This is a genomic window from Streptomyces diastaticus subsp. diastaticus, assembly GCF_011170125.1.
GTDB classification, from domain to species: domain Bacteria; phylum Actinomycetota; class Actinomycetes; order Streptomycetales; family Streptomycetaceae; genus Streptomyces; species Streptomyces diastaticus.
This window is the reverse complement of record NZ_BLLN01000002.1, coordinates 812,314-869,984: the sequence shown is the minus strand read 5'-3', so window position 1 is coordinate 869,984 and position 57,671 is coordinate 812,314. Positions and strand designations below refer to the sequence as shown.

Here is a 57,671-nt window from a genome sequence, read left to right as displayed (position 1 = left end):
CCCCGGGCGGCCCTGTTCGCCGAACGCTTCACACCGGAGACGCGCTCCGCACCGGCGCCCCGCCCGGCCACCGGATCGCGGCCGCCGCCGGAGGCGGGCCCGCGCTCTTCGTCAGGGTGCTGCCGGCGGAGGCGTCCGGCACCTCCATGGCCGCCTCCGGCTACCGCGTCGCGCTCGCGCTCGCCGTCCCGCTCTCCCTCCGCGGCCCGGCGAGGAGGGCCCGCGCTCGCGGGGGAATGCGCCGGGGTGCTCCCGCCCGCCGGCGGGCGCGCCTCCGGCCGTACGCTGCCGCCATGGCCATCGACCTCACCGCTCCCCCCGCGAACTTCCTCGCCTTCTGGCGCGAGAAGCACGTCTGCACGCTCACCACTCCCCGCCCCGACGGCACCCCGCACGTCGTCCCGGTCGGCGTGACGTACGACCCCGGTGAGCGGCTGGCCCGGATCATCACCGGCGGCGCCACCACCAAGGTCCGCCACGTCCGGGCGGCCGGGGACGGGGGCGCCCGGGTCGCCGTCTGCCAGCCGGCCGGCCGGTACTGGACCACCCTGGAGGGCGTCGCCACGGTCAGCGAGGACCCGGTCCGCGTCGCGGACGCCGAACGCCGTTACGCGCTCCGCTACGGACGCGAGCCCCGCGAGAACCCGGCACGGGTGGTCATCGAGATCGCGGTGACCCGGGCCATGGGGAACCTGCCGCGGCCGGCGTGACCCCCTGTCCGCTCCGGCCCGCCCTGCCGCACGGCGGCGTCGCACCCGTGCAGTCCGCCGCACAACGACAGCGACGCCACCGTGTTCAGGTCCACGGTGGCGTCGCTGCCGGGGGGAGCGCCTGGGCGATCTGTGACGACGGGGGGATCGCGTCTCAGGCGCTGCGGGGGGTGGCTGTGAGAAGTTCGGTCTCGACCGGGTGGTGGTCGCGCTGGTCGAGGTTGACGAAGACCATGCCGTAGCGGATGGCGCAGCGCACGGGCTGAGGGGCGCCCCGCGGGCGGCGCAGCGCGCGGTAGGCGCGGACTCCGTCCTCTTCGTCCCGGACGACCAGGATCGGCTCGCCGAAGAGCGTCACCGTCAGCGGTTCGTCGCCCTCGGGCACGGCACTGACCAGGTCGATGAAGTGCCATCCGGAGCGGTAGGCCGCGGCCATCTCACGCCGGAAGGAACGGTCGTCGGGAGGCATGCTCATGCCCGGACACCCGTGGGCAGGTCCTCCCAGGTCGGCTCACCTGCGGGGGCGGTCTCCCAGGTCGGCTCACCCGTGGGGGCGAACTCCCAGGTGGGCTCGGACTGGACCGCCACCGGGTTGGTCTCCCAGGTCGGCTCGGCCAGCACCGTGGAAGCGGGCTCGCTCTCCCAGGTGGGCTCGCCACTGGCGATCGCACCGAAGGCAGCCGCGACCGCGAAAGCGCAAAGTACACGAACCATCTTGCTCATGGACGATCTCCACCTCTTCTAATCATTTCCTCCTCCCCCGTGCACATGACGATCGCTCACCGCGACCGCTCGCACCAGCGGAAACAGGCATCATGTTCCTGTAATGCATGACCCTGAGGGGGGTTCACATGGGGACAGACGACCAGATACCGGGACATCCGCACAGCCCACGTGAGCTGTGCGAAGCGGGTCGGCAGCTCTACGCCGACGCGCTGCGGACCGGGCGCATACCCCGGAGCGAGGCCGCGCAGGCGCCCTGCCTCATCGATCTGGCGCTGGTGCACGCCGACCCGGACGACCCGGAGTGGCTGCGGCCACTGCCCCCGACGGTAGCGCTCGGCCATCTGGTACACCCCATCGAGCAGGAGATCCAGGAGCGCCGACGCGTCGCCATCGGCCTCACCGAGACCTTCGCCCCTTTCCTGGCCATGGCGGCGCAGAACCCGGTCGCCGCCAGCGGGATGACCGTGCTGGAGGGGCTGGGGCTCATCAACACCACCCTCGACCGGGTGGTCGCGGAGTGCTCCGAGGAGCTGCTGACCGTGCAGCCGGGCAGCGGCCGCAAGCCGGAGACCATCGCGGAGGGGCTGCGCCGCGTCATGCCCCTGCTCGACCGCCGGGTGAAGATGCGCACCCTCTACCAGCACACCGCCCGGCACCACCCGGCGACCATCGCCTACGTGGACCGGATCGGCACCGACGTCGAGGTGCGCACGCTGGAGGAGAGCGTCGACCGGCTGATCGTGGTGGACCGCAAGGTGGCCTTCATCCCGGCCCGCTCCGACCGGCAGGTCGCCCTCCAGCTACGCCACCCCGGCCTGGTGGAGTACCTGGTGGGCGTCTTCGACCAGCTCTGGCGGCACGCCGTCCCCTGGGACGAGCAGCCCGACGCCTACCGTCCCGAGCTGGACGGCATCACGGGCACGCAGCGCTCCATCGCCAAACTCCTCGTCGAGGGGCACGTGGACGACGCCATCGCCCGGCGCCTGGGCATGAACGTCCGCACCTGCCGCAGCCACATCGCCCGGCTGGCCACCACCCTCGGCAGCGGCAGCCGCACCCAGCTCGGCTACCTCATCGCCCGCTCCGGCCTCCTGGACGCGAGCGACTGAACCACCCGCGCGGAACGCCGGAGGGGCCGGAGGCAGCAGCACCGCCTCCGGCCCCTTCCGCGAAAGAACGCGGCGTTCACTCGGCGGACGGCCGGCCCGGCCTCCACACCACCAGCGCGCTGGTGTGCCGCACGTCCTCGTACCGCACGAGGTCGCGGCGGTAGGAGGCGTGCACCTGGGCCTCGCGCTGCCGCATCTGGGCGGCGGCGCCGTCGACGGCCGCGGAGAGTTCGGCGACGCGCTGCTGGAGCGCGGTCACCTGGTTCTCCAGTTCGATGATGCGCTTGATACCGGCGAGGTTGATGCCCTCGCTCTGCGACAACTGCTGCACCTGGCGGAGCAGTTCGATGTCGCGGGCCGAGTACCGGCGCCCCCGCCCGGCCGTGCGGTCGGGCGACACCAGGCCGAGACGGTCGTACTGGCGCAACGTCTGCGGGTGGAGCCCGCTCAGCTGGGCCGCCACCGAAATGACGTACACCGGGGTGTCTTCCGTCAGTTCGTAGGGGTTGCGACGTCGTCCGTCCCGGTCCATGGCCTACGCTCCCTTCGCTGCCTTGAACAGCTCCGCCCGCGGGTCCTCGTCCGCGGTGGCCTTGCGGTACGTCTCCAAGGCCTCCCGGGCCTCGGAGGACAGGTGCTGGGGCACCGCCACGTCGACGGTGACCAGCAGATCGCCGCGGGTGCCGTCCTTGCGGACCGCGCCCTTGCCGCGGGCCCGCATCGTGCGGCCCGCCGGGGTGCCCGGCGGCAGTTTCAGCGTCACCGGGGGCCCGCCCAGGGTGGGTACCCGGATCTCGCCGCCGAGCGCGGCCTCCGTGATGGTGACCGGCACCGTGACGGTGAGGTTGTCGCCCTTGCGCCCGAAGACCGGGTGCTTGTCGACGTTCACCACCACGTACAGGTCGCCCGCAGGGCCTCCGCGCTCGCCCGGACTGCCCTTGCCGCGCAGCCGGATGCGCTGCCCGTCCGTGACTCCGGCCGGGATGCGGACCTGCATGGTGCGCGACGACTTGGCCCGCCCGGAACCCTTGCAGACCTCGCACGGGTCCTCGGCGATCAGTCCGCGGCCCTTGCAGTCCACGCACGGGTCGGTGAGCGAGAAGCCGCCCCCGCCGCCGCGCGAGACCTGGCCGGTGCCGACACAGGTCGGGCAGACGCGGGGCGTGCCGTTCTTGTCGCCGGTGCCCGAACAGGCCTTGCAGGGCGCCTGGCTGGACATCCGGAGCGGCACCGTCGCGCCGTCCACCGCCTCGGTGAAGCTGAGCGTCACCTCGGACTCGATGTCCTGGCCGCGCCGGGGCTGGGTGCGTGTACCGGCGCCCGCGCCCCCGCGGTTGAACAGCCCGCCGAAGACGTCCCCGAGGCCGCCGCCGAACCCGCCCTGGCCCTGGCCGCCGCCGGGGGCGCCGCCCCCGAAGAGGTCGCCCAGGTCGAAGTTGAAGTTCCCGCCGGAGCCGCCACCGCCGGGACCGGGGCGGAAGCCGCCGTTCCCGAAGAGGGAGCGCGCCTCGTCGTACTCCTTGCGCTTCTTGGGGTCGCCGAGGATGTCGTTGGCCTCGGAGATCTCCTTGAAGCGCTCCTCGGCCTTGGCGTTGCCCGTGTTGGCGTCCGGGTGGTTCTCCCGGGCGAGCTTGCGGTACGCCTTCTTGATCTCGGCGTCGGTGGCGTCCTTGGGGACGCCGAGGACCTTGTAGTAGTCCTTCTCGATGTAGTCCTTCGTACTCATCGGCGACGTCCCTCCTTCCACTGCGACGTCACCGCCGCGCGGTCACCGGTGAAGGTGACCGCGGCGGCGGTGAGTGGTTCAGCCCTCCTGCGGGCCACCGTTCTCCTCGTCCGGCTTCGCCCCGTCCGGCTCGGCCTCGGCCTGCTCGGCCTTGGCGTCCGCCTGGGGCTTGGCCTGCTGGGCTCCCGGCTGCGGCTCGGCCACCGCGACCCGGGCGGGCCGGATGGTGCGCTCGCCGATGCGATACCCCGCCTGGAGGATCGCGACGCACGTCGTCTCCGTGACGTCGGGCGCGTAGCTGTGCATCAGTGCCTCGTGGATGGTCGGGTCGAAGGGCTCGCCCTCCTTGCCGAACTGGACCAGGCCCAGCTTGGCGGTGACCGACTCCACCGACTCGGCGACCGACTTGAAGCCGCCGACCAGCTCGCCGTGGTCCCGGGCGCGGCCGATGTCGTCGAGGACCGGCAGCAGCTCGGACAACATGCCCGCGACCGCCACCTCCTTGACGGCCACCCGGTCGCGCTCGACCCGGCGCCGGTAGTTCTGGTACTCGGCCTGGAGCCGCTGGAGGTCGCCGGTGCGCTCGGCGAGAGCCGTGCGCGCCTGGTCCAGCTCGGCCGTCAGGCCGGCCGTGGCGTCGGTGCCCGCTCCCGCCGGGCCCGCCTCCGAGGAGGTGGGCCCGGCGGTCTCGGCCGCGTCGTCCGAGGAGGCACCGGGGGTGACGTCAGCGTCCTGCTGCTCGTCGAATCCGGGGGTCTCCTCGGTCACGCCGCACCGCCCTTGCGCTTGTCGTTGTCGTCGTCGACGATCTCGGCGTCGACCACGTCGTCGTCACCCTGCTGGGCCTGCTCGCCGCCCTGGGCACCGGCGTCGCCGCCGGCCGCCTGGGCGTCGGCGTACATGGCCTGGCCCAGCTTCTGCGAGACGGCCGCCACCTTCTCGGTGGCCGTGCGGATCTCGGCGGAGTCGTCGCCCTTGAGCTTCTCCTTCAGCTCGTTGACGGCCTCCTCCACCTCGGTCTTGACCTCAGCGGGGACCTTGTCCTCGTTGTCCTTGAGGAACTTCTCGGTCTGGTACGCGAGCTGCTCGCCCTGGTTGCGGGACTCGGCGGCCTCGCGGCGCTTGTGGTCCTCCTCCGCGTACTTCTCGGCCTCCTCGCGCATGCGGTTGACCTCGTCCTTCGGCAGCGAGGAGCCGCCGGTGACGGTCATCTTCTGCTCCTTGCCCGTGCCGAGGTCCTTCGCGGTCACGTGCATGATGCCGTTGGCGTCGATGTCGAAGGAGACCTCGACCTGCGGGACACCGCGCGGGGCCGGCGGCAGACCCGTCAGCTCGAACATCCCGAGCTTCTTGTTGTACGCCGCGATCTCGCGCTCGCCCTGGTAGACCTGGATCTGCACGGAGGGCTGGTTGTCCTCGGCGGTGGTGAAGATCTCGGACCGCTTGGTCGGGATCGTCGTGTTCCGCTCGATGAGCTTGGTCATGATGCCGCCCTTGGTCTCGATGCCGAGGGACAGCGGGGTGACGTCGAGGAGCAGGACGTCCTTGACCTCGCCCTTGAGGACACCGGCCTGGAGCGAGGCGCCGATGGCGACGACCTCGTCCGGGTTGACGCCCTTGTTCGCCTCCTTGCCGCCGGTCATCTCCTTGACCAGCTCGGCGACGGCCGGCATACGGGTGGAGCCACCGACGAGAACGACGTGGTCGATCTCGGAGAGCTGGATGCCCGCGTCCTTGATGACGTTGTTGAACGGCGTCTTGCAGCGCTCCAGCAGGTCCGAGGTGAGCTGCTGGAACTGGGCGCGGGTGAGCTTCTCGTCCAGGTGCAGCGGGCCCTCGGCGGAAGCCGTGATGTAGGGCAGGTTGATCGAGGTCTCGGTGGACGAGGACAGCTCGATCTTGGCCTTCTCGGCGGCCTCACGCAGGCGCTGGAGGGCCATCTTGTCCTTGGAGAGGTCCACGCCGTGGCCCGACTGGAACTGCTTGACCAGGTAGTCGACGACGCGCTGGTCCCAGTCGTCACCACCGAGGTGGTTGTCACCGTTGGTGGCCTTCACCTCGACGACGCCGTCACCGATCTCCAGGAGCGACACGTCGAAGGTGCCGCCACCGAGGTCGAAGACGAGGATCGTCTGGTCGTCCTTGTCGAGGCCGTACGCCAGGGCGGCGGCGGTGGGCTCGTTGACGATGCGCAGGACGTTGAGACCCGCGATCTCGCCGGCCTCCTTGGTGGCCTGACGCTCCGAGTCGTTGAAGTAGGCCGGGACGGTGATGACCGCGTCCGTGACCTTCTCGCCCAGGTAGGACTCCGCGTCCCGCTTGAGCTTCTGCAGCACGAAGGCGCTCATCTGCTGCGGGTTGAAGCTCTTGCCGTCGATGTCGATCTTCCAGTCGGTGCCCATGTGGCGCTTGACCGACCGGATGGTCCTGTCGACGTTGGTCACTGCCTGACGCTTCGCGACCTCGCCGACGAGCACCTCACCGTTCTTGGCGAAGGCGACGACGGACGGCGTGGTCCTGGCGCCCTCGGCGTTGGTGATCACAGAGGGCTCGCCGCCCTCCAGAACGCTGACGACGGAGTTAGTCGTGCCCAGGTCGATGCCGACCGCACGTGCCATGTCAATTCCTCCAGCTGACTACTTGAGTGGAACTGACTCAAGGATGCACGAGGGCGTGCCGCGCGTCAACGTGGTTGAGTCGACCGGGCTCAGCTTTTGTTCCTCCCAGCCGAGCAGAGGGCGTCGACGCGGTTCGTCTTCGCAGGTCGGAGGCTTGATGAGCAGGACCCGCCCAGGGAACCCCGGGCCGATCCCGGGCGCGCCCGACGGCTTCGGGTGCCCGCCACGGATGGCCTCAAGCGTCGGCGGGGCTGGTTTTCTCCGCCCCACGCGACCGCCGGCCGGCCGACCGCCACGGGCCACGCCCGAAACCCGCAGGACCCGACCCCCCTCCGACGGCGACCCGCAGACGACCCCGAGCACCCGGGCCGGGTCCGGCCCCCGGGTGGCGGTCTTCCATCCGGCCGGGGCGTCGGTCTGCCGTTTCACGGCGCGGAGGGCCGAGACTGGGGCGAGTCGTGCCGTATGAGTCAATTGTCCGTTACGTGTGACGTGTGAGTGAGGAGTTCCGGTGGAGCCGTCGCAGCCCTCCCCGAGCGAGGACGAGGCCGTCGCCGGTACCGGCCGGGTGGTCACCGCGCCCGTGCCGCTGGAGGAGGCCACCCGCACGCCCTACGTGCGGCGGCGGGCGCCCGTGGTGGCGGTGCTGATGACCTCGCGCGACCGGCGACGGCAGACCCTGCGGGCGCTGGACGCCCTCGCCGACCAGCGGTCCCTGCCGCCCGGTACCGCCCTGCGCGTGCACCTGGTCGACGCGGGGTCGCGGGACGGCACCGCCGACGCGGTCCGGGCCGCCCATCCCGAGGTCGAGGTGCACCGGGCCGGGGCGGGGGTCCGTTGGGGGGAGGGCATCCGGCTGGCGAGCCGGAACAGCAGGGCGGCCGGGGCGACCCCGTTCACCCACCAGCTCTGGCTGCGGGACGACGTGGTCCTCGCCGACGAGGCGCTCGCCCTGCTCCTCGCCACCTCCCGCTCGCTCGGCGACACCGCCGTGGTGGTCGGCGCCGTACGCGACGGCCGGGTGCCGGGCACCCGCCCCGGTACCACGCCACTCGCCTACTCCGGCCGTCGCCGCACCCGCGGCCCGCACCGGCTGCCGCTGGTCGAGCCGACCGGGCGCACCGAGCTCTGCGACACCTACGACGGGGCCGCCGTGCTGCTCCCCCGCGCGGCCCGCGACCGGGTCGGCGACCTCGACCGGGCCTTCCGCCACACGCTCGGCGACCTCGACCACGGCCTGCGCGCCCGGCGCGCCCGGGTGCCCGCCTTCGTCGCCCCGCGCGCCGTCGGCGAACGCCACACGGTGCCGCTGCCACCCGCCTCCGAGGAACCGGGCATCGGGGTACGCGAGGCCCTGCGCCGCCGCACCGCCGAACTCCCGCCCCGCGTCTGGTGGACCTACTGCCTGCGGCACGCCGGCGTCCGCGCCCCGCTCCTGGCGGCCGCGCCCTACCTGCGCACGGCCCTGCGCACGGCCCGCGGCTGAACTCCTGCGCGGGCGGGGCCCGCTGCCGGGCACGGGCGACGTCACCGGCTCGCACGCTCAGCCCGGTGACGTCCGCCTCGGCGCTCTCCCGCGCCACGCCCGCTCCCGGCGGCCCTCGCCGCCTGTGCGGCTGACGCCGCTGCCGCCGTCACGCGGCACGCGCACCGCCTTGAAGCGGTGGCAGTCGTTCCGGCCGGGTCGACCGGCCGGTCACGCGGGATAGTGCCAGGCAACGGGGGTGCGGGGCAAGGTGGTTGCCTCCGGCAAGGGTGCCCGGCGGCGGGAGGCGCGTGAGATCTGCCCCGGGGCGCCGGGCGGAACCGTCGCCCCGGCCGGCGGCCGGACCGGGACGCGGCGGCGGGTACCCGTCCGCACGGGTCACTGATCGGCCTCCCCCGCCGGCCGGGCCGGGACGGGGCCGGGCGTCGTCCTCAGACGCCGCCGGGCCGGGGACGGGGCCGGAAGTGGCCGGTCGGCGTCCGGGGCGGGACGGTGGCCGAGGGGGCCGGGGCGGGTCAGGCGGTGGCGCCGGGGAGGTCGAGGGCTGCGGCGAGGGTGCGCCAGGCGGGGATGGGGAGGTCTCGCACGGGGTCGGAGGTGACGACCTGGAGGGCGACGTGGTCGGCACCGGCCTTGTGGAAGCCGGTGACGCGGGACCGCACCCGCTCGGCGTCGCCGTGGGCGACCACCGCGTCGAGGAGGGCGTCGCTGCCGCCGTCCTCGAAGTCGGCGGGGCCGAAACCGGCCCGGCGCAGGTTGTTGGTGTAGTTGGGCAGCTCCAGGTAGAAGCGCAGGTAGGCGCGGGCGGTCTCGCGGGCGCGGGCGAGGTCGTCGTCGAGCACCACCTTCAGCTCGGGGGCGAGCAGCGGGCCGGTTCCGAGGGCCTCGCGGGCCTCGGCGACCTGGTCCTCGGTCACCAGGTACGGGTGGGCCCCGGCGGCCCGGTCCTTGGAGAGCTGGAGCATCTTCGGCCCGAGGGCGGCGAGGACGCGCCGCCGGGCGGGGACGGGGTGGGGCGCCTCGTCCAGCGCGGTCAGGTACTCCCGCATCGCGGTGTACGGCTTGGCGTACTCCTTGGGAGCGAGCTGCTGATGGCTGGCGCCGATGCCGAGGACGAAGCGGTCGTCGTGGGCGCGGTCGGCGTCGGACGCCTCCTCGGCGACGCGGTCGGCCGGGTGGTCCCAGATGGAGAGGATGCCGGTGGCGACGCGGAGATGATGGGTGGCGGCGAGGACCGCCCGCGCGTCGGCGACGCTCGCGCTGCCGCCCACCCAGATGGCGCCGTATCCGAGCGCCTCGATCTCCTCGACGGCGTCGGTGATGGCTCCGTCCCGCCCGGTCCCGTCGGTGATCCGGAGCGCGCCGCTCCAGATGCCGACGGTGCCGAGGCCCAGTTCGTGGGCGGCGGTGGTGGCGGGGACGGAGGTCGGATCGCTGGTCGGGTTGGTGCCGGGGGTGCTCGTCATGTCGTGCGCTCCTCTTCGATGCGTACCTGGCGCCGCCGGCTCGTCGCGGGGCTGCTGCTCCGGCCGGCCGACGCCTGGCCCGCGCCCCGCGACGGCGCGGGGGCTGACCGGTCTCCCTGCCCATCCTCGCGCCGAGCAGTCCCGAACGGCGGGACGCCGGGGGGTGGCGCGAGGTGTCGCCGGGCGGAGCCACCCTCCTCACCCGTCCGCCCGTCCGCACCCGCCGTCGTCCGTCCTCGTCCGTCCTGGCGCGGCCCGCCGCCCGGCTGCGACAATCCCCGCGCACAGCCGGGGCCGGGTTCCCCGAGAGAGGACGGTGGCACCCATGTGCCGGTACGGCTCCACGGTGGTGCGGACCCGGTGAGCGCCGCGGCCCTCGACACGCTGCTGACCCGGCTCGCCCGCGTCGGCCCCTACTTCACCGCCGACCCCGTGCCCCGCGCCGACCCGTCCGAGGGCGGTTTCCGCCCCCTCGCCGAGTTGTACGGCGACGGGATCGCCGGCCACGTCGAGGAGACCGGCCGGCGCATGGGGACCGGCCCCGGCCGGGTCGCCGCCTCCACCGCCCAGCTCGGCCTGGCCTCCCGGCTCTGGTCGCTGGCGCTGGGGTGCGCCGCCCTCGGCTCGGAGGTCCCCGACCTCGGCCCGGGCCGACTGTGGTGGCGCAGGCCGTCCGCGGGGCCCGTCGAGCTGCGGCTGCCCGCTCCCCGGCCGTTGCCCGGACCGCTCCCCGAGGCGCTTCACCGGGCCGTCGCCGTCGGCCATCTCGCGCCGCTCGCCGAGGCGGTCGGCAGCCGCTACGCCGTCTCCCCGCAGGTCCTGCGCGGCAACGCCGCCTCCGCCCTGGTCGGCGCCGTACGCGTACTCCTGGACCAGGCGCCCGAGGCGGCCGGGAGAGCCGTCCCGCTGGTCGAGCACCTGCTGGGCCGGCCTCCGCTGGCACACACCGGCACCTTCGTCCACGAGGAGGGGCTCGGCGTCGCCTTCGTCCGCCGCAGCTGCTGCCTGTTCTACCGGGTGCCCGCCGAGACGTGCGGTGACTGCGTGCTCCGGACGCGGGGCCGGCGCCGGCCCCGTACGTAGGGGGCCGGCGCCGGGGTGCTCGGCGGGCCGCCTCGGGGGCGTGTCCGGTGGGGCCTCCCGGACACGGGTGACCCCTGTCGCGGGCGTCGGGGCCGGGGCGTTGCCCTCGGCACGGGGGCCTCGGCGGCGGTGGCCGGGGCGGCCCAGGGTGTGCGCGTGAGCGGTGCGGTCTCCCTCCAGCCGGTTGCTCCGGCGGCCGACCGGTGCCGCCGTCCGCCGAGCCGTTCACGGCCGCGGTGAGGAGCCGCGGGGCTCATCTGCGGCCGAGGCCGTGGCAGGACGGGCGAGCGGGACACGACCCGGTCCGGTCGTGTCCCGCTCGGTCCCGGGGCCGCGGGGCGGCCGGGGCCGCTACAGCGGCGGGGCGTCGGGGCGCTCCGTGCACAGGGCCCAGATGACGAAGATGCCGAGGGCGATGTTGAGGAGCGCCCACAGGGGCAGGTAGGGCAGCCACATGAAGTTGAGGATGACCGCGACGGCGGCGAGGCCGACGCCTGTGGCCTTGGCCCAGGTCTGGCCGGTGAGGATGCACCAGCCGGTGATGGCGACCAGGACGCCGAGGAAGAGGTGGATCCAGCCCCAGGCGGTGACGCTCATCTTGAAGGCGTAGTCGCCGAGGCCCGCGTAGACGGTGTTGTCGGCGATGCCCGCGATGCCCTGGAGGAAGCCGAAGACTCCCTGGAGGAGCAGGAGGACGCCCGCGAGGACCGTCCCCCCGGTGGCCCACGACTGGCGGGCGGAGTGGCCCTCCGGGACGTCCGCGGCCCCGGTGTGCGCGCCACTGTGCGCCTCGCGGGGGTCGGGGGTCTCGTGCTGATCGCTCATGTCGGGTGCCCTCTCATCGACGGCGTGGCTCCGTCCAGCCTCGGCGCGCGGCCCCTCGGGCGCGCGGAGGACTGGGCCGAACGGGTGACGGAGGCCGGGCGGGGGGCGCCACCGGCCGGCGGAAGCGGCCCGGGCACCGGCCCCGGGCTCGCCGGCGGGGGCGAGGGTCGGGTGGACTCTCAGGGCACCGGGGTGCGGACCGGTACGGGCCCCGGCGGAAGGGCGGGGCCGCGACGGCTGCCGGTGCGGAGCGGGGCGCCCGCTTCGCGCGACGGCGCGCGGGGAGGCGGAGGCCGGCGCGGCCCGCGAGGGCGAGCGGGTGGTGCCTTCATGGACCCCGGCCGGTGACACACGGCGATGCGCGCGTGGTGCCGAAGGCGGACGCGGGCCGGTCGACACCGGAAGCCACCCGGCGGGGACACCGCCCGCCGGGCCGCGGCCGTGCGCGCGATTGACAAGGAGCCGCGTTCCCCGCCACCATCATTGTGCTATTCCATATACACAATGATGGTGGCGGGGAGGACCGACCGTGGTGGACGACGGAGGAGGCACCAGCGTGATCACGTACCAGATCGAGCGGCGCAGCGGTGTCGCGACGTACATGCAGATCGTTCTGCAGACCAGGCAGGCGCTGCGCCTGGGGGTGCTCGCCCCCGGGGACAAGCTGCCGACGGCCAAGGAGGTCGTCGAGACGGCGGCGATCAACCCGCACACCGTGCTCAAGGCGTACCGGGAGCTGGAGCGCGAAGGGCTGGTCGAACTCCAGCCGGGGCGCGGCACCTTCGTGCGACGCGGGCTCGGCACCGCCGGAACCGCCTCGCACGCGCCGCTGCGCGCGGAGCTGACGGCATGGCTGCACAAGGCCGAGGAGGCGGGACTGGACGCGGAGGACGCCGCCGCGCTCTTCGACGCCTGCCGCGCCGAGGTCTTCGCCGCGGCCGGCACCCCGCGCACCGGCCCCGCGCGGCACTGAGCACACCGGCGAGGGCGGTCGACGCCCCCGGGCCGCCCGGACCTCCCCACGGACGAGAGAGCAGCACGTGTACACAGAGCAGTTCGACCCGGCCGACGCCGGACTGGTCGCCCTGGAGGCGGCCGGGCTCGGCAAGCGCTACCGGCGCGGCTGGGCCCTGAAGGAGTGCGCCTTCCGTCTCCCCGCCGGACGGATCTGCGGGCTGGTCGGCCCCAACGGCGCGGGCAAGAGCACCCTGATGTCACTGGCCACCGGGGTCAGCGGCCCCTCCGCCGGCACCCTGCGCGTCTTCGGCGGTGACCCGCGCGGCGCCCGGGCCCGCCGGCAGGTCGGCCACCTCGCACAGTCCAAGCCCCTCTACCCGCGCCTGACCGTCACCGACACCCTGCGGATGGGCCGCGAACTCAACGGCGCCGAGTGGGACCAGTCGCGCGCCGAGGCCATCGTGCGCGCCGGGGACATCCCGTTCGGCGCCCGGGCGGGCAGCCTCTCCGGCGGCCAGCGCACCCGCCTCGCCCTCGCCCTCTGCTTCGGCAAGCGGCCCAGCATGTTGCTGCTCGACGAGCCGATGGCCGACCTCGACCCGCTGGTGCGGCACGAGATGACCAGCCTGCTGATGGCGGAGGCGGCCGAGTCGGGCACGACCGTCGTCATGTCCACCCACACCCTCGCCGAACTCGAAGGCGTCTGCGACTACCTGCTCGTCCTGGCCGAGGGCCGGGTCCGGCTGGCCGGCGAGGCCGACGAACTGGCGTGGGCGCACAGCATGGTCACCGGCGCGCTGCCGGGGGACGGGGCGCCCGGCCCGCTGGACGGCCACACCGTCGTCGAATCCACCACCAGCGGACGGCAGTTCACCGCCATGGTGCGCCGCGAGGCACCGCTGGCCCCCGGGCCCACCTGGACGGTCACCGAGCCCTCGATGGAGCAGTTGCTCCTCGCCTACCTCCGCTCGCCTAACGCGCCCGCGCTCCTCACCGCCTCGGCGACCCCGCACGCCTCGACGCACCTCACCAGCAAGGACCACGCCGCATGAGCACCGCCACCCTGGAGAGGGAGTCCGCCACCGCCCCGGCCTCCGGGCCCCGCCGCCTGCTGCACGGCATGACGTGGCTGGTGTGGCGCCAGCACCGGGGCGTCCTGTGGACCGGTCTCGCGCTGGTCACCGCCCTGGTGGTCGCCGCCGTGCTGCTGCGCCACAACGCCGTCGCCTTCCAGGCGGCGCACGGCATCGCCGACTGCCCGCTGATGGGCGGCTCCGAGCGGTGCACGGCGCGCCAGGAGCTCATCGACGAGTACCGCGGCCTGTACGCGGCCCCGTTCCGCCTGCTCCTCGCCGGCGTCCTCGCCCTGCCCTTCCTCGGCGGGCTCTTCGTGGGGGCGCCGCTGATCGCCCGCGAACTGGAGGCGGACACCCACCGGCTGGTGTGGGCGCAGGGCGTCACCCGGGAGAGCTGGCTGCTGCACAAGCTGGCGCTGCCGATGGGCGCGCTGACGGCCGGGACGGGCGCCGCCGCCTGGGTCGGCTCATGGGCGCTGGAGGGCGCCGGGCAGGCCACGCTCGGCCTGTACTGGTACTCGGCCACCGCCTTCGTCTCCACCGGCCCGGCCGTCGCGGGGTACGCCGCGCTCGGCGTGGCCCTCGGCGCGGCGGCCGGCGCGGTGACCCGGCGGACGCTGCCCGCGATGGCGCTGACGCTGGGCGCGATGGGCGCGCTGACGGCCCTGCTGACGGCGGTCCGCCCGTACCTGGTGCGGCCGGTCACCTCGTTCGGCCGGTCCGTCCCGCCGGTCCGCGAGGAGGACTGGATGCTGGTCCAGCCGCAGTCGGCCCTCGCCGACAAGACGCTCTTCGACTCCGCCCCCTGCTTTCAGGCCGACGACTTCGACGCCTGCCTGGCCGACCACGGGGCGCTCCACGAGTACTCCCAGCGCCACCCGCTCGGCCACATGCGCGACCTCCAGCTCGCCGAGGGCGCCGTCTGTCTGGGGCTGGCCGCCCTCGCGGTCACCTTCGTGTGGCTGTGGATGCGGCGCCGCTCCTTCTGACCAGCCGCCTCACCGGCGCCGGTCAGCGGCGTAACGACGTGCCGCCGGGCGCGGGGCACGGCCATCCCGAGCCGTACCCCGCGCCCGGCGGTTTCCACAGCAGCCAAGGGCCCCTCAGCCCTCGGCATCTGCCCGGGGCCCCTCAGCCCCGGACGTCACGGCGGCCCACGCGTGGGGGCCGTAGGTCCAGTGTCGCGCGACGGGCCCGGCAAGGTGGCGGATCGGGGGTTCCGCGGCGGAGAACTAGGGGTGTCATCGAATCCTGTGCGGTGTCCGCGGGGTCCGCGGTGGTCGGTGCGCGTTCTCGGCCGTGCCGGACGAAGGGGCTCGCAGCGGAGCCACTCGGGCCTTCGGCCGGCGCGGTGAGCGTGCGTACCGGGTGCGGTGGGCGCCCTGCGGGATGCGAGGACGCCGCCTCGGAAGGTTCGGGCCCGGGCGGCCCGCCCACGACGATGTCACGGGCCTCCCCGGCGCGTGCGGCCGGGCCGGCCGGGGCCGGAGCCCCCGGGGCGGTGTGCGCCTCCCGCCCCGAGGGCCGCCGGGCCGGGCGTCGGTGGCCTCCGGCAGCCCCGGCGCCCTCGTCCCCGCGCCCAGGCCGAGGGCGGAGGGAACCGAGCCGCCCGGAGGTCACGCCTTACGCCGGGTCCACCACAGCCAGGCGGCACCGCCGACGACGCACAGCACCTGGCACACGTCGGCGAGGACGCGGAGGGCCAGGCTGTCCTCCCCGCTCAACTCGCGGTTCCACAGCAGGTTGGCCGCGGCGGGGAGCACCAGTGTGACCAGCGCCCCGGCCACCTTCCGCCCCGGCCCCCAGAAGAGGCTGGTGCAGAGCAGCACGACACCGGTCAGCCGCAGCAGCAGGGCCACCGACAGCACCCCGGTCGGCGCCCCGGCCAACTGGAGCACGAGCGCCAGCGCGTACGAGCCGGCGATCAGCCCGACCGGCACGGCGGGGTGCACGCGCGACCTCCGCCCGGCGGCCCCGGGGGCCCGCCCGGCCACGGGTACCCCGGCCGCCACCGCACGCGGGTCGCCCAGCTCGGCGAGGACCTCGCTCATCGCGCCCGGGCGCCCGTCGAGCCCTCGGTCGATGCGCACCGCCACATCCGCCACCAGCGCCCGACGCCGGTCGTCGGCCAGTTCGGCCGCCGCCCGCTCCACCGCCGCCAGATAGGCGTCCCGCTCCTGGTACGCCGACTCCGCACTCCCGGTCCTCACCGATCGCCCCGCTCTCCACACCGCTCGGCGAGGCCGTCCCCCGCTGACCCTCACATGCTATGCACGCCGCTTATAGCTGGTCGCCCCCGCGCCCGGACCGGGACAGCGGTACGCCCCCGGCCGCCACGTGGGGCAGCCGGGGGCGTACGTGCCGGACAGCCGGGGAGCGAGCCTTACTTGAGCTTCTCCGAGAAGAGCGGGACGACCTTCTCCAGGGCGTAGCCGACGCTCAGCACCGAGTCGGTGGCGAAGGCCTGGCTGATGTCCTGGTCGTCGAAGACGATCGAGCGGCCGTCCTTCACCGAGGGCACCGCCTTGTAGAGCGGGTCGTCGCTGATCTCCTCGGCGGAGATGCCGATCGGCGCCATGACGGTCAGGTCGGCGTCGAGCAGGTCCAGCTTCTCCTTGGAGACGGAGACCGAGAAGGAGTCGCCGGCCAGCTTCTCGATCTCCGGGTTGTTGACGAAGCCGAGCCGCTTGACGAAGTCGACGCGGCCGGTGCCGCCGACGTACGCGCCGAAGCCCTCGGAGGTGCGCGAGCCGACGGTGATCGACTTGCCCTTGAACTCCGGGTGCTTCTCGGCGGCGGCCTGGAACTTCTTCCCGGTCTCCGCGATCAGCTCGGCGCCCTCGTCCTTCTTGCCCAGGGCGCCCGCGACCATCTCGGTCTGCTTCTCCCACGAGGTCATGTACATGTCCCCACCCTTCGGGACGCCGACCGTCGGGGCGATCTTGCTGAGGGTGTCGTAGCGGGTCTGGTCACCACTGGACTTGGTGTCGAGGATCAGGTCGGGTTCGAGCGCCGCGATCTTCTCGAACTCCGGCTCCATGGTGCCGATCAGCTCGGGCTTCTCGTCGTACATACCCTTGGCCCACGGACCGACGCCCTCCCCGCCGAAGGGCAGCCAGTCGCTGGCGCCCACCGGCTGCGCGCCGAGCGCCAGCGCGGTCTCCGCGTCACCCCAGCCGAGCGCGACGATCCGTTTCGGCGCCTCGTCGATGGTGATCTCACCGAACTTGGTGGCGACCTTCGCGGGGAAGGCACCGCCCGCCTTGCCCTCGGCGGGCTTGTCCGCGCTCTCGTCACTGCCGCCCGATCCGCAGGCGGTGAGGCCGATGAGCAGGGCCGCCACCGCGCCGGAGAGCAGGGCCGTGGTGCGGCGGGGGCGGCGGGCGCGCCGGGCTTGGGGGGAAGCGGAATCGTTCATGCAGGTTAGGTTAGCCTGACCTAAACCTCTCGCGCACCTGTGGGGCCGTCGGATCTGCCACATCCCGCGCCGCCGGGACGCGCGGGCGCGCCCCGGCGGCACCTCGCCCCGGCCGTCAGGCCGTCGGGGACTCACCGGCGGCGGGCTCCCCGGACTCCGGTGTCCCCGCGGACGGCTTCTCGCGGAGGGCGTCGACGACCGCGCGCTCCAGCACCGCCGACTTGTTGATCAGCGTCCCCTTCTCGCCCATCGAGGTGTCCTTGAAGAGGTAGCTCCGCTCGCCCAGGTACTCGAAGGTGGCCGGGTCGAAGATCCAGGCGGTGCGCCAGCCCGCCCGGGTGTCGTCGCGGGCGATGCCGACGCCGTGCCGCCCGGCCGCGTCCACCGCGTCGGAGTCCACGGACACACCGGGGATCTTCGCCGCCGCCTTGTAGAGCGCGGCCGCGGTCTTCGGCGGCATCACCGTCTCCCGCAGCAGTTCCCCGATCGCGTCGAAGGTGTCCTGGGCCCGGTCCCGTTCCTTCGCGGGGGTGCCGCTCGCGTCCTGGTCCCGGGTGATCTCGGCGGCGAGCCGCTTCAGCAGGGCGTCGGGGTCGGTGGGCAGCGAGGCCAGCCACGTGTACGTCGGCCGGTGGAGGCCGGCCGGCCGGCCGACCGCGGGCTCGCCGTCCGGCACCCCGACCTCGATCGGGACGTACGCGTCGTCCTCGCGGATCAGGCCGACGTCGATCACCGGCCCCTGCTCCTGCGCCATCCAGACCTCGCGCTCGTGGGGTCCGGTCAGCTCCACCGGGCCGCCGAACTCGCCCTCGTTCCTGGACTGAAGAGTCCTGACATAGACGAACTGGTCGTCGGTGACCTCCTGTTCGTCCTGCCGGGCGGCGACCGAGGCGACCCGGTCGAGCAGCACGGTCGCGCGCGGCGGGGCCGGGGCCCGGGACGCCGTACCCGCGGTGGCCGGCGTCGGAGCGCCGTCCCGCCCGGTCACGGCGAGCGTGGTCAGCAGCACCCCGCCCAGTGCCAGTCCGACGGCGGGCAGCAGCACGGCGGGGCGCAGGAGGCGGGGACGGGGGCGGGCGGGAACGCGGTCGCCGTCCTGGTCGATCAGGCGCATCAGGGTGTCCTTGTGGTGGAGATGGCGGCCAGGCGGCAGTTCCCGTTCGGCCGGGGCCGGCAACAGCCGGGCCAGCTCCTCGCGTTCGGCCCGGCCGGGGCCGGAGGTACGGTCGTTCATCGGGCTTCCTCCTGGATGGGCAGGGCCACGAACGCGGCCCTGCCCTCTACCTCTCCGCGACCGGGACGGGGTTCCCCGCCGGACCGGCCGTTCTCCCGGTGACGCGCGTGGGGCGGGGGTCCGTCCGGTGCCCCGCCGAGTTCCTCGTCGGTGAGCCGGCGCAGCCGGGTACGGGCCCGGGAGAGCCGCGACCGCACGGTGCCCACCGGGACGCCCAGGGCCTCGGCGGTCTCCGCGTAGTCCAGCCCGGACCAGACGCAGAGGGCGAGCACCTCGCGGTCCTGGCGGCGCAGTCCGCCCAGCGCCCGCCGGACCGCGGCGAGCCGCCGGGCGTCGTCGACCCGGCCGGCGGCGGCGTCCGCGATGTCCGCCACCAGCTCCGGGACCGGCCGGCGGGCCAGGAAGGCCAGGCGCCGCCCGATGCCGCGGCTGGCGTTGCGGGCCTTGTTGGTGGCGATCCCGAGCAGCCAGGGGCGCAGCGAGTCGCCCTCCGGTTCGACGGCGCGCCGGGTGCGCCAGGCCGCGAGGAAGGTCTCGGACAGCACCTCCTCGGCCGTCGACCAGTCGCCCGTCAGCCGGTAGGCGTGGTTGTAGACCGGACGCGCGTACTGCTCGTACAGCGCGCCGAACGCCTCCTGGTCGCCCGCCCGGATCCGTGCGCGCAGGCGCTCGCGGTCTCCCTGTTCATCGCTTGTCACACCCCGTACCTCTCCGGCCGGGCGGCTCGGTTCCCGTGACCCGCGCCACAGAGGGGGAGGGCGCCGCTCAGCCGGCCGGGACGTGGTGGCGGCCCAGCGGCACGACCAGCGGGGTGCCCGAGGCGGGGTCGGGGACGATCGAGCAGCGCATGCCGAAGACCTCGGTGACCAGTTCCTCGGTGACGATCTCGGCGGGCGGCCCCTGCGCCACCACCTCGCCCTGCTTCATCGCGATGAGGTGGTCGGCGTACCGGCAGGCCATGTTCAGCTCGTGCAGGACGGCCACGAGGGTCACCCCGCGCTCGCGGTTGAGGTCGGTCAGCAGGTCGAGGACGTCCATCTGGTGGGCGACGTCGAGGAAGGTGGTCGGCTCGTCGAGCAGCAGGATGTCGGTCCGCTGGGCCAGCGCCATGGCGATCCACACCCGCTGCCGCTGTCCTCCGGACAGCTCGTCCACCGGACGTTCGGCCAGCTCCAGCACGTCGGTGGAGAGCAGCGCCGCCCCCACGGCCGCGTCGTCCTCGGCGGTCCACCGCCGGAACCACCCCTGGTGCGGGTACCGCCCCCGTGCCACCAGGTCGGAGACGGTGATGCCCTCGGGTGCCACCGGGCTCTGCGGCAGGATGCCCAGCACGGACGCCACCTCACGGGTGGGCGTCTGCTGGACCGGCCGCCCGTCCAGCAGCACCGCCCCCGAGGTCGGCGCGTGCAGCCGCGCCATCGCCCGCAGCAGCGTCGACTTCCCGCAGGCGTTGGGGCCCACGATCACCGTGAACCGCCCCGGCGGTATCCGCACGCTCAGCCCCGGCACGATCTCGCGCCCGTCGTAGCCGATGCGGACGTCCCGCGCCTCCAGCGTGTGCCGCACACTCATCGGGCGCACTCCTCTCTGCCTGGTTCCCTGCCGTCCCGCCACCTGTTCCGGCCCTCGTGGGCCGCCCGCTCAGCCACCGCGGCCGACCCGGTTGGCGCGGGCCAGCAGCCACAGCAGGTAGGGGGCGCCGATCACGCTCGTCACCACCCCGACCGGCAACTGGGTGCCGGGCAGCGCGTGCTGGGCCGCGAGGTCGGCCAGCAGGACGAGCAGCGCCCCGGCGAGTGCCGCGTGCGGCAGGACCGCGCCCCGGCCGGGCAGCAGCATCCGGGCGACCGGCGCCGCGACGAAGGCCACGAAGGCCACCGGCCCGGCCGCCGCCGTCGACACCCCGGCCAGCGCGACGCCGCAGGCCAGCAGCGCCAGCCGGCTCTGTTCGGCGCGGGCGCCGAGCCCGGAGGCGGTGTCGTCGCCGAGCTGGAGGGCGCGGAGCGTCCGGGCGGCGACCAGGGTCAGCGGCACCAGCACGGCCAGCGCGGTCACCTGCGGCCACACCTGGTTCCAGGAACGGCCGTTGAGGCTGCCGGTGAGCCAGAGCAGGGCGTTCTGCGCGCCGGTGACCTCGGCGCGGGACATCAGGTACCAGACGAGGCTGTTCAGTCCGCAACCGACCCCCAGGCCGACCAGGACGAGCCGGGCACCGACCACGCCTTTGCGCCAGGCCAGGACGTAGATGAGGGTGCCCGCCACGAGGGCACCGGCCAGCGCGCTCGCCGAGAGGGCGAGTCCGGAGACGGCGAAGACCATGGAGGCCGTCACGGCCGCGGCCGAGGCGCCGGAGCTGATGCCGATGATGTCGGGGCTGGCCAGCGGGTTGCGCAGCACCGTCTGGAAGACCCCGCCCGCCATGCCGAACCCGGCGCCGACCAGGACCGCCAGCAGGGCGCGCGGCAGCCGCAGTTCGAGGATGACGAACCGGGAGCCCGGCTCGCCGCCGCCGAACAGCGTGGCGAGGACGTCGCCGACCGGAATCACCATCTCGCCGACGCTCAGCGACACCGCGAAGACCGCGAACGCGGCCAGCGCCAGCGCCAGCCCGACCAGCAGTGACCGGCGTCCGCCGCGCCGACGCACCCGGGCCACCGCCCGGGCGGCCTCGGCGAGCGCGGCCTCGCAGACCCGCGGCGGCGAGCCGGCCGGGCCCCGTGCCGGGGGCGTGGCCGTCTGGTGCGAGGTCGCGGTCGGGTCGCTCACAGCTCCACCAGCTTCCGCCGCCGTACCAGCCAGATGAACGGGACGGACCCCAGCGCCGCCGTGATCACGCCGACCTGGACCTCGCCGGGCTGGGCCACGACCCGGCCCACGATGTCGGCCCAGAGCAGCAGCACCGGCGCCAGCACCATGCTGTACGGGAGGACCCAGCGGTAGTCCGGCCCGGTCACCAGCCGGGCGATGTGCGGCACCGCCAGACCGACGAAGCCGATCGGTCCGGCGACCACCGCGGAGGCGCCGCAGAGCAGCACGACCGCGACCGCCGAGACGCCCCGGACCAGGCCGACCCGCTGGCCGAAGCCGCGGGCCAGGTCGTCGCCGAGGGCGAGGGTGTTGAGCTGGGAGCCGAGGGTGAGGGCGAGCAGGCCGCCGACGACGACGAAGGGCGCGGCCTCGGCAAGCACCTCCACCGACCGGGTGTTCAGCGCGCCGATCTGCCAGAACCGGAACTGGTCGTAGCTCTGCCGGTCGGTGAGCAGCATCGTGGTGGTCAGCGAGGTGAGCACCGCCGTGGTCGCCGCTCCGGCCAGCGCCAGCTTGACCGGGGTGGCCCCTTCGCGGCCGAGCGAGCCGACGCCGTAGACGACGAGGGCCGCGATCAGCGCGCCGAGGAAGCCGAACCACAGGTACTGCTGCGCCGCGCCGAGGCCCAGCACGCTGATGGCGAAGACGACGCTGAGGGAGGCACCGGCGTTGATGCCGAGGAGGCTGGGGTCGGCGATCGGGTTGCGGGTGACGCCCTGCATGACGGTCCCGGCGAGCCCCAGCGCGACGCCGGCGAGCAGCCCGGCGAGGGTGCGCGGCACGCGGACCTCGCCGACGATGAGCTGCGCCTTGTCGGCCGGGTCCGGGGCGAGGAACGTGCCCGTCACGTCGGCGAAGGCCACGTCCCCGGTGCCGACGGCCAGGCTCGCGACCAGTGTCAGCGCCAGGGCGACGAGGGCCAGGCCCAGCCCGACGGCCAGCGCCGGCCGGCTGCGCACCGAGCGCCGGGACGGCTCGGCCGGGCGGGCGCCGGGTGCGGCGGGGGAGCCGGGCTCGGTGAGGTCGAGGACGGCCGGGCGGCCCCGGGCCGCACCGGGCGCGGCGCCGGACGGCGGGGTGCGCGCCGCTTCGGCACCGGAGGCACGGGGCGGGGGCGTACCGAAGGCGTCGGCGGAGCGGCCCTCGCGGGCCGCGGGGCCGTTCACGATCCGGCCGCCGGGACGCCGGTCACGCGGTCATGCACTCTCCACTCACCCCTGCTCGCGGTCCCGGGACATCGCGCCGGAGCACCGGACACCCCACTCGCTCAGGCGCGCGGTCGCCAACCGGCCGGCCCTGCCCACACACCTGCCATCCACCCGAAGTAAGGTAAGCCTAACAGCATCTTTCCGGCCACACCGCGCCGCCGAACCCCCCTCACACACCGGGTCACGCCCCTCTGGAGACCGCCTTGACGAACCCCGCGCCCGAGGCTCCCGCCACCGGCCTCCACCACTCCCTCGCCCGGCTCACCAGGGTCCCGGACGCCCGCGGCCTCGGCCTGGTCGAGCAGGCCGAGGCCGCTGTCCCGGCCGTCGGTCCGAGGAGCCCGCTGCCCGCCGGGTGGACCGAGCTGACCGGCGTCGAGGAGCTGGCGTCCCTGCTCGGCACCCCGCACCCCGTCGTCATCGACAAGGTCCACGACCGGCTCGACGAGCAGGACCTCGACCTGCTCGGCCGCGCCTCCTTCTGCTCGCTGTCCACCGCCGACGCCGACGGCAACTGCGACGTCTCCCCGCGCGGCGGCGTCCCCGGCTTCACCCACGTCGTGGACCGCGGCACGATCGCCCTGCCCGACCGGCCCGGCAACCGGCGCGGCGACAGCTTCCGGAACATCCTCACCAACCCGCACGTCGGCCTGCTCTACCTCGTCCCCGGCGCCATGGACGTCCTGCGGATCAACGGCCGCGCCCGCGTCCTCACCGACGCCCCCTTCTTCGACGCGCTGGTGGAGAGGAACCAGCGGCCCGCGCTGGCCCTGGTGGTCGAGATCGACGAGATCTACCGCCACTGCCCCGCCTCGCTGCGCCGCTCCGGCATCTGGTCCCCCGCCACCTGGGAGAAGACCGGCGACGCCGACGCCACCGCCTGACGAGCGCCCGCCACGCCGCCGAGGGCGGATCACCCCCCCGGGCGCACCCGGCGCGCGGGACCGGCTCCGCGGTGCCAGGGTCCGAACGAGGGCCGCCTCCGCGCGGCAGCCGGCGGCGCATACCGGGCCAGGCGGCGGGCACACGCCGGACGCGCCCGCCGGTGAGCGGCCGGACCGCGCCCCGGCGGCGCCCCGGCCACCCGCACGCGGTGGGGAGACCGTCAGGAGACCGCCGGGAGGACACCATGGGCACGCGGGTGCGGGAGAAGTGGGAGCGGGTGGCCGAGTGGGGCGGCCGGCTACGGCATCCCGAGAGCGGCGCCCGCCGCTCCCTCCTCCTCATCCTCAAGAGCGCCCTGGCCGCCACCGTGTCGTGGTTCATCTCCTACGAGCTGATCGACGCGACCTCCCCGGCCTTCGCCCCCTTCTCCGCCGTCCTGATGGTCCAGGTCACCGTCTACCAGTCGGTGATCCAGTCCCTGCGGTACGTCGGCGCGGTGGCGGCGGGCGTCGCCGTGCAGGCCGTCCTGGGCCTCTCCGCCGGGCCCGACCTGATCAGCTTCGCGCTGGTGGCGCTGGCCGCCCTGGTCATCAGCCGCTGGCGGGTACTGGGGCACCAGGGCCCGCAGGTCGCCACCGCCGCCTTCTTCGCCTTCGCCACGTACACCAGTGCCACCAGCAACTCCGACCAGGTCAGGGAACTGGGCCAGATCGTGCTGCTGGTCCTCATCGGCTCCGCCGTCGGCGTCGCCGTCAACGTGCTGATCGCCCCGCCCCTGCGGTACCGCAGCGCCGAGTACGGCATCCGCGCCCTCGCCCAGGAGATCCACGACCTGCTCGACGCCATGACGCCCGAACTCGGCGAGGGCGCCCCCGGCGCCGACACCACCAAAGGCTGGCGGGACCGGGCGAGCCGCACCGGTTCCCTGATCACCCAGTCCCGCGAAGGACTGCGCACCGCCCGCGAGAGCCTGCGCCTCAACCCGCGGCCCTGGGCACGCCGACGCCGCCGCCACCTCACCTTCCAGGCGTACGAGCAGACCATGGAGGCACTGGTCCGGATGATCTCCCAGGTCGCGGCCATCACCCGCACCCTCGACCAGCGCCACCGGGAGGACGAGGACCCGGGCTCCGACACGGACACCTCCGAGGACACGGAGGACTCCGACGGCTCCGACGGCTCGGGGGCCCCTCGGGAGTCCGGTGGTTCCGGCGACTTCGGCGATCCGGAGGCGTCGCGGGGGCCGGTCGCGGAGGACCCGCGCGACCCGGAGTACGCCCCCTTCCTCCGCGGCTACTCCACCTTCCTCTCCTCCGTGGCCGACTTCACGGAGGTCCTCGCCACCCTCGACGAGGACCACCTCCGCGAGCAGGCCGACCGGCTCGGGGAGGCCGCCGGGCACCTGGAGGAGTGCCGCCGGGAGGTCGCCCGGACCACCGACGACCACGGTCTCTCCCTCACCGACCCGACCGAGCCGTACGGCGTCCTCGTCGTGGAGGCGACGCGTCTCTCCGAGGAGTGCCGCTACACCGCCGAGGTCCTCAGCCACAGCGCCGACGAACCGGCCGCCGAGGGCCGCTGACCGCCTACCGGGCCACGAACTGCGTGAGGATCGCCTGCACCTCGTAGGTCGACCCCTTCGGTGAACGTCTTCCGCACCGGCTGCGCCGCCCCCGGGACGACCGTGTGCGCGTTCCCGGACAACGCCGTGCCGTCGCGCCCTCGTGTCGGGGAGGCCGACGCGGCCGAGCTGGTGGGCGGAGGGGGCCGCAGGGGCTCCAAACGGGTTGCCCGGCACGGCAGTTGCGGTGGGTGCCGCGTGGCGGCCGGGTGCCGCTCGGGTGGTTCGGTGCGGATGCGCGAGGGGTTCGGAGCGCGGGGGACACGGGCGCGCGAGGTCGAACAGAGGAACGGGGATTCGCCCGGGAGGAGCAGAAATACGGTTGTTCGACCGTGGCGTGCGTCACACGGCCAAACCCTCCCGGACAGGACTCCGAATCGCTTGTTGACTGCCCGTGCGGCGATCTTCCCGAGAGCGCCGCCCACCCCCCCCTGCCCGCTTTGCGAAGGTGACCCAGCGTGCCCTCTGTCCCGTCCGACCGCCCGTTCGCCGCGTACCCGCTGACGGCCGCGCAGCGAGGTCTGTGGTTCGCCCAGCGCCTCGATGCGGACAGCCCCGCCTACAACGTCGCCGAGTACGTCGAGGTGCGCGGGGAGCTGGACGTACGGGCGCTGCGCCGGGCGGTACGGCACGTCGAGGAGGAGACCGAGGCGCTGCGGCTGACCTTCGGGGAGCGGGACGGCGTGCCGTGGCAGCGGGTCGCGGCGGAGGCACGGATCGAGGTGCCGGTGGTCGACCTCGCCGGCCACGCCGACCCGCGCGCGGAGGCGGTGCGGCGGATGGAGGCCGAACTGGCGTGCCCGGCGGACCCGGCGCGCGGCCCGCTGGTGCGGATGGCGCTCTACCGGCTGGCCGACGGCCACCACCTCTTCCACCAGCAGGTGCACCACCTGGCCCTGGACGGGTACGGGGCGGTGCTGGCGCTGGCCCGGATCGCCGAGGTCTACACCCTGCTGGTCACCGCGCCCGGTGAGCCGGTACCGGTACGGCCCGCGCCGCTCGGCCCCGTACTGGCGGACGAGGAGGCGTACCGGGCAGGTGGACAGCACGCGGCGGACCGGGAGTTCTGGACGCGCCACCTGGACGGCGCCCCCGCCCCGGCCGGACTCGTGCCCGGAGCCCCGGGGGGACCCGCGCGCCGGGTGCGGGCGGCTCGGAAACACCTCGACGCCGGTGAGGCGGCCCGGTTGCGGGCGGCCGCCAAGCGCGCCGGGGTGGCCTGGCCCACCTTCCTGATGGCGGCGCTCGGGGTCTGCCTGCACCGGGAGCGCGGGCTGGCGGAGGTCGTGCTGGGGCTGCCGGTGACCGGGCGGCGGACCCCGGCCGCGCGGCGCACCCCGGCGATGCTCTCCAACGTGCTGCCGATGCGGCTGGAGGTGTCGCCCGCCGACAGCGTGGCCGAGGTGGCCAGGCGGGCGTCGGCCGAGGCGCGACGGGTGCTGCGGCACCAGCGTTTCCCGGCACAGGAGTTGCGCCGGGAACGGGGGCTCGGGGTGCGCGAGCCGCAGTCGGGGCCGGCCGTCAACGTGCTCGCCTTCGACGACTCCCTCGCCTTCGGCCCGCTGCCCGCCACCCTGCACAACCTCTCCGTCGGCCCGGTCGAGGAACTGGCGGTGGCGGCACACGCCTCGTACGGCGACGGCGGGGTCCGGATCGACCTGCTGGCCGACGCCGACCGGTACGACGAGGCCGGACTCGCCCGCCACCACGAGGCGTTCTGCCGCCTGTTGGAGGCGTTCGCCGAGGACCCGGAGCGGCCGGTGGGCGCCCTGCCGCTGGTCCCGGCGCCGGAGCACGCCCGGCTGGTCCGGCTCGGGACGGGGCCGGTGGCCGCGGGCGGGGCGCTGCCGACGCTGCCCGAGCAGTTCGCCGCGCAGGCCGCGCGCACCCCGTGGGCGACCGCCGTGGTGAGCGGTGAGGAATCGCTGACCTTCGCGGAACTGGACGCGCGGGTGCGGGCGCTGACCACCGAGCTGGTGTCGCGCGGGGCGCGGCCCGGGGAGCGGGTCGCGGTCGGACTCGACCGCTCGGCCGACCTGGTCACGGCGCTGCTCGCGGTGCTGCGCAGCGGCGCGGCCTACCTGCCGGTGGACCCGTCGTACCCCGTGGACCGGCTGGCGTACATGCTCCAGGACGCGGCGCCGGTGGCGCTGGTGGCGCGCCCCGGGACGGCGGTGCCGCACGAGGGGCTGGAGCTGGTCGACCCGGCCGCCGTGGTGCCGGACGGCGGCGGGACGGAGCCGCCCGCGCCCGAGCCCCACGACGCGGCGTACGTCATCTACACCTCCGGCTCCACCGGCCGCCCCAAGGGCGTGGTGGTCGAGCACCGCTCGCTCGCCAACCTGCTGGAGCACCACCGGCGCGAGGCCCACGCGCTGGCCACGGCCGCGCTCGGGCGACCGCTGCGGGTGGCGCTGACCGCCGCCACCTCCTTCGACGCCTCCTGGGACCCCGTGCTGTGGATGCTGGCCGGTCACGAGCTGCACCTCGCCGACGACGCCACCCGCCGCGACCCCGAGGCACTCACCGCCTTCCTCACCGGGCAGCGGATCGACGCGGTCGAGACCACCCCCAGCTACCTGCGACAGCTCCTCGCGGCCGGGCTGCTCGACGGCCCCGGCCACCGGCCGCGCGTCCTCGCGCTCGGCGGCGAGGCCGTCGACGACGCCCTGTGGGCCCAACTCTCCGCCCACGACGACCTGATCGTCCTCAACTACTACGGGCCGACCGAGACCACGGTGGACGCGGTGACCGCCCGCGTCACCGGCACCGCCCCGGCCATCGGCCGCCCCGTCGCCGGAGCCCGCGCCTACGTCCTCGACAGCGCGCTGCACCCGATGCCGCTCGGCACCCCCGGCGAGCTGTACGTGTCGGGCGCGGGCGTCGCCCGGGGCTACGCGGGACGGCCCGGCCTGACCGCCCGCCGCTTCCTGCCCGACCCGTACGGCCCGCCCGGCGCCCGCATGTACCGCACCGGGGACCTCGCCCGGTGGCGGTCCGACGGCACCCTGGAGTTCCTCGGCCGCACCGACGACCAGCTCAAGATCCGGGGCCACCGGGTGGAGACCGGCGAGGTGGAGGCGGCGCTGCGCGCCCTGCCCGGGATCGCCGACGCCGCCGTGGCGCCGGCCGGCCCGGCCGGCGGGCCGCGCCGCCTCGCCGCCTACCTGGTCCCCGGCCCCGGCGGCACCGACCCGGCCGAGGTCCGCGACCTGCTCGCCGCCGCCCTCCCCGACCACCTCGTGCCCGCCGCCTACGCCGTGCTGGACCGGCTCCCGCTGACCGCCAACGGCAAACTCGACACCGCCCGCCTCCCCGAGGCCGAGGCCCCCCGCTCGGCCGGCGGCGCCCCCCGCACCCCGGACGAGGAGCGGATGTGCGCGGAGTTCGCCGCCTGCCTCGGGGTGCGCGAGGTCGGCCGCGACGACGACTTCTTCCGGCTCGGCGGCCACTCACTGCTCGCCACCCGGCTGATCGGCAGGGTCCGGGAGGTGTTCGGCGCCGAGGTGGCGGTCCGCGCCCTCTTCGACCACCCGACACCCGCCGGTCTGCTCACCGCCCTCGACCGCACGGCCCCCGCCCGGCCCCCGCTGCACGCCGTACGGCCCCGGCCCGCCCGCGTGCCGCTCTCCCCGGCCCAGCGGCGGCTGTGGCTGCTGGAGCGGCTGGGGGGCGCCGGGCCCGCGTACCACCTGCCGGTCGGGCTGCGGCTGGCCGGGACGCTCGACCGGGACGCCCTCGTGGCCGCCCTCGGCGACGTGGTGGAACGGCACGAGAGCCTGCGCACGGTGGTGGCCGAGGACGACGACGGGCCCTACCAGGTCGTACGTCAGGCGGCTCCGGTGCCGCTCCCCGTGGCGCCGCTGCCGCGCACCGGTTCGCCCGCGCCGGACACGGAACCGTTCGCGCTGGACCGTGAACCGCCCGTGCGGGCCCGCCTGTTCACCGACGGCGACCGGGACCACCTGCTGGTCCTCACCTTCCACCACATCGCCGCCGACGGCTGGTCGATGCTCCCGCTGCTCCGCGACCTGACCGACGCCTACGCCGCCCGCAAGGCGGGCCACGCCCCCGAACGGCCGCCGCTGCCCGTCCAGTACGCCGACTACGCGCTCTGGCAGCAGGCCCTGCTCGGCAGCGCCTCCGAGCCCACCGAGCGGGCCGCGCGGCAGCTCGCCCACTGGCGGGCCGCCCTGGACGGCGCCCCCGCCGAGTCGACGCCGCCCGCCGACCGGCCCCGCCCGGCCCGGCCCTCGGGCCGCGGCGGCGCCGTCCCCGTCACCGTGCCCGCCGCCGTCCACCGGGCGCTCGTCGCGCGTGCCACCGCCGGCGGGACCAGCCCCTTCATGGTGCTGCACGCCGCCCTGGCCGCCCTGCTGAGCAGGCTCGGCGCGGGTGACGACCTGGTCGTGGGCACCCCCGTCGCCGGGCGGTCCGACGAGGCCCTCGCCGGGCTCGTCGGCTTCTTCGTCAACACCCTGGCGCTGCGCACCGACACCTCGGGCGACCCGGACCTGACCACGCTGCTGGCCCGCGTCCGCGAGGCCGACCTCGCCGCCCTCGCCCACCAGGAGCTGCCCTTCGAGCAGGTGGTGAGCGCGGTGGGGCCCTCCCGCCACCCGGCCCGGCACCCGCTGTTCCAGGTGATGCTGGCCCTGGACAACACGCCCGCTCCCCGGGCCGCGCTGGAAGGGCTGACGGTCCGCCGCGACGCCGCGACCGGTCGCAGCGGAGCCAAGTTCGACCTCACCTGGGACCTGGCCGAGCGCCGCACCGCCGACGGCGCGCCGGCCGGCATCTGCGGCGAACTGGAGTACAGCGAGGACCTGTTCGACCGGGCGACGGCCGAGCGGTACGCGGCGCGGTTCACCGCCCTGCTCACCGCCCTCCTCGACCACCCGGACACGCCCTTCACCGACCTGCCGTTCCTCACCGCGCGCGAGCGCGCCACCGCCCTCGACGAGGCCGGGCCCGGACCCGGCCGCCCGGCCGTCGTGCCGGACTGGACCCTCACCGACGTCCTCGCCGCCCGCGCGGCCGCCGGCCCGGGCCTCACCGCCGTGGTCGACGCCACCGGGCGGCTCACCTTCGGCCGGCTCCAGGACCGGGCCGACCGCCTCGCCCGCCGCCTCGCCGCCGCCGGGGTCCGCCCGGGGGACCGGATCGCGCTCGCCCTGCCCCGCTCCACCGCCGCCCTCGCCGCCCTCCTCGGCGTCCTCCGCGCCGGCGCCGTCCACGTCCCCCTCGACATCACCCACCCGCCCGCCCGCAACACCCTCGTACTGCGCACCGCCGACCCCCGCCTCGTCCTCACCACCGCCGCCACCGACGAGGCCGTCCCCGCCACCGGCCACCCCCGCCTGGTCCTCGCCGACGATCCCGCCGAGTGGCCGGCCACCGGCCCGCTCCCGGCGCCGCCGGGGCCGGACGACCCCGCGTACGTCCTGTACACCTCGGGCTCCACCGGCCGCCCCAAGGGCGTCGTCGTGACCCACCGCGCCCTCGCCAACCTCTACGCCCACCACCGCGAACACCTCATCGGCCCGGCCCAGGCCGCCGCCGGCGGACGGCCCCTGCGGGTCGCGCTGACCGCCGCCCTCACCTTCGACGCCTCCTGGGACCCGATCCTGTGGATGGCCGCCGGACACGAACTCCACCTGGTCGACGACGTCGTCCGCCGCGACCCCGAGGCGCTCACCGCCCACCTGCGGACGCACGCGATCGACGTCGTCGAGACCACCCCGTCCTTCCTCGGACAACTGCGGGCCTGCGGCCTGTTCGCGCCCGGCACCCCCCGGCCCCGGGTCGTCGCGCTCGGCGGCGAGCCCGTGGGCGAGGCCCTGTGGGAGGAACTGGCCGCCCTCCCCGGCGTCAGCGCCTGGAACCTCTACGGCCCGACCGAGGCCACCGTCGACGCCCTCGTCGCCCCCGTCACCGCGGGCACCCGCCCGCACCTGGGCCGGGCCGTCACCGGCGCCCGCGCCCGCGTCCTCGACGCCCGCCTCGCCCCGGCCGCCCCGGGCGCCATCGGCGAGCTGTACCTGACCGGGCCCGGCCTCGCCCTCGGCTACGAGCAGGCCCCCGCCGCCACCGCCGCCCGCTTCCTGCCCGACCCGTACGGCCCGCCCGGCAGCCGCATGTACCGCACCGGCGACCTGGTCCGGCGGCGCGCCGGACGGCTCGAATACCTGGGCCGCGCCGACGGCCAGGCCAAGGTGCGGGGCCACCGGGTGGAGACCGGCGAGGTCGAGGCGGCCCTGCTGCGCCACCCCGGCGTCGCCCAGGCCGCCGCCACCGTCCGCCCCGGGCCCGACGGCTCCGGCCGCCTGCTCGCCTGGGTCGTACCCCGCGAGGGGGCTCACCCGACCGGCCGCGGCCTGCGCGCCCACACCGCGTCCCGGCTGCCGTCGTACATGGTCCCGGCCGCCGTCGTCCCCGTCGCCGCGCTCCCGCTCACCGTGCACGGCAAGACCGACTTCGCCGCCCTCCCCGACACCCCCGGAGCAGAGGCGCCGACCGCCGACGGCGCCGCCGCGCCGCGCTCGGCACGCGAGGAGATCCTCTGCGCGCTCTTCGCCGAATGCCTCGGGCAGCCGCACGTCACCCGCGACGACGACTTCTTCGAACTCGGCGGGCACTCCCTGCTCGCCCTCGGACTGATCGGCCGGGTCCGGTCCGCCTTCGGCGTGGAACTGTCCGTCCGCACCCTCTTCGAGGCCACCACCCCGGCCGCGCTCGCCGGGCGCCTCGACGAGGCCGGCGCCGCCCGCCCGGCCCTGCGCCGCGCCGAACGCCCCACCCGGCCGCCGCTCTCCCCGGCCCAGCGCCGCCTCTGGTTCCTGCACGGCCTCGACCCGGCCGACGCCTCGTACCACATCCCGATCGCGGTACGGCTCGACGGCCGCCTCGACACGGCGGCGCTTCGGGAGTCCCTCGCCGACCTCACCGCCCGCCACGAGAGCCTGCGCACCCGCGTCCAGGACCACGAGGGCGAGCCCTGTCAGGCGGTCCTCGCGCCCGGCGAGGCGCGGCCCGCGCTGCCCACCACCGAGGTGGGCGAGGCGGAGCTGGCCGCCGCCCTGCGCCGGGCCGCGGCCCGCCCCTTCGACCTGGCCGCCGACCTCCCGCTGCGAGCCGAGCTGTTCACCCTCGGCGCCGGGCGACACGTACTCCTCGTCACCGTGCACCACATCGCCGCCGACGGCTGGTCGATGGGTCCGCTCGCCGAGGACCTGGCGGGGGCCTACGCGGCCCGCACCGCCGGGCGCGTGCCGCAGTGGGCTCCACTGCCCGTGCAGTACACCGACTACACCCTGTGGCAGGCCGAGCTGCTCGGCGACCCGGACGACCCCGAGTCGGTGGCCGGCCGCCAGCTCGCCCACTGGGCCGAGCAGTTGGCGGGCGCGCCCGACGAGGTGCCGCTGCCCGCGGACCGGCCCCGGCCCGCGCGCGCCACCGGGCGGGGCGGCACCGTCGAGCTGGAGCTGCCGCCCGCCACCGCCGAGGCCGTCACCCGGCTGGCCCGGTCGACGGGGACCAGCCCGTTCATGGTGCTGCACGCCGCGCTGACCGCGCTGCTGACCCGGACCGGGGCGGGCGAGGACGTCACCGTCGGCACCGCCGTCGCCGGACGCACCGACGAGGCCCTCCACCCGCTGGTCGGCTTCTTCGTCAACACCCTGCCGCTGCGCGTACGCGCCGACGGCGACCCCACCTTCCGCACCCTGCTGACCCGCGTGAAGGAGACCGACCTCGCCGCCTACGCCCACCAGGACCTGCCCTTCGAACGGCTGGTCGAGGAGGTCCGCCCGGCCCGCTCCCTCAACCGCCACCCCCTCTTCCAGACCATGCTGACCCTCAACAACACCCGCCCGCCCCGCCTCGACCTGCCCCACCTCGCCGCCACCCTGGACGGGGTCGCCCCGGGCGGAGCCAAGTTCGACCTCTCCTTCAGCCTCCGCGAGGAGGACGGCGCGTTCACCGGCACCCTGGAGTACAGCGCCGACCGGTTCGACCCCGGCACCGCCCGCCGCATCGCCGCCTGGTTCGGCCACCTCACGGCGGCCGCGACCGCCGCCCCCGACACCCCCGTCCGCGAACTGCCCCTGTACGACGCCGCGGAGGAGGCCCGGCTGCTGGAACTCGGGCGCGGGGCGGCGGGCGGGCCCCTCACCCGGACCGTGCTGGACCACTTCGCCGACACGGTCGCCCGCGCGCGACAGGGCGACCTCGCCGTCACCGCCCCCGACGGCTCCCTCACCTTCGACGCACTCGACTCCCGGTCGCGGGAGGTGGCGGCGCTGCTGGCCGCCGCCGGGACCGCCCCCGGCGAGCGCGTGGCCGTGCTGCTGCCCCGTTCCACCGACTCCGTCGCCGCCCTGCTCGGCGTCCTCGAGGCGGGCGCCGTACACGTGCCGCTCGACCCCGCCCTGCCCGAGGCGCGCCTCGCCGCCGTCCTCGACGACGCCCGGCCGCGCCTCACCCTGGCCACCACGGCCACCGCGCACCTGCTCCCCGCGGGCCGGCCGCGCCTCCTGCTCGACCAGGAGCCCCCGGCCGCGTCCGCACGCCCCGCCGCCCGCCCCACCCCCGGCGCCCCGGCGTACCTGCTGCACACCTCCGGCTCCACCGGCACCCCCAAGGGCGTCCTGGTCGGCCACCGCTCACTGGCCCGGCTCCTCGACCACCACCGGCGCCACCTCTTCGCACCGGCCGTCCGCGCCACCGGCCGGCCCCGGCTCGCCGTGGCGCTGACCGCCGCCCTCACCTTCGACGCCGCCTGGGACCCGCTCCTGTGGCTGCTCGACGGGCACCACCTGCACCTGCTCGACGACGCGACGCGCCGCGACCCCGAGGCGCTGGTCGACGCCGTCCGCACCCGCCGCCTCGACGTCCTGGAGACCACCCCCAGCCACACCGCCCACCTGCTCGACGCCGGACTCCTCGCCGACGGCGCCCACCACCCGGCCGTCCTCGCCCTCGGCGGCGAAGCCGTCCCCGCCGCCCTGTGGACCCGGCTGCGCGCCGCCCCCGCCACCCGCTGCCTCAACTTCTACGGGCCCACCGAAGCCACCGTCGACACCCTCACCGCCGACCTCGCCGACACCCCCGTCCCCGTCCTCGGCACCCCCGTCACCGGCACCCGCGCATACGTCCTGGACGCGGCCCTGCGCCCCGCCCCGCCCGGCGTCCCCGGCGACCTCCACCTCGCGGGCGACAGCCTCGCCCTCGGCTATCCCGGGCGGCCCGCCGAGACCGCCGCCCGCTTCGTCCCCGACCCGTACGGCCCGCCCGGCAGCCGCATGTACCGCACCGGTGACCGGGCCGTCCGGGCCGCCGACGGCACCCTCAGGTTCGCCGGACGTGCCGACGGCCAGGTCAAGATCCGCGGCTTCCGGGTGGAGACCGGCGAGGTCACCGCCGCCCTGGAGGCCCATCCGGAGATCGCGCACGCCGCCGTCGTCCCCCACGAGGACCCGCACGGCGGCACCACCCTCACCGCCCACCTGGTCCCCGCCCCCGGCGCCGCCCCGGCACCCGAGGAGCTCCGCGCCCACGCCGCCCGCCACCTGCCCGCCTACATGGTCCCGACCGGCTGGACCACCCTGGAACGCCTGCCGCTGACCCCGCACGGCAAGCTCGACACCGCCGCCCTGCCCGCACCCCGCGCCCTCGCCGCGCCCACCGGCGGCCGGGTGCCGCGCACCCCGCGCGAGGACGTGCTGTGCACCCTGTTCGCCGAGGCGCTCGGCGCCGAACGCGTCACCATCGACGACGACTTCTTCGCCCTCGGCGGCCACTCCCTGCTCGCCACCCGCCTCATCGGCCGCGTCCGCGCCACCCTCGGCGCGGACCTGACCATCCGCACCCTCTTCGAGGCGCCCACCGTCGCCGCCCTCGCCGACCGCCTCGACTCCGCCGCCGACGACGACTCCCTCGCCACCCTCCTCCCGCTGCGCACCACCGGGTCCCTGCCACCCCTCTTCTGCGTCCATCCGGCCGGCGGCCTCGCCTGGCCCTACGCCGGGCTCCTCCCCCACCTCGACCCCGACCAGCCGCTCTACGGCCTCCAGACCCCCAACCTCGACGGCACCGCCCCCTTCCCCGAGACCATCGAGGCGATGGCCGCGACCTACGCCGCCGCACTGCGCACCGTCCAGCCGCACGGCCCGTACCGCCTCCTCGGCTGGTCCTTCGGCGGCAACGTCGTCCAGGAGATCGCCGTCCAGCTCCAGGAGGCCGGCGAGGAGGTGGCGCTCCTCGCCATCCTCGACGCCTTCCCACTGGCCCCCCTGGACGACCTGGACAGCGCCCCGCGCGACACGGTCTTCCGTGCCCTGCTCGCCAACCTCGGGGTCGCCGGGGGGGACGCCGGCGGGAGCGGTCCCGACGGAGGCGTGGACGCCGCCGCCGTACGCGAGGAGTTCCGCCGGGCCGGCAGCCCGCTCGGCGCCCTCGAACCCGGCACGGTCGACGCGATGGTCGACAACTTCGCCGGCCAGGCCCGCCTGATGCGGCACTACACGCCGCGCACCTTCCACGGCCCCGTCCTCTTCTTCACCGCCACCGAGGGCCGCCCCGCCGACGCCTTCCCCCGCTCCCTCTGGGACCCGTACCTCACCGGGCCCCTGCACAACACCGATGTGGCCTGCGCCCACGCCCAGTTGATGTCCCCCGACGCCCGCGCGGTGGTCGGCCCGGTCCTCGCCACGGCCCTGGCCGCGCTGGAGCGCACCCCGTCGGCCACCTGAACCACCCGCACCACGTCCCTGTCCCCGCACACCCCTGTCCCAGGAGTCCCCATGACGAACCCCTTCGACGACCCCCGCACCCACCACCGCGTCGTCGTCAACGACGAGGGCCAGCACGCCCTGTGGCCCTCCTTCGCCGCCGTCCCGGCGGGCTGGGAGGCCGTCTTCGGCCCCGCCGGCCAGGACGCCTGCCACGCCTACGTGGAGGAGCACTGGACCGACCTCACCCCCCGCAGCGCCCGCCGCACCGTCGCCGCATGAGCCCCGCCCGCCCCGCACCCCCCGGCGACGGGCCCGCCCTGCGCGCCGAAGGGCTCACCAAGCGCTTCGGCACCAGGCAGGCCCTCGCCGGAGTCGACCTCGACGCCCCCGCCGGCACCGTCCTCGGCCTCCTCGGCCCCAACGGCGCCGGAAAGACCACCACCGTCCGGATCCTCACCACCCTGCTGCGGCCCGACGCGGGCCGCGCCTGGGTGGCGGGCCACGAGGTGCGCACCGCCCCCGAGGCGGTCCGCACCCGCCTCGGCCTCTCCGGCCAGTACGCCGCCGTCGACGAGAAGCTCACCGGCCGCGAGAACCTGTACCTGGTGGCCCGCCTGTACGGCATGGGGCGCGGCCCCGCCCGCCGCCGCGCCGCCGAACTCCTCGACCGCTTCCGCCTGTCGGAGTCGGCCGACCGCCCCAGCGGCACCTACTCCGGCGGGATGCGGCGCCGCCTCGACCTCGCCGGTGCGCTGGTCGCCCGCCCGGCCGTGGTCGTCCTGGACGAGCCCACCACCGGCCTCGACCCACGCGGGCGCGCCGACACCTGGCGCTGCGTACGGGAACTGGTCGACACCGGCACCACCGTGCTGCTCACCACCCAGTACCTGGAGGAGGCCGACCAGCTCGCCGACGCCATCGCCGTCATCGACCACGGCCGGGTCATCGCCCAGGGCACCGCCGCCGCGCTCAAGTCCCGCGTCGGCGGCGACCGCCTCACCCTGACCCTGCCGGACCCGGCGACCCGCCCGGCCGCCCTCGGCCTGCTGACCCCGCTCACCCCGCACCGGCCCCACCTCGACCCGCGCACCGGCGCCCTCACCGTCCCCACCGACCACGGCCCCGCCACCCTCGAACAGGCCCTGTCCGCGCTGCGCCACGCCGCCGTCCCGCTCGGCGAGGTCAGCCTCGCGCCCCCGACCCTGGACGACGTGTTCCTCGCCCTGACCGGCCAGGGGACCACGTCCCCCGCCCCCGGCCCCGTCACCGCGAAGGAACCCGCATGGCAGCCGTGACCCGCGTCGCCCGGGACGCCTCGATCATCGCCTGGCGGAACCTCCTGAACCTCCGCCGCACCCCCGGCTCGGTCATCGCCGCCCTGATCCAGCCGGTGATGTTCGTGCTGCTGCTCTCCTACGTCTTCGGTGGCAGCCTCGGCGGCGACGCCTACCGCACGTACCTGATGGGCGGCATCTTCGCCCAGGCCGTCACCTTCAACGCCGCCTTCACCGCGCTGGGCCTCGCGGGCGACCTGGACCGGGGCATCGTCGACCGTTTCCGCTCCCTGCCGATGCCCCCGATGGCGGTGATCCTCGGCCGCGCCCTCTCCGACCTGACCATGAGCGCGCTGACCATCGCCGTCACCTCGCTCTGCGGCCTGCTCATCGGCTGGCGGATCGCCGGCACCCTTCCCGAGGCCGTCCTCGCCTACCTGCTGATCCTCGCCTTCGCCTTCGCCATGTCCTGGGTCGGCGCCACCATCGGCCTCACCGCCCGCAGCGTCGAGGTCGCCCAGAGCGCGGGCCTCATCTGGCTCTTCCCCGTCACCTTCCTCTCCTCCGCGTTCGTCCCCACGGCCACTCTGCCCGCCCCCCTCCAGCCGGTCGCCGACTGGAACCCGGTCTCCGCCACCGCCACAGCCCTGCGCACCCTCTTCGCCAACCCCGCCCCACCCACCGCGCCCGCCCGCGACACCTGGCCGGTCGTGCACGCCCTCCCGTACGCCGTCCTGTGCGTCCTCGTGATCACGGCGGTGTTCATGGCCGTGGCGGTGCGGCGGTTCCAGGGGGCGGGCCGGGGCTGACGCCCCCCAGCCCGCCGAGCAGGCCCGGCCACCGCTCACGCGGGGCCGGGCCTGTTTCCCGTGTCCGGGCTCTCACCGGGGTCCCGGCCGGGCTCACCCCGCCAGCATCCCCCGCACGGCCGCCCGGTCCACCCGGTTCATCGCCCGGACCAGGACCGGGGTCAGCAGGACCAGTCCGATGCCGACGAGGCAGGCGGCACCGATCTGCCAGAAGGACTCCAGGTAGTAGGCGTGGTGGACGCCGGCGTCGGTGGTCCAGTCGAAGAGGCGGTAGCCCGGCCAGCCGACGAAGGTCGGGAAGACCCAGGCGTACAGCGGGAGCAGGGCCACCGTCCAGCCGGCCGCCAGGAAGGTCAGCGTCACGACGAACGAGGCGATCCGCCACGGGAACATGAGGAACTGGAACAGCACGGCCTTCCACCCCGCCGGGTCCGCCAGCCGCTCCCTGACCCCGCCCTTGGGAGCCGGCACGGGTGCCACCGTCCGCAGCCCCAGCCGGGCGGCGGCCCGCTCCCGCTCCCCCGCGCCGAGCAGCCGCGCCCCGGCCAGCAGTGCCACCAGCACGGGCAGCCCGAGCACGGTGATCGCGAGGCCGGCACCGAGCGAGAACAGCGTGACGGCGAAGACGAAGCCGGCGATCGCGACCGGGAACGAGCTGAACACGTACCCGTACTCCCGCCAGGCCACCGACGACAGCGGTCCACGGCGCACGGGGGCGGCCGGCCGCCCGGCCGCGTCCGGCGGCGGGCAGAGGGTGGGGGCGTCGGCAGTGGGCGCGTCGGCGATGGCCATGGGGACCTCGAATCCGGGAGCGGGAGCGGAGTGGGGGCGGCCGGAAGCGGCGTTCCCACCGCTCCGGCACGTCTCCCACGATCCCGCGCCGGCGCCCCCGGCCGCCATGGTGCGGCCGGGCGGGCCGGGGGTGGGGAAATCCCCCCTGTCCGGCTCGGGCGCGGACCACCCCTACACCGCCACCGCCACCCCTTCCGTCAGCCGCGGGCGCTCCCGGCAGGCGCGGGCCGAACCCGCCACGGCGGCGTGCGAGGCGGCCGCGAGCGCCCCGGCCGGCACAGCCGGCGGCCACTGTCCGGCGAGGAGGGCGGCGACGGCCAGGGCGAGCGTGGTCGCCGCCATGGCGGCGCTCGCCGCCGTACCCGTCCGGGCGACCGCCGCCGGCAGCCGTTCCGCGGCCGGCAGCAGCCGCCCCCACGCCCCACCGGCCGCCGGCGCCGGCACCGCGAGCGGCACCGCGACCCCGGCCGCGGCCGACAGGCGCACCGCCACCTGGTACGCGAGGTGCGCGAACACGCCGTCCTGACCCGTCGCGCCGCGCACCAGGTGCCGGCAGGCGCCCGGGAACGGCGGTGGTGCTGATGATCGTGCGGCCCGGGTCGACGACCGGGGTGTGAGCGTCGGCCTCAGCCGTTCGCGGCTACCCCGCCCGCTCGGCTTCGGCCACCTGGGCGCCGACGCCGGGGGCGGAACCGGCATCGGCGCCGGCCCCCGCCACCACCGTCGACCGCTCACCGCGCTCCTTGGGGCCGCGCCCCCCGTCCATCACTCCGCCGACGACGGCCAGCCCCAGCCCCACAGCCGCCAGCGAGGCCCCGACCAGCGCGGGCGAGGCCCAGCCCCAGCCCGCGGAGATGACCAGGCCGCCGAGCCAGGCGCCGCCCGCGTTGGCGAGGTTGAAGGCGGAGTGGTTGGAGGCGGCCGCCATGGTCGGGGCCTGTTCGGCCTTGGCCATGAGCAGCATCTGGACCGGGGTGGTGATGAAGGAGCCCATGGCGCCGATCAGCAGCACGCAGACCAGAGCGGTCACGGTGTGCTGCACCGCGAAGTAGAAGGCGAACAGCACGACCGCCATGACCGCCAGCCCGCCGTACAGCGTCGGGCGCAGCGCCCGGTCGGTCATCGGCCCGGCGAGCAGCGTGCCCAGTGTCATGCCCACGCCGTAGAGCGCCAGGACCAGCGTCGTCGACGAGGACGCCATGCCGGTGACCTCCGTGAGCATCGGCACCAGGTAGCTGTAGACGGCGAAGCAGCCGCCGAAGCCGACGACGGCGGTGGCCAGGCCGATCGCGATGTGCCGGTTGCCCATCGCCTTCAGCTCGTGCCGGATGCCGGCGCCCTCGGCACGCGGCTGGTGCGGGACGAGCCGGGCCAGGGACGCCAGCGCGACGAGGCCGATCACGGCGACCGCGAGGTACGCCGAACGCCACCCGAACTGCTGCCCCAGCGCGGTCCCGGCGGGCACCCCGACGATGTTGGCCACCGTCAGGCCGAGGAACATCGTCGACACCGCCCGCGCGGCCCGCTCCGGCGCGACCAGCCGCGAGGCGACCACGGCCCCGACCCCGAACAGCGCCCCGTGCGGCAACCCCGCCAGCACCCGCGCCGCGAACAGCGTCCCGAACCCGGGCGCCACCGCGGAGGCGACGTTCCCGACCACGAACAACCCCGCCAGCAGCAGCAACAGCCTCTTGTGCGGGATCTTCGCCCCGAGCCCCGTGAGCAGCGGTGCTCCCACGACCACCCCGAGCGCGTACGCGGAGACGAGGTTGCCCGCCTGCGGCACGGACACCCCGACCCCGTCGGCGATCTGCGGCAGCAGACCCATCGAGACGAACTCGGTCGTGCCTATCCCGAAGGCGACGACGGCGAGCGCGAGCAGGGCCAAGGGCATGGCGGGGTACCTCCGGGAGGACGATCGTGCTGAACGGTCACGTACGGGCGGACGGACAGGCAGGCCGGACCCCGGCCACCGCGACCTCAGGCACCGGGCGCCCCGGCCACGCCGAGCCCCATCGCCCAGCGCACGCCGAAACAGGGCACGGCGCACCGTTCCCCTCAGAAAGGCAGCGCACGGGACGGGCGCGGCATTCCAAGGGGAACGGGCAGAAACGAGTGACCCGCGCCACTCCTGGCCGCGAGCGGCCGGTTCGCCGTCCGGCCCGCGGCGGGCGGCACGGCGCCGCTCCCGCGGATCCGGTGGCCTGGCCCCGGCACCGCCCACCCGGCCGGAGCCGCGCCCTCCGGCCGGCCGCGCCTCGTCACAGTGCGGGGTCTGGACATCCGGCTTCTCGCGGCGACGCCGGCAAGACCCACGGTCGCACCGAGCCGACGCGGCCCTCGCCCTGCCTGGCCGCCTCCCGCCACCCGAGTCCGCGACGCGGCTGACACCGCGCTCCTCGGCGGAACAGCCCGTACCGCGAAGGCGGCCCGGCCCATGAACAAGGCCCCGGTCAGAGACCAGGGCCTTAGTCGTGGAGCGGGTGACGAGAATCGAACTCGCGCTCTGAGCTTGGGAAGCTCATGTTCTACCATTAAACTACACCCGCGAGATCCACTTCCCCGAAGGGATCGGATCGCTCGTCACCTTACCTCATGCCGAGCCCCCGCCGTCCAGGGCGGGGGCTCTCGTGTGTGCGGCGGGCGTACGGTGTGCGGGCGGGGGTGGCGTCGGCGGGGCGGGGGGTTCGTCCCGTAATGTGCCCTCGGGCGTGGGACGGCCGGGGGCGGGCAGGCGGGCTCCCGGCGTCGACGCCGGGATGTGTGACGGGCTCGTGGGGAAGGACTCTGGGACTTTGATGGAGCAGACCGTCGTCCGCTGTGCCGATGGGCACGTGTTCAGCACCGCTTCGTTTCCGATGCAGCAGCTCGGGACCGGGCGGATCGGGCCGGGGCGGCTGATCCGCTGTCCGCGGTGCGCGCGGCTGAGGCAGGCGGTGCCCGTGGCGTGGGCACGCGGGACCGCGTAAGAAGAGTCACCTGCGCGCGGGGCCGTCCGGTTGGGGCGGGCCCGCGCGCTCTGCGTATCCTCGGTGCGTGCTTCTCTCAGACAATGACATCCGGGCCGAGATCGACGCCGGGCGGGTACGGATCGATCCGTACGAGCCCGAGATGGTGCAGCCGTCGAGTATCGACGTGCGTCTCGACCGGTTCTTCCGGGTGTTCGAGAACCACCTGTACCCCCACATCGACCCCTCCGTGGAGCAGGACGGGCTGACGCGGACGGTGGAGCCCCCGGGCGACGAGCCGTTCATCCTGCACCCGGGGGAGTTCGTGCTCGCCTCGACGTACGAGGTGATCTCGCTCCCCGACGACCTGGCCTCGCGGCTGGAGGGGAAGAGTTCGCTCGGGCGGCTGGGTCTGGTGACGCACTCCACCGCGGGCTTCATCGACCCGGGCTTCTCCGGGCACGTGACGCTGGAGCTGTCGAATCTGGCGACGCTGCCCATCAAGCTCTGGCCGGGGATGAAGATCGGGCAACTCTGCATGTTCCGGCTCTCCTCGCCCTCCGAGTTCCCGTACGGCTCGGAGCGGTACGGGTCCCGTTACCAGGGGCAGCGCGGGCCGACCGCCTCGCGTTCCTATCTCAACTTCCATCGGACGCAGGTGTGATACCCGGCATGAGCGACGTTCGCGAGAACCTCACGTACGAGACCTTCGGCACGGCCATCCGTGAGCTGGCCCAGACCATCGCCGACGACGGCTACGAGCCGGACGTCGTGCTGTCCATCGCGCGCGGCGGGGTCTTCGTCGCGGGCGGCCTGGCGTACGCGCTGGACTGCAAGAACATCCACCTGGTGAACGTGGAGTTCTACACCGGGGTGGGCGAGACGCTGGAGATGCCGGTCATGCTGGCGCCGGTGCCGAACGCGATCGACTTCACCGACAAGAAGGTCCTCATCGCGGACGACGTCGCCGACACCGGCAAGACGCTGAAGCTGGTGCACGACTTCTGCGTCGGCGAGGTCGCCGAGGTGCGCTCCGCCGTGATCTACGAGAAGTCGCAGTCGCTGGTGAAGTGCGAGTACGTGTGGAAGCGGACCGAGGAGTGGATCAACTTCCCGTGGAGCGTCCTGCCTCCCGTGGTGAAGCGCGAGGGCCAGGTGCTCGACGCCTGAGCACTGCGCGGCCGCACGCCTGAGGGCCCGGACACCGTCGTCGGTGTCCGGGCCCTCAGGCGTACCGGCTGGTGGCGGCGGTGCTCAGAAGGTGCCGAGCTTGATCAGCGACAGCAGAGCCAGGAGCTGGATCGCGGAGGCGGCGAGCGCCTTGGGCCAGGGCAGGTCGTGGGACTTGGCGACCATCGAGGTGAACAGGGCGCCGGCGGCGAGCCAGGTGAGCCAGCCGATGATCTGGACGACTGAGGCGTCACCGCCCATGAAGACGGCGGGCAGCAGGCGCGGCACGTCGGTCAGAGTCATGATCAGCATCGACAGGCCCACCGTCGGCTGCCAGGAGCCGGCCCCGCCGAGCTGGCGGGCGAGGGTGTGGGTGACGGTACCGAGGATGAAGGCGCTCAGGGTGAACGCCACGGCGGTGGTCAGGACGTACGGGATCGCCGTGGAGAGGGTGGCGTTGATGACGTCGTCACGGGCGCCGTCGAAGCCGAAGATGGCGAGCAGGCCGTACAGGAGCGTGACGGTGAGGGCGGGGCCCCACACCTGGTGGTCGCGCGTCCGCAGGAAGGTGGGGCCGGGGCGCAGGACCAGCCCGCGCAGCAGCTCCTTCCAGGGCAGGCGGGGGCCGCTGGGGGCGGCGTAGACCTCGCCCTCGGGCGGGCCGCCGTGGTGGTACTGCTCGTCGATGGAGAAGGCCTGGGTGTGGCCCGCGTTGTTCTGCGCCGCGTACGGGTCGTGCGGGGCCTGGGGGCGCCGGGCGTACGGGTCGGGGCCGGGGTGGCCCGCGTACGGGTCCTGGGCCGGGTAGCCGTAACCGCCCTGCGGATGGGGCTGCTGCGGAGGGTAGGGCTGGTGGCCGCCGTGGCCCGGGTCGCCGAAGTACTCCGGCTCGCCCTGGCCGTGGGCCTGCGGCCACTGCGGGGGCGGTCCCCCCTGGTAGCCGCCGCCGGGCGGGGTCGGCGCGCCACCGTACGGGGCTTGCTGCCCGTACGGCTGCTGCCGCGGTTGTCCGTGCGGTCCGTCGGTGCGGTTGTCCCGGCCGCGTCCGGTCCTGAATCCAGCCACGTGGTCGAACGTACCCGGTCCGGACGGATCGCGCGCCGGGGGCAGTTGGCGGAAGGGGCGTTTGCGGCCGAGCTGTGACATCCCCGCCGGGGGACCCCTAGGGGTCCCCCGGCGGCCGTCCTCGCCGCCGGCCGGCGGGGGGCGTGGTGTGCGGTCCCAGGTCACCGGCGCGTGGTGGTTCGCAGCGGGGCCGGACGGAGGTCCGCTCGTGCCGGGGTTCCCGGGCGGCCCGGCGTGGGGCCGGGCCGTCGCGCCGGCCGTGTCCGGAGCAGGGCGTGGACCGCGGGACGGTCCCCGGCTCAGCCCGAGATGCGGCTGCCCAGCTCCGGCGCGCCCTCGGTGGAGACGCCGAGGGTGGAGACGAACAGGACGGACGGGTCGGTGAGCTTGCGGCTCTTGGTGGCGCGGGCGAGGTGGAAGGAGCCGTTGCCGGCGTTCTCGCCCGATGCGCCGATGACGGGGTCCGCGAGGCCGTCGCCGTCGAGGTCGGTGAGGAGGACGGCGCTGCCGAAGCGGTCGCCGGGCTCGTTCCCGTCGCGGAAGGGGCGGACGTCCTGGTGGAGGGAGCGGGCGCCGTCGCCGGTGAGGCCGGAGCCGTCGGTGTCGCCGTAGAGGGCGATGACGGCGCCGGTCTCGGGGACACCGTCGATGTGCTCGCCGGGGACGCCGACGAGCAGGTCGGGGTGGCCGTCGCCGTCGAGGTCGCCGAGGGCGAGTGAGGCGCCGAAGGCGTCGCCCTTCTCGACGTTGCCGGGGACACCGACGGTCTCCGGGGTGAGGGTGCGGACCAGGCCGTGGGCGGGGCCCTCGGCGGTGCCGTGCACGATGCGGACGGAGCCGCCGAGTTCGCTGGGGCGGGCGGGCTCGTCGACGGCCGGGGAGCGGGGGGCCTCGGCGGCGGCCTCGGCCTTGGAGTTCTTGACCTTCTCGGCGGCCTCGCGGGCCCTGGCCTCGGGGGTGTCCTCGCGGGGCTTGGCGGTCTTCGGGTCCTTGGGCGGCGCCAGTTCGGTGGGGCCGTCGGCGGCCTCGGCGGGGTCGGTGCCGAGGATGACCTCGTCGTGACCGTCGCCGTCGGTGTCGCCGACCGCGCCGATCGGCCCGCCGGGCAGGCGCTGGGTGCCGGTGGTGGTGGGGCCCTCGGCGGTGCCGGGGAGCCAGAAGGTGGTGGGGCGGGCGTCGTCGGCGGCGTACCCGTCGACGAGGAGGTCGTCCTTGCCGTCGCCGTTCAGGTCGCCGGCGCCGAGCGAGCGGGCGCCGAGGCCGAAGCGGCCGTGCAGGGGCGGGGTGACGACGCGGTGGGAGCCGGGGGTGCCGTCCCGGGTGACGCCGCCGAGGAAGACGTCGACGGAGGCGTAGCCGTAGGCGGCGCCGACGGCTATGTCGGTGCGGCCGTCGCCGTCGAAGTCGCCGGTGGTGACGGGGGCGCCGAAGCCGTCGTGGCTGCCGGGACGCGGGTCCTTCAGGGTGGTGCCGCCGACCAGGCCGGAGGGGGAGCCCCAGAGGATGACGGCGGTACCGGTGTTGTGGTCGTCGCCGATGTCCTCGCCGGGGGCGCCGGTGATCAGGTCGTCGTAGCCGTCGCCGTCGAAGTCGCCCCAGGCGTGGTCGGCGCCGAAGTGGTCGTAGGGCTCCGGGTCGCCGGGGACGCCGGGGCTGCCCTGGTGGATCGTGGCGTAACGATTCCCCTCGGGCCCGCCGTAGATGATCGCGAGCTGTCCGGCGGCCGGCCTGCCCTCCACGGTGGCCCGGGGCGCGGAGACCACGGCGTCCGCGTAGCCGTCGCCGTCGAAGTCCGGTCCGGTGGCCGGGGCCGCCGGGGCGCCGGGGGCCGCGGTGGCCGCGGGCGCCACGGTGAGGAGTCCGCCGGTGAGGACGGCGGCGGTCGCGGCGGCGAGGGCGGTGCGGAGGTACTGCGGCATCTCTGGGGCTCTCCTGGGCGGGCCTGGGCTCGCGGGGGGGGTGACGAGGTGGTGGCGCCGGGGGGTCGGTCAGGTGGCGCAAGCTCTGCGGATGAGGTTACGGCGTGCGACGGCGCGGGCGGCGGGCAGGCGGGCGCCCCGGCCCTGCGCCAGGTCGGCCCGGGTACCGCCGTCCCGTCAGCGCGGCAGCAGGTCGGCCGTGGTGAAGGAGAGCGAGGGACGCGCGGCGGTGCCACCGGCCGTGCCGGGGTGGACGGTGACGGTGTCGCGGGTGGGGCCGTGCACGGTGTGCAGGACCAGGTCGGCGCGGCCGTCCCCGTCGTAGTCGGCCAGGGCCAGCAGTCGCACGGTGTCGCCCTTGCCGCCGGGCGGCGTGACGGTGTTGGCGCGGGCCGCGTCGAGGCCGGTACGGGCGCCGGGCAGCACGGTGACGGTGCGGCTCCGGTCGGCCGGGGCGAGGGCGAGGTCGGTGCGGCCGTCGCCGTCGGTGTCGCCGGCCGCGAGCGGGCCGGGCGCCGGGGCCCGCACGGTGGTGGCGGGCAGGCCCGGGGCAGCGGGCCGCAGACGCAGGGCGGCGCCCGCGGCGAGGGCGGTGTCGAGGCCGTCGTCCGTGCGGGTGCCGGTGAAGTGGCCGAAGGCGTGGGCGGTGGCGGCCGGAAGGGCCGGGCCCTGCCGGACGGGGCCCTGCGGCCCGCCGAGGACGACGCGGGCCTTGGCGCGGCCCGCGCCCGTGCGGACGACGAGGTCGCTCGTCCCGTCACCGTCGAGGTCGGCGGCGGGCCCGGCCGGGAGGTCGCCGGGGACGGGCAGGGCGGGGCCGGCCGCCGCCGGGGCGCCCTCGCGGGTGAGGGGGCCCCGGAGGAAGGAGAGGCGACTGCTGCTGGCGTGCAGGACCAGGTCCGCCTCGCCGTCGCCGTCGAAGTCGCCGCAGACCGGATGGTCGGGCCAGTCGTTGCCGAACCGCGCCCGGTCCGGGACGCGCAGGACGACGGCGCGTCCCGACAGCCCCTCGGGGCCGCCGAAGACCAGCTGCACCGGGACGGGCGGGCGCCCCTGCCCGTCGAACGGCGGATCGGTGGAGACGACCAGGTCGGTGTACCCGTCGCCGTCCAGGTCACAGGCGGCCTCCGCGTCGAAGGCGGCGGGCACCACGCCCTCGGTCTTGGCGGCCGTACGGCCCGGCGACAGGAGCCGGCGGGCGCCCGGGACGAGTCCGCGCGCGCTGCCGTGGACGATCCCGATTCCCGCGTCGTCGCCCCGCGGGTCGTCGGGGCCCTTGGCCAGCTCGTCGAGGATCAGGTCGGGGTGGCCGTCGCCGTTGAAGTCCGGGGGCGCGGTGGTGTCCCGGGTGGCCCGGCTGCCCCTGCCCCGGGGGACGGGCAGCGGCGGAGTCCCCTTGCGCGCCTTGGCACGGGTCTGGCCGGGGCGGACGTCGGCCCCGTCGCCGGGGGACTGGGTGCAGCCCGTGAGGACGAGGGCGGCGGCGAGCAGGGCGGCGGTGGCGCCGGCTCGGCGGGGGCGGGGGCCGGGGGTACGCGTGATCGCGCTGCCGCCGTACGCCAGGCTTCGTCTGCCCATGTGGTCTGCCCGCCCTGTCTCCGCCCGTGGGCCACGGCCGGCCCGGATCGCTGGGCCATGATGCTCCCGCGCGGGGGCGGGGCGTAAGGGTGGGGCGGGGAACGATGCCCCCGGCGGCCCCGACCGCCTTGCGGTGGGCGGTGGTTCGGGCGTGGCTCGGCGGGGCCGGGGACCTCCGGACGGCGGCCTCGACGCCCCCGGCCAGGACGCGAAGGCGGCGGGCCCGGTCAGGGCCGGGCGGGTTCCTGGAGTCGTGGACGGGGACCGGGCCGTGGCCCGGCGAGGCGGGCGGCCTCCCCTGGCCGGATGCCCGGTCGCGCGCGCACCCGCCGGGCGGCTGTCCGGATCGGGGCCGTCCGGAGGGGGCGGCCTCGGAGTGAGCGGGCCGCCGATGCTGACGGGGTGTGTCGCCGGGCGGGGTGTGTCGCGGGGCCGTCACTCACGTGCGGGGGCGGTGCCTACTCCGGCCACGCCGACCCCTGGACGGTGGTGACGAAGTCGCCCGGGGTGAAACCGGGCAGGAAGTGGGCGAGCACGTCGGCCTTGACGTTGCCGAAGGTCGTCTCCGGCTTGGGGGCGGTGCCCTCGGTGAAGGCGGCGAGGATGCGCCGCTTGAAGTCCGGGCGCGGGTGGCGGGCGACGACCGCAGTCCGCTCGGCCTCGTCGAGGCTGTCGAAGCCGAGGCCCAGCACGTCGTACTCGACCCCGGCGGTCACCAGGGCCACCTCCGGTTCCATGAACTCGGGGATGCCCGGGGTGGTGTGCAGGGCGATGGCGGTCCAGACGCGGCGGATGCTGTCCTCGGGGACCGCCCGGGCGGCGAGGAAGCGGCGGGCCTCGTCGGCACTGTCCACCTCGAAGCGGCGGCCGCTGTCCCGGTGTTCCTCGCCGAGGCCGAGGTCGTGGAACATGGCACCGAGGTAGAGGAGTTCGGGGTCGTGGCTCAGGCCGAGCCGCCGGCCGCGCAGGGCGCCGAAGTAGTAGACGCGGCGCGAGTGGTGGTAGATCAGCTCCGGCACCGTCTCGCGGACCAGCTCGGTCGCCTCGGCGGCGAGCCGGGTGTCCGGCACCCGCACCCCCGCCACCTCGGGTTCGGCGCTCTCGTACCCTGCCATGGCGCAACGCTCCCTCACTGACGTACGGCTCCCTCGCGCCTCCAGTGTGGGCGGGACGAGGGGCGGGCGCCAAGAGGGAGCGCCGCCCGGGTGGTGGCGGGGCGCCGGGGTCAGGCCGCCGGGCGGGTCAGCCGGGCCAGCACGCGCGAGCGCAGCAGCTCGTACTCCTCGCGCAGGCGGGTGAAGTGGGGCGGGCGCGGGATCACCTCGCCCGCCGAGACGATCTCCTCGGGGGCGAACTGCTCGCGGGTGAGGTCGATCTCGACGCCCTCGCCGAGCCTGTTCCACCAGTGGAAGTCGGTCTGTACGCCGTCCACCCGGACCACGCCGCGGAGCAGTTCGCCGCCGAGCAGGTCGTTCAGGACCATCGCGGTCACCCCGCACTGGTCGCGGGCCGGGTTGTCCGGGCTCCAGTGCGGGCGGTGGCTCGGTGGGGCGGTGTCCGGGCCCCAGCTCTCCCGGACGGCGGCCTCGATGTCGGCGAGGAGGAAGGGGCGCGGGCGGGCCGGCGGGACCGGGTCGGTGGCGGGCGAGGTGGCCGGAGTGGTCGTCATGAGGTGCGAGGGTGGCAGACGCCACTGACAGCCGGCGGTCGCGGCCAGGCGCACACAGCGCACACGGTGGTTGCGGAACGGCGGGTCGGAGCATCGTCCAAGGGAGCTGGTGCGTGCCCCCACAATCCCGACCGCTGCCTTGCAGATGCCAGCCCGGGCGCCTTACGGTGCCGCACATGCAGTCCTACACCATCGGCCAGGCGGCCCGGCTCCTCGGCGTCAGCCCCGACACCGCGCGCCGTTGGGCCGACGCCGGGCGGATCGCCACGCACCGCGACGGCAACGGCCGGCGCCTCATCGAGGGACAGGCGCTCGCCGCCTTCGCCGTGGAGGTGGGGCAGCAGGGCGCGGACGACGAGGAAGTGCCGTACACCACCGCGCGGAACGCCTTCCCCGGCATCGTCACCGGGGTGCGGCTCGGCGACGTCGCGGCACAGGTCGAGATCCAGGCCGGGCCGCACCGGCTGGTCTCGCTGCTGACCCGGGAGGCCGTCGAGGAGCTCGGCCTGGAGGTCGGGATGCGGGCCACGGCCCGGGTGAAGTCGACCAACGTGCACATCGACCGGACCTGAGGCCCCCGACAGCCGACGGCCCGCCGGACGCCGGCTCAACCGTCGCCCCGCTCGCGGCGGGAAGCCCCGCGGGCGGACCGTCCCGGCCCGCCCCTTTCGGGCTGTCCGGCTTTCGGCCCGGTCAGCACGGTCAGCCCGATCCATCCGCTCCGGACCGAGGAGCCTTGATCCCCATGGCCAGCCCTCCCACCCTTCGTGTGTCCCGTCCGCCCCGCCGCCGGGCTCCGGCCGCCGTGGCCACCGTGGCCCTGCTGACATCCCTCGCCGCCTGCGGTGGCGGCGGGCCGAAGGACCAGGACGGCGGCGCGTCGGCCGGGGCGGGGAAGAAGGACACCCGGCTCACGGTGCTCGCCGCCGCCTCGCTCACCGACGTGTTCGAGGAGGCCGGCGAGGCGTACGAGAAGGAGCATCCCGGCGTCGAGGTCGACTTCTCCTTCGCCGGTTCGCAGGAGCTTGCCGCACAGGTCAGGCAGGGGGCGCCCGCCGACGCCCTGGTCACCGCCGACACCAGGACCATGGACGGCCTGGCGGCCGAGACCGGCGAGCCGACCTTGATCGCGAGGAACCGCCTGGTCATCGCGGTGGAGAAGGGCAATCCGAAGAAGGTCGAGTCCCTAGAGGACCTCACCGACGACCAGCTCAAGGTGGTGCTCGCCGCCGAGGAGGTCCCGGTCGGGCGGTACGGCAAGCAGATCCTGGACGCCCGGAAGCTGGCGGTGCGACCGGTCTCGCAGGAGGTCAGCGTCCGTGCGGTACTGAGCAAGGTCGAGCTGGGCGAGGCCGACGCGGGCCTCGTCTACCGGACCGACGCCGCGACCGTCCCGGACAAGGTCGACGCCGTCGACATCCCGGACGCGCAGAACGCGGTCGCCTCCTACCCGGCGGCCGTCCTCAACGGCTCCGAGCACGCGCGGGACGCGGGTGAATTCGTGGAGTGGCTGTCGTCCGACAGGGCGCGGGAACTGCTGCGGAAGGCCGGATTCCAACAGCCCTGACCGGGACGGTGCCCGTCACGGGCCGCGATCCACGGAGCCGAGGAGGGGGCGCGCCCCGGCGCCCTGACCGACCAGGGCGCTCGCTCACGTGTTCGCGTGCGCCGCACGCTCCCGTCGGCCGGGCGGCCCCCGTGTGGCGCGCGATCCGGCGGGGGAGGCCGCAGAGGAAGCGCGCCACGCGAGGTGTGCGGGGCGTGGTGGACGGAGGAGGAGCACGGGTGCGAGGCGGGAGCGGGGCGGGGCAGGCGTGAAGCGGGGTGAGGCAGGCGTGGAGCGGGGAGCGCGGCGCGCGGCCGCGCGGTCCAAGAGGCCCGGCGGGTACACGGGCGGCGCGGCCGTGCGCCGGGGTGTCCCGGCGGGGCTGATGGTCCCGGCGCTGGCCGGGGTCGCCTTCCTGCTGCTCCCGCTGGTCGGCGTGCTGGCCAGGACGGACTGGCCGTCCCTGGCAGGCCACCTGACCTCCCCCCAGGTGACCGAGGCGCTCCGGCTGTCGCTGGTCGTCTCCGGCTGGGCGCTGCTGCTCTCGCTGGTGATGGGGGTGCCGCTGGCCTGGCTGCTGGCCCGGGTGCCGTTCCCCGGCAAGGCACTGGTCCGCTCGCTGGTGCTGCTGCCGATGGTGCTGCCGCCGACCGTCGGCGGTGTGGCACTGCTGCTGGCCTTCGGGCGGCGCGGAGTGCTCGGGCCGTGGCTGGAGTCGGCCTTCGGGCTGACCCTGCCGTTCCACACGGCGGGCGCGGTGGTGGCCGCCGCCTTCGTGGCGATGCCGTTCCTGGTGATCAGCCTGGAGGGCGCGCTCGCCGGGCTGCGCCCCTCGATGGAGGAGACCGCCGCCTCGCTCGGCGCCGGCCCGCTGCGGGTCTTCGCCACGGTGACGCTGCCGCTGCTCGCCCCCGCACTGGCCGCCGGAGCGGCCCTGACCTGGGCGCGGGCCCTGGGTGAGTTCGGGGCCACGATCACCTTCGCGGGGAACCTGCCCGGTGCGACGCAGACCCTGCCGCTCCAGGTGTACCTCCTCCTCCAGGACTCCCCCGAGGCAGCCACCTCGGTCTCGCTGCTGCTGCTGGTGATCGCGATGGCGGTCCTGGTGGCGCTGCGCGGCCGGTGGACGGGCGGGGCGGTACGCGAGGCCCGCACCGCCCCGCCGGAAGGCGCGTCGGCCGGGCCCGCCGGCCTCCCGGACCCGGCCGACGGAGCCCTCGCTCCCGACGAGGGCGCGCCGGCCTCCGGGGCGGCCTCCGCCCGGCCGGCCCGCGAGGACTCCGACCTGCGCGCCGAACTCACCGGCTACACCCGCTTCCCGCTCACCGCGCCCGCCGGCACCACCCTCGCCGTCGTCGGCCCGAACGGCGCCGGCAAGACGACCCTGCTGCGCGCCCTGCTCGGTCTGACCCCACGCGCCCACGCCGAGGTCCGGCTCGGCGGCCGCGACGTGACCCGCCTGCCGGCCCACCGGCGGCAGGTGGCGTGGGTGCCGCAGGACGGGGCGCTCTTCCCGCACCTGTCGGCCCTGTCCAACACCGCCTACGGGCTCCGGGCACGCGGCGTGCCCCGGGCCGAGGCCCGGCTCCTGGCACAGCAGTGGCTGGAGCGGCTCGGTGTGGGGGAACTGGCCGACCGACGGCCCGCCCAGCTGTCCGGCGGCCAGGCCCAGCGTGTGGCGCTCGCCCGGGCGCTGGCGGCGCGGCCCCGGCTGCTGCTGCTCGACGAACCGCTGGCGGCGCTGGACCAGACGACCAGGGCGCGGGTGCGGCACACCCTCAGGCGCCATCTCGCGGGGTTCGGCGGGGTCTGCCTGATCGTCACGCACGACCCGGTGGAGGCCGTCTCGCTGGCCGACCGGGTCCTGGTGCTGGAGGGCGGCGACGCGGTGCAGGACGCCCCGCCGGCCGAGGTCACCCGCCACCCGCGCTCCCCGTGGGTGGCCAGGATGCTCGGCGGCAACGCCTGGGAGGGCACGGCCGGGCCGGGCGGCACGGTGGAGCTGGCGGGTGGCGGCCTGCTCATGACGGCCCCGGGCGGGGAACTCCCGCCCAAACCGGGCGCCCCGGTCCTCGCGGTGATCGCTCCGGAAGCGGTCTCGCTCCACCTGGCCCGCCCGGAAGGCAGCCCGCGGAACGTCTGGCAGGGGACGGTGCGGGAGCTGACCGCGGTGGGCAGCAGACTGCGGGTCCTCATCACCTCGCCGGAGGTGCCGGCCCTGGTCGCCGAGATCACTCCGGCCGCGGCGGCCGACCTCGGCCTGACGGACGGCAGCCGGGTCTGGACGGCGGTCAAGGCGACGGAGGTGACGGTGGTGGGGCTGTGAGCACGGCGCCAGTGACCGACGGGCGCCCGCCGGTTGTCTGGGGGCCGGACGCGCCGGGGCGTGACGCCGGTGCGTGCCGTGGCCGTCGGCCGGAGCGGGGCGGACCGGGCGGACGGGCGCCCGAGTCGGCGACGGTTCCGGCGCCGTACGGCGGCAACGAGACAGCGCGGGGGCCGGGTTCCGGCCGCCTCCGGCAGAGCGGGTCCGGCACCGTGGAGCTGAACAGGCCCGCTGCATAAGGTCGTTCCATGCACAGCTACGGAACCGGCGAAGCCCAGCGCCGCCCCCCGACCGCCGCACCCGTCCCCGCTCCGGACGTCTTGGCCGTTCCCGGACCCGTTGCCGCGCCCGTCTCCGCCGTCGAGGAGTCGGCGCTGCTGGACGGCGGTCCCGCGCACGGCACCCGGCTGCGCGTCCTGGACCGACCGGCGGTGGTGCAGGTGACGTACCCGTGCCGCCCGGAGGACGGACCGACGCCGTTCCGCGCCGACGCGCTCTACGTGTACCGGCGCGACCCACGCGTCCACCACGAGCCGCTCCGCTACGGCTACGACCACGCGAGCCCCTGACGGACGCCCGGCCCCGTGCGCGCGGCCGGGACTCCGGGCAGCCCCCGATCGTTCCCGCACGGGGCGGCCCGTCGCGGCCCCGCACGAACCGGTGGGATACCCGCGAAGGATTCCCCGTGCCCGACGGGAGTGGCTACATTGCGCAAGGCCGTACAGAAGCGGCGAGGTGCGCAGAAGGGGGAGTGACCCGATGACCGGCAGCCGACGGCGCGGACCGGACAAGGGCGCGGAGCGCGGCGGGAGCGGGCCCGAGGGGGGTTCCGCGACGGTGCCCGGGGGCCGCCGCAAGGCCCGGCCCGTCCTGCTGCTCGGCCTGTCCCTGGTGCTGCTCGCCACCGCGGGCGGCGGCTGGCTCTACCTCAAACTCGGCGGGAACCTCGGCACGTTCGGCCAGGAGGGCGTCGCCGACGACCGGCCCCCGGACACCTCGGCCGGGCAGAACATCCTGCTGCTCGGCTCCGACAGCCGCACCGGCGGCAACGCCGCCCTCGGCGGCGGCGACAAGGACGACATCGGCCGCTCCGACACCGCGCTGCTGCTGCACGTCTACGCCGACGCCCAGCACGCCGTCGCGGTCTCCATCCCGCGCGACACCCTGGTGCCGATCCCGAGTTGCCGCCTGCCGGACGGTACGTGGACGCAGCCGAAGCCGCGCGCCATGTTCAACACCGCGTACACCGTGGGCGAGACGGCCGAGGGGAATCCGGCCTGCACGCAGAACACCGTGGAGCAGCTGACGGGGCTGCGCGTCGACCACACCCTCGTCATCGACTTCAAGGGCTTCTCCGACCTCACCGAGGTGGTCGGCGGCGTCCGCGTCTGCGTCCCCCAGGACATATACGAGCGCGACCTCGACCCCAAGCGCGCCACCCGGGGCGAGCGCGTCTTCGCCCGGGGCGAGCAGAACGTCTCCGGGCGTCGGGCACTGGACTACGTCCGCATCCGGCACGGCATCGGCGACGGCTCCGACCTCGGCCGCATCAAACGCCAGCAGGCGTTCGTGGGAAGCCTGATGAAGAAGATCAAGGAGGACGGGCTCACCCCGGGCAAGCTCCTGCCGCTCGCCGACGCGGCCACCAAGTCGATGACGGTCGACCCGGGCCTCGGCTCCGCCGACAAACTCCTCAGCTTCGCCATGGGCCTGAAGGACATCGACCTCGACAACACCAAGTTCCTCACCATCCCCTGGCGTTACGAGGGGAACCGGGTGGCCGTCGTCGAGCCGGACGCGGCCGCGCTCTGGCACGCGCTCCGCACCGACCGCACCCTCGACGGCAAGAACGCCGGAGGCCGCGGGGAGGCCCGCCCGGCCGCCGACACCTCCCCGGACGCGGCCGGGCCCGTCGACGGCACCGGCACCACCGTCACCGTCCACAACGGCACCACCACCGGCGGCCTCGCCGCCCGCGCCGCCACCCGACTCACCGAACACGGCTTCACCGTCAGCTCCTACGGCAACGCGCCCCGGCAGGACCATCCGGTCACCCTCATCACCCACGGGCCCGGCGAGGCGGAGCGCGCCCGGACGGCCAGCCGGCTCTTCCCCGGCGCCCGTCTCGTCGAGGCGACGACCCCCGGCATCGACATCACCGTCGGCCGCTCCTACGCCGAGAACCCCGGCGACGGACCCGAGGCACCGGCCTCGCCGCAGCCGACCGGCGTCCCGGCCGAGGTGGCCGACGGCGCCCGCTCGGCCGACGACGACCTCTGCGACGACCTGTCCTGAGGGAAGTCCCCGCGTCCTGTGCGGTGTCCGTGGCGGCCGGCCGGCCCTCCCGGCGCCGTGGGAGTGCGTACCCGGCGCCGTGGGCGCCGGGCCGGACGTGAAGCCGTCCCCGAGGGGGCGGCCGCTGCCGGTGGCCGGGCGCGCGCGTACGGGCAGGTGCTCAGCGCGCGTCGTGGGGGCCGGTGATCCGGTCCAGGTCGAGATTGCCCTCGGGCCCCGAGGTGCCCGGGGGCAGTCGCAGAGCGGCGTCGACCGCCGGGGGGAGCGGGCCGTGACCGAGGAGACCGGTGACCAGGTCGGCGGTGAGCCGGTGCCAGACGGGGGCGCGCCGGAGCATCGCGTGGTCGCTGCCGCGGATCGTCACCGAGCAGGTCCGTGCCCCGGCGCGGCGAGCCCGGGTCGCCGTCGTCTGCGAGGCGAGCGGGCTCGTGGTGTGGTCGCGGTCGCTGTGCAGCAGCACCACCGAGCGGCCGGCGAGCTGTGTCACCGGGTCGCCGGGCGGACACCAGGGGGCGAGGCCGACGACGCCGCGTACCAGCGGGTGCCCGGCGGCACGCAGCGCGGCGCGACCGCCCATGGAGTGGCCGACGAGGATCACCGGGACCTCGCCGTACGCCTCCGCCACGGCGTCCAGGGCGCGGCGGGCGTCCCGGAGCGGGTCCTCACGGGTTCCGTTCCAGCCCCGGTGGGTGTAGCGCACCGCGGTCAGCCGGACGTCGTGACCGCGGGTGGCGCGGGCGATGGACCGTCCGAAGGGCCGCATCCGCAGGCCGGGCAGGTTCCACGGCGGTGGCGCCTCCAGTCCGGCCTCCCGCCCGCCGTGCAGCAGCATCACCACGGCCTCCGGCCCGTCGCCGCCTCCCGCGCCGCGACCGCCCTGGCGCGGCAGGCCGTCGAGGCCGGGCCGCGCGGCGTCCTGCCCGGGCCGCCCCGGGGGCGCCTCCTCCGGCGCGGCGGCCGTGCGGGGCGGCGGCTCGGAGTCCTGGGCCCGCTCTGTCCTCATGTCGGAATCTCCCCCATGGGCCGCGGCCCGGCCCCTGCGCGGGACGCCGGCTGCGGCGCTGTTCGTGACGGTGGGTCGGGTGTGGGTGGTCGGGCGGTCGGCCGCCGGAGGGACGGTCTCGGCGACGGCTGAGGTGGGGGTGGGCGTCGGGTGGCCGGCGCGGCCCCCGGGGCCGCTCGCAAGCGGGCCCGGTCCGTGGGCCACCGGCCTTCGTCCCGCTCCCGCCTGTCCCTTGTTCGGACCCGACGACGATCCGGATGGGTGCCGCCGGGCCGGGGCCGGAGCCCGCCCGGGAGGGCCGTGGCGGGCCGGCTCGGCGGTGGGAGGAACAGGGGCCGCCCCACCGGGGGCCCTGTGCTGGAACCCCGGTCGCGGTCGGCCCCTCGCGGACGCTGCCCGTGGCGTCGCCCGCGTCGGCCGAAGGGACATCAGAGCACGCCCTCCCGTCCCGTTGCCACCCATGGCCTCGGATTGCCGGTGCGGGAAAGCCGGGCACCGGGGGCGGCGGCTCGCGGGGACGGCGCGACGGCGGGTTCACGGCATTAAGAAAGCGTCAAGATTGCCGGTGATCGGCAATGTCTTTTCCGCCGGGCCTATGGGACCATTCAGGAGAGTCACGGCACCGGCTTCTCACTCTGCCACGCGCACCAGGAACGCGGAGCGGCCACCAGAGCGGCACGGCGGAGATCAGGACCGCCGGCTCCGGAGCAACCGCCGCCGGAGAACGGGGGCGCGGTGGCGCGGGAGGGAAACGGCGACACGGGGAGGGGAAGATCGTGACCCTGTTTCTTGGTCTGGGCATCGCGGGAATCGTCCTGCTGGTCCTGTCCCTGATCTTCGACGGCGTCCTGGAGGGATTCTTCGGGGACTTCCTCGACGGCCTGCTCTCCCTGCCCGCCATTGCCGGGTTCGTGTCGATGCTCGGGTTCGGTGGGGCGGTCGTACTGGGGACCACCGGAATCGGCGTGGCCGGCGCGACAGCCGTCGGTGTCCTGGCCGGGTTGGTGACCGGTTGGGTCGTGCTCAAGCTGAGCAAGGCCCTGATGCGTGAGCAGACCGACGCGACACCCCGCTCGGCCGATCTGGTGGGCACGGCCGGCTCCGTGGTCACCGCCATCCCGGCGAGCGGGTACGGCGAGGTGCTGGTGCACCTCGGCGGTCAGCCGCTGAAGCTGTCCGCCAAATCCACCGCTCCCCTCACCAGGGGAACCGAGGTCTGGGTCGAGGCATCTCTCTCCTCGACCTCGGTCTCCGTCCGCCCCGTCGAACGCTGACGGCGGCGGGACCGGGCCGGAGGAGCCTCCGGTGGCGGCCCGCCTTTCGCGCCGGCCGATGTCTCACGTGGAACATCCGGACGCCCCGCGGGAAACGCCGCCGCGCGGCGGCAGGATGTCGCACGTGAGACATCGGCCCGTGCCGGAAGGCGGCCGCGCCGCCGCGGCTCCGCCCGACCGCACTGTCCGCACTATCAGCCGTCCCCCGGACGGCTTGGGGGAAGCCCAATGAGTCCAGTCGTCTCCGCAGTCGTAGGGGCCGTGGTGCTCCTCGTCCTGCTCGCCCTGGTGGTGATCACCCGGTACAAGGTCGC

At 75.4% G+C, this 57,671-nt stretch carries 46 protein-coding genes and 1 tRNA gene (1 of these 47 running past the window's edge); 22 read left to right on the top strand and 25 right to left on the bottom strand.

The window, feature by feature from the left end:
- Nucleotides 1–293 precede the first annotated feature (293 nt).
- The gene (locus tag Sdia_RS05695) at nt 294–710 is read left to right on the top strand and encodes a pyridoxamine 5'-phosphate oxidase family protein (RefSeq protein ID WP_115068997.1); all 417 of its coding nucleotides are present in this window, start codon (nt 294–296) and stop codon (nt 708–710) included.
- A gap of 154 nt (nt 711–864) precedes the next feature.
- Here the strand turns inward: Sdia_RS05695 and Sdia_RS05690 are convergent, their stop codons facing one another.
- Both Sdia_RS05690 and Sdia_RS05685 read right to left on the bottom strand, forming a co-directional pair.
- Nucleotides 865–1,185, bottom strand: a complete 321-nt coding sequence (locus Sdia_RS05690; RefSeq protein ID WP_100455244.1) for a Rieske (2Fe-2S) protein — start codon at nt 1,183–1,185, stop codon at nt 865–867.
- On the bottom strand, nt 1,182–1,433 hold the full coding sequence (locus Sdia_RS05685; protein ID WP_100455243.1) for a hypothetical protein: 252 nt from the start codon (nt 1,431–1,433) through the stop codon (nt 1,182–1,184). The genes Sdia_RS05690 and Sdia_RS05685 overlap by 4 nt, the downstream gene beginning before the upstream one ends.
- 128 nt (nt 1,434–1,561) lie before the next feature.
- On the opposite strand from Sdia_RS05685, the gene Sdia_RS05680 reads away from it, so the two are divergent.
- The gene (locus tag Sdia_RS05680; RefSeq protein WP_181844054.1) at nt 1,562–2,545 is read left to right on the top strand and encodes a helix-turn-helix transcriptional regulator; all 984 of its coding nucleotides are present in this window, start codon (nt 1,562–1,564) and stop codon (nt 2,543–2,545) included.
- A gap of 76 nt (nt 2,546–2,621) precedes the next feature.
- On the opposite strand, the gene Sdia_RS05675 is transcribed toward Sdia_RS05680, so the two are convergent.
- The 4 genes from Sdia_RS05675 to dnaK form a co-directional block, all read right to left on the bottom strand.
- Nucleotides 2,622–3,077, bottom strand: a complete 456-nt coding sequence (locus tag Sdia_RS05675) for a heat shock protein transcriptional repressor HspR (RefSeq protein WP_100455242.1) — start codon at nt 3,075–3,077, stop codon at nt 2,622–2,624.
- Between the two features lie 3 nt (nt 3,078–3,080).
- On the bottom strand, nt 3,081–4,271 hold the full coding sequence (gene dnaJ / locus Sdia_RS05670; RefSeq protein WP_100455241.1) for a molecular chaperone DnaJ: 1,191 nt from the start codon (nt 4,269–4,271) through the stop codon (nt 3,081–3,083).
- 78 nt (nt 4,272–4,349) lie between these two features.
- Nucleotides 4,350–5,039 (bottom strand): nucleotide exchange factor GrpE, encoded by a 690-nt coding sequence (gene grpE, locus Sdia_RS05665; protein WP_100455240.1) that lies wholly within the window; start codon nt 5,037–5,039, stop codon nt 4,350–4,352.
- Nucleotides 5,036–6,889, bottom strand: coding sequence for a molecular chaperone DnaK (gene dnaK, locus Sdia_RS05660; RefSeq protein WP_100455239.1), 1,854 nt, complete (start codon nt 6,887–6,889; stop codon nt 5,036–5,038). The genes grpE and dnaK overlap by 4 nt, the downstream gene beginning before the upstream one ends.
- Before the next feature lie 511 nt (nt 6,890–7,400).
- On the opposite strand from dnaK, the gene Sdia_RS05655 reads away from it, so the two are divergent.
- On the top strand, nt 7,401–8,375 hold the full coding sequence (locus tag Sdia_RS05655; RefSeq protein ID WP_115068904.1) for a glycosyltransferase family 2 protein: 975 nt from the start codon (nt 7,401–7,403) through the stop codon (nt 8,373–8,375).
- A 515-nt stretch (nt 8,376–8,890) separates the two neighbouring features.
- Here the strand turns inward: Sdia_RS05655 and Sdia_RS05650 are convergent.
- Complete coding sequence (locus Sdia_RS05650) at nt 8,891–9,841, bottom strand: LLM class F420-dependent oxidoreductase (protein WP_100455237.1); 951 nt, start codon at nt 9,839–9,841, stop codon at nt 8,891–8,893.
- Nucleotides 9,842–10,201: 360 nt separating this feature from the next.
- Between Sdia_RS05650 and Sdia_RS05645 the strand changes: the two genes are divergently transcribed.
- Complete coding sequence (locus tag Sdia_RS05645; RefSeq protein ID WP_189500086.1) at nt 10,202–10,924, top strand: (2Fe-2S)-binding protein; 723 nt, start codon at nt 10,202–10,204, stop codon at nt 10,922–10,924.
- Between the two features lie 351 nt (nt 10,925–11,275).
- Here the strand turns inward: Sdia_RS05645 and Sdia_RS05640 are convergent, their stop codons facing one another.
- Nucleotides 11,276–11,749, bottom strand: a complete 474-nt coding sequence (locus tag Sdia_RS05640) for a DUF7144 family membrane protein (RefSeq protein ID WP_100455236.1) — start codon at nt 11,747–11,749, stop codon at nt 11,276–11,278.
- 556 nt (nt 11,750–12,305) lie between these two features.
- Between Sdia_RS05640 and Sdia_RS05635 the strand changes: the two genes are divergently transcribed.
- From Sdia_RS05635 to Sdia_RS05625, 3 genes are all read left to right on the top strand, one after another.
- Nucleotides 12,306–12,722, top strand: a complete 417-nt coding sequence (locus Sdia_RS05635) for a GntR family transcriptional regulator (protein ID WP_124287405.1) — start codon at nt 12,306–12,308, stop codon at nt 12,720–12,722.
- A gap of 67 nt (nt 12,723–12,789) precedes the next feature.
- Nucleotides 12,790–13,758: an ABC transporter ATP-binding protein gene (locus tag Sdia_RS05630; protein ID WP_100455235.1), complete on the top strand. Its 969-nt coding sequence runs from the start codon at nt 12,790–12,792 to the stop codon at nt 13,756–13,758.
- Nucleotides 13,755–14,771, top strand: a complete 1,017-nt coding sequence (locus Sdia_RS05625) for an ABC-2 membrane transporter-related protein (RefSeq protein ID WP_100455234.1) — start codon at nt 13,755–13,757, stop codon at nt 14,769–14,771. The genes Sdia_RS05630 and Sdia_RS05625 overlap by 4 nt, the downstream gene beginning before the upstream one ends.
- Nucleotides 14,772–15,398: 627 nt before the next feature.
- Here Sdia_RS05625 and Sdia_RS29935 read toward each other — a convergent pair.
- The 7 genes from Sdia_RS29935 to Sdia_RS05590 form a co-directional block, all read right to left on the bottom strand.
- A complete protein-coding gene (locus tag Sdia_RS29935; protein WP_229830766.1) occupies nt 15,399–15,992 on the bottom strand; it encodes an HAAS signaling domain-containing protein in 594 nt (197 codons plus the stop codon).
- Between the two features lie 173 nt (nt 15,993–16,165).
- Complete coding sequence (locus tag Sdia_RS05615) at nt 16,166–17,200, bottom strand: iron-siderophore ABC transporter substrate-binding protein (protein WP_115068906.1); 1,035 nt, start codon at nt 17,198–17,200, stop codon at nt 16,166–16,168.
- Between the two features lie 115 nt (nt 17,201–17,315).
- A complete protein-coding gene (locus Sdia_RS05610; RefSeq protein WP_189500085.1) occupies nt 17,316–18,434 on the bottom strand; it encodes a CU044_5270 family protein in 1,119 nt (372 codons plus the stop codon).
- Nucleotides 18,431–19,099: an RNA polymerase sigma factor gene (locus tag Sdia_RS05605; protein ID WP_115068998.1), complete on the bottom strand. Its 669-nt coding sequence runs from the start codon at nt 19,097–19,099 to the stop codon at nt 18,431–18,433. The genes Sdia_RS05610 and Sdia_RS05605 overlap by 4 nt, the downstream gene beginning before the upstream one ends.
- Nucleotides 19,100–19,199: 100 nt before the next feature.
- Entirely contained in the window at nt 19,200–20,006 is an 807-nt protein-coding gene (locus Sdia_RS05600; RefSeq protein WP_100455231.1) for an ABC transporter ATP-binding protein, read from the bottom strand.
- A 69-nt stretch (nt 20,007–20,075) separates the two neighbouring features.
- Nucleotides 20,076–21,200: a FecCD family ABC transporter permease gene (locus Sdia_RS05595; protein WP_100455230.1), complete on the bottom strand. Its 1,125-nt coding sequence runs from the start codon at nt 21,198–21,200 to the stop codon at nt 20,076–20,078.
- Nucleotides 21,197–22,201, bottom strand: a complete 1,005-nt coding sequence (locus tag Sdia_RS05590) for a FecCD family ABC transporter permease (RefSeq protein ID WP_321014410.1) — start codon at nt 22,199–22,201, stop codon at nt 21,197–21,199. Before Sdia_RS05590 ends, Sdia_RS05595 begins: the two co-directional genes overlap by 4 nt.
- Nucleotides 22,202–22,653: 452 nt before the next feature.
- Between Sdia_RS05590 and Sdia_RS05585 the strand changes: the two genes are divergently transcribed.
- From Sdia_RS05585 to Sdia_RS05555, 6 genes are all read left to right on the top strand, one after another.
- On the top strand, nt 22,654–23,334 hold the full coding sequence (locus tag Sdia_RS05585; protein ID WP_100455228.1) for an MSMEG_1061 family FMN-dependent PPOX-type flavoprotein: 681 nt from the start codon (nt 22,654–22,656) through the stop codon (nt 23,332–23,334).
- Nucleotides 23,335–23,579: 245 nt separating this feature from the next.
- A complete protein-coding gene (locus tag Sdia_RS05580; protein WP_229830753.1) occupies nt 23,580–24,917 on the top strand; it encodes an FUSC family protein in 1,338 nt (445 codons plus the stop codon).
- Nucleotides 24,918–25,414: 497 nt separating this feature from the next.
- Entirely contained in the window at nt 25,415–35,707 is a 10,293-nt protein-coding gene (locus tag Sdia_RS05570) for a non-ribosomal peptide synthetase (protein ID WP_189500084.1), read from the top strand.
- Nucleotides 35,708–35,758: 51 nt separating this feature from the next.
- Nucleotides 35,759–35,968, top strand: coding sequence for an MbtH family protein (locus Sdia_RS05565; protein WP_100455226.1), 210 nt, complete (start codon nt 35,759–35,761; stop codon nt 35,966–35,968).
- On the top strand, nt 35,965–36,984 hold the full coding sequence (locus tag Sdia_RS05560; RefSeq protein ID WP_100455225.1) for an ATP-binding cassette domain-containing protein: 1,020 nt from the start codon (nt 35,965–35,967) through the stop codon (nt 36,982–36,984). Before Sdia_RS05565 ends, Sdia_RS05560 begins: the two co-directional genes overlap by 4 nt.
- Complete coding sequence (locus tag Sdia_RS05555) at nt 36,972–37,772, top strand: ABC transporter permease (RefSeq protein WP_100455224.1); 801 nt, start codon at nt 36,972–36,974, stop codon at nt 37,770–37,772. Before Sdia_RS05560 ends, Sdia_RS05555 begins: the two co-directional genes overlap by 13 nt.
- Nucleotides 37,773–37,865: 93 nt before the next feature.
- Here Sdia_RS05555 and Sdia_RS05550 read toward each other — a convergent pair whose 3' ends face one another.
- From Sdia_RS05550 to Sdia_RS05535, 4 genes are all read right to left on the bottom strand, one after another.
- A complete protein-coding gene (locus Sdia_RS05550) occupies nt 37,866–38,564 on the bottom strand; it encodes a sensor domain-containing protein (RefSeq protein WP_100455223.1) in 699 nt (232 codons plus the stop codon).
- 171 nt (nt 38,565–38,735) lie between these two features.
- Complete coding sequence (locus Sdia_RS05545) at nt 38,736–39,080, bottom strand: hypothetical protein (protein WP_189500083.1); 345 nt, start codon at nt 39,078–39,080, stop codon at nt 38,736–38,738.
- Between the two features lie 124 nt (nt 39,081–39,204).
- Entirely contained in the window at nt 39,205–40,458 is a 1,254-nt protein-coding gene (locus Sdia_RS05540; RefSeq protein ID WP_100455222.1) for an MFS transporter, read from the bottom strand.
- Nucleotides 40,459–41,039: 581 nt separating this feature from the next.
- Nucleotides 41,040–41,113: transfer RNA gene (locus tag Sdia_RS05535), tRNA-Gly, on the bottom strand.
- A 487-nt stretch (nt 41,114–41,600) separates the two neighbouring features.
- Here Sdia_RS05535 and dcd point away from each other — a divergent pair.
- Nucleotides 41,601–42,176 (top strand): dCTP deaminase, encoded by a 576-nt coding sequence (gene dcd, locus Sdia_RS05530; protein WP_100455220.1) that lies wholly within the window; start codon nt 41,601–41,603, stop codon nt 42,174–42,176.
- A gap of 8 nt (nt 42,177–42,184) precedes the next feature.
- Nucleotides 42,185–42,682: a phosphoribosyltransferase gene (locus Sdia_RS05525; RefSeq protein WP_100455219.1), complete on the top strand. Its 498-nt coding sequence runs from the start codon at nt 42,185–42,187 to the stop codon at nt 42,680–42,682.
- An 84-nt stretch (nt 42,683–42,766) separates the two neighbouring features.
- Here Sdia_RS05525 and Sdia_RS05520 read toward each other — a convergent pair whose 3' ends face one another.
- From Sdia_RS05520 to Sdia_RS05500, 5 genes are all read right to left on the bottom strand, one after another.
- Nucleotides 42,767–43,747: a Yip1 family protein gene (locus tag Sdia_RS05520; protein WP_189500082.1), complete on the bottom strand. Its 981-nt coding sequence runs from the start codon at nt 43,745–43,747 to the stop codon at nt 42,767–42,769.
- A 299-nt stretch (nt 43,748–44,046) separates the two neighbouring features.
- The gene (locus Sdia_RS05515) at nt 44,047–45,666 is read right to left on the bottom strand and encodes a VCBS repeat-containing protein (protein ID WP_124287408.1); all 1,620 of its coding nucleotides are present in this window, start codon (nt 45,664–45,666) and stop codon (nt 44,047–44,049) included.
- Nucleotides 45,667–45,843: 177 nt separating this feature from the next.
- Entirely contained in the window at nt 45,844–47,244 is a 1,401-nt protein-coding gene (locus tag Sdia_RS05510; protein ID WP_189500081.1) for an FG-GAP repeat domain-containing protein, read from the bottom strand.
- A 458-nt stretch (nt 47,245–47,702) separates the two neighbouring features.
- Entirely contained in the window at nt 47,703–48,359 is a 657-nt protein-coding gene (locus Sdia_RS05505; protein ID WP_185393167.1) for an HD domain-containing protein, read from the bottom strand.
- 110 nt (nt 48,360–48,469) lie between these two features.
- Complete coding sequence (locus Sdia_RS05500) at nt 48,470–48,913, bottom strand: YunG family protein (protein WP_100455483.1); 444 nt, start codon at nt 48,911–48,913, stop codon at nt 48,470–48,472.
- A gap of 176 nt (nt 48,914–49,089) precedes the next feature.
- On the opposite strand from Sdia_RS05500, the gene Sdia_RS05495 reads away from it, so the two are divergent.
- The 5 genes from Sdia_RS05495 to Sdia_RS05475 all read left to right on the top strand — a co-directional run bounded on the left by Sdia_RS05495 (nt 49,090) and on the right by Sdia_RS05475 (nt 55,080).
- On the top strand, nt 49,090–49,485 hold the full coding sequence (locus tag Sdia_RS05495) for a TOBE domain-containing protein (protein WP_100455216.1): 396 nt from the start codon (nt 49,090–49,092) through the stop codon (nt 49,483–49,485).
- Between the two features lie 173 nt (nt 49,486–49,658).
- Nucleotides 49,659–50,480, top strand: coding sequence for a molybdate ABC transporter substrate-binding protein (modA, locus tag Sdia_RS05490; protein WP_115068912.1), 822 nt, complete (start codon nt 49,659–49,661; stop codon nt 50,478–50,480).
- 364 nt (nt 50,481–50,844) lie between these two features.
- Entirely contained in the window at nt 50,845–52,785 is a 1,941-nt protein-coding gene (locus Sdia_RS05485; RefSeq protein ID WP_189500099.1) for an ABC transporter permease, read from the top strand.
- Nucleotides 52,786–53,033: 248 nt separating this feature from the next.
- Entirely contained in the window at nt 53,034–53,354 is a 321-nt protein-coding gene (locus Sdia_RS05480) for a hypothetical protein (protein ID WP_100455214.1), read from the top strand.
- A gap of 190 nt (nt 53,355–53,544) precedes the next feature.
- The gene (locus Sdia_RS05475; protein WP_189500080.1) at nt 53,545–55,080 is read left to right on the top strand and encodes an LCP family protein; all 1,536 of its coding nucleotides are present in this window, start codon (nt 53,545–53,547) and stop codon (nt 55,078–55,080) included.
- A gap of 160 nt (nt 55,081–55,240) precedes the next feature.
- Here the strand turns inward: Sdia_RS05475 and Sdia_RS05470 are convergent, their stop codons facing one another.
- Nucleotides 55,241–56,083: an alpha/beta hydrolase gene (locus Sdia_RS05470; protein ID WP_100455212.1), complete on the bottom strand. Its 843-nt coding sequence runs from the start codon at nt 56,081–56,083 to the stop codon at nt 55,241–55,243.
- A 776-nt stretch (nt 56,084–56,859) separates the two neighbouring features.
- On the opposite strand from Sdia_RS05470, the gene Sdia_RS05465 reads away from it, so the two are divergent.
- Together Sdia_RS05465 and Sdia_RS05460 are read left to right on the top strand one after the other, a co-directional pair.
- The gene (locus tag Sdia_RS05465) at nt 56,860–57,357 is read left to right on the top strand and encodes an NfeD C-terminal domain-containing protein (protein WP_100455211.1); all 498 of its coding nucleotides are present in this window, start codon (nt 56,860–56,862) and stop codon (nt 57,355–57,357) included.
- A 228-nt stretch (nt 57,358–57,585) separates the two neighbouring features.
- Nucleotides 57,586–57,671, top strand: partial view of a flotillin family protein gene (locus tag Sdia_RS05460; RefSeq protein WP_100455210.1) — the 5' portion only. 1,381 nt of this gene lie beyond the right edge of the window; only the first 86 of its 1,467 coding nucleotides appear in the window; it begins with the start codon at nt 57,586–57,588; its stop codon lies beyond the right edge, outside the window.

Bases quoted from the DNA above. Each gene is read 5' to 3' on its own strand.
- Sdia_RS05695 (WP_115068997.1), top strand. From the start codon at position 294: ATGGCCATCGACCTCACCGCTCCCCCCGCGAACTTCCTCGCCTTCTGG.
- Sdia_RS05690 (WP_100455244.1), bottom strand. From the start codon at position 1,185: ATGAGCATGCCTCCCGACGACCGTTCCTTCCGGCGTGAGATGGCCGCG.
- Sdia_RS05685 (WP_100455243.1), bottom strand. From the start codon at position 1,433: ATGAGCAAGATGGTTCGTGTACTTTGCGCTTTCGCGGTCGCGGCTGCC.
- Sdia_RS05680 (WP_181844054.1), top strand. From the start codon at position 1,562: ATGGGGACAGACGACCAGATACCGGGACATCCGCACAGCCCACGTGAG.
- Sdia_RS05675 (WP_100455242.1), bottom strand. From the start codon at position 3,077: ATGGACCGGGACGGACGACGTCGCAACCCCTACGAACTGACGGAAGAC.
- dnaJ (WP_100455241.1), bottom strand. From the start codon at position 4,271: ATGAGTACGAAGGACTACATCGAGAAGGACTACTACAAGGTCCTCGGC.
- dnaK (WP_100455239.1), bottom strand. From the start codon at position 6,889: ATGGCACGTGCGGTCGGCATCGACCTGGGCACGACTAACTCCGTCGTC.
- Sdia_RS05650 (WP_100455237.1), bottom strand. From the start codon at position 9,841: ATGACGAGCACCCCCGGCACCAACCCGACCAGCGATCCGACCTCCGTC.
- Sdia_RS05640 (WP_100455236.1), bottom strand. From the start codon at position 11,749: ATGAGCGATCAGCACGAGACCCCCGACCCCCGCGAGGCGCACAGTGGC.
- Sdia_RS05625 (WP_100455234.1), top strand. From the start codon at position 13,755: ATGAGCACCGCCACCCTGGAGAGGGAGTCCGCCACCGCCCCGGCCTCC.
- Sdia_RS05615 (WP_115068906.1), bottom strand. From the start codon at position 17,200: ATGAACGATTCCGCTTCCCCCCAAGCCCGGCGCGCCCGCCGCCCCCGC.
- Sdia_RS05610 (WP_189500085.1), bottom strand. From the start codon at position 18,434: ATGAACGACCGTACCTCCGGCCCCGGCCGGGCCGAACGCGAGGAGCTG.
- Sdia_RS05600 (WP_100455231.1), bottom strand. From the start codon at position 20,006: ATGAGTGTGCGGCACACGCTGGAGGCGCGGGACGTCCGCATCGGCTAC.
- Sdia_RS05580 (WP_229830753.1), top strand. From the start codon at position 23,580: ATGGGCACGCGGGTGCGGGAGAAGTGGGAGCGGGTGGCCGAGTGGGGC.
- Sdia_RS05565 (WP_100455226.1), top strand. From the start codon at position 35,759: ATGACGAACCCCTTCGACGACCCCCGCACCCACCACCGCGTCGTCGTC.
- Sdia_RS05560 (WP_100455225.1), top strand. From the start codon at position 35,965: ATGAGCCCCGCCCGCCCCGCACCCCCCGGCGACGGGCCCGCCCTGCGC.
- Sdia_RS05555 (WP_100455224.1), top strand. From the start codon at position 36,972: ATGGCAGCCGTGACCCGCGTCGCCCGGGACGCCTCGATCATCGCCTGG.
- Sdia_RS05550 (WP_100455223.1), bottom strand. From the start codon at position 38,564: ATGGCCATCGCCGACGCGCCCACTGCCGACGCCCCCACCCTCTGCCCG.
- Sdia_RS05540 (WP_100455222.1), bottom strand. From the start codon at position 40,458: ATGCCCTTGGCCCTGCTCGCGCTCGCCGTCGTCGCCTTCGGGATAGGC.
- Sdia_RS05525 (WP_100455219.1), top strand. From the start codon at position 42,185: ATGAGCGACGTTCGCGAGAACCTCACGTACGAGACCTTCGGCACGGCC.
- Sdia_RS05515 (WP_124287408.1), bottom strand. From the start codon at position 45,666: ATGCCGCAGTACCTCCGCACCGCCCTCGCCGCCGCGACCGCCGCCGTC.
- Sdia_RS05510 (WP_189500081.1), bottom strand. From the start codon at position 47,244: ATGGGCAGACGAAGCCTGGCGTACGGCGGCAGCGCGATCACGCGTACC.
- Sdia_RS05505 (WP_185393167.1), bottom strand. From the start codon at position 48,359: ATGGCAGGGTACGAGAGCGCCGAACCCGAGGTGGCGGGGGTGCGGGTG.
- Sdia_RS05500 (WP_100455483.1), bottom strand. From the start codon at position 48,913: ATGACGACCACTCCGGCCACCTCGCCCGCCACCGACCCGGTCCCGCCG.
- Sdia_RS05495 (WP_100455216.1), top strand. From the start codon at position 49,090: ATGCAGTCCTACACCATCGGCCAGGCGGCCCGGCTCCTCGGCGTCAGC.
- modA (WP_115068912.1), top strand. From the start codon at position 49,659: ATGGCCAGCCCTCCCACCCTTCGTGTGTCCCGTCCGCCCCGCCGCCGG.
- Sdia_RS05485 (WP_189500099.1), top strand. From the start codon at position 50,845: ATGGTCCCGGCGCTGGCCGGGGTCGCCTTCCTGCTGCTCCCGCTGGTC.
- Sdia_RS05480 (WP_100455214.1), top strand. From the start codon at position 53,034: ATGCACAGCTACGGAACCGGCGAAGCCCAGCGCCGCCCCCCGACCGCC.
- Sdia_RS05475 (WP_189500080.1), top strand. From the start codon at position 53,545: ATGACCGGCAGCCGACGGCGCGGACCGGACAAGGGCGCGGAGCGCGGC.
- Sdia_RS05470 (WP_100455212.1), bottom strand. From the start codon at position 56,083: ATGAGGACAGAGCGGGCCCAGGACTCCGAGCCGCCGCCCCGCACGGCC.